Below are 56,301 nucleotides of genomic sequence, written 5' to 3' on the forward strand. Positions count from 1 at the left end.
GCCGCGCGAAGCGCTGGCCTGATAGTCGAAGCCTGAGGGCGGCACCGGCCACAAGCCAAAAGGGTGCTCGCCAACGGCCCAGACGCGAAAGCCCCGTATCCGCAAGGATGCGGGGTTTTTTATTGGCGGCATGATCAGTGCGTTTTTCAGGGTGGACTTGTGCCTTTTACCGCTTGCCAGCGTCGAAACCCGGTCCCTATCCTCTAGGCATCTGGCCCATTCGGGAACCCTGCATGAACTTCATCCAAAGCAACTTCAACAACCTCCTGGCCATCGCCTGGTTTGCCCTGTGTTGGGGCGGTTATACCCGTTATGCCATCTGGAAGGGGCGTGACACCGCGTGCCTGGCCAGCGTGCTGCACTTGTACCGTGAAGACTGGATGCGCCGCATGCTGTTGCGCGACAACCGAATCGCCGATGCCAGCGTAATCGGCAACCTTGAGCGCAACGCATCGTTCTTTGCGTCCAGCACGCTGATCATTCTTGCCGGCATCCTTACCGTGCTGGGTGCCTCTGACCGGGCGCTGTCGCTGCTGGCCGACCTGCCGTTGGTGCAACAGACCTCCCAGGGCATGTCGGAGATCAAGCTGCTGTGCCTGGCCACGGTCTTCGTCTATGCCTTCTTCACTTTTAGCTGGTGCATGCGCCAGTACAACTTTGCCGCCGTGCTGGTGGGTTCTGCACCGATGATCGGTGAACGGTTGGTCAATGAGCTGGAGCGCAAGGCCTTCGCCTTGCGGGCCGCGCGTGTGCTGTCGCTGGCGGCCAACCAGTTCAACCTGGGGTTGCGCTCTTACTACTTCGGCATGGCCATGTTGAGCTGGTTCATCAGCCCGTGGTTGTTCATGGTCATGAGTGTCGGTGTCGTCTTGATTTTGTATCGCCGCGAGTTCCATTCGGATGTGCTGGATGTGATGGTGTTCACACCCACGGAAAGTGTGCCTAACGAACCGGGCAGGGAAAGTACCGTAGCAGGTAACTGAAACGTTTAATCTTTAAATTGAAGGCACAAAAAAACCCGACAGCGTCGGGTTTTTTTGTTTTAGCCAATTACTGCTTGGCTGGTTCTGCCGGAGCAGCAGGAGCAGCTTCTGTCGCCGGAGCGGCTGGGGCGGCTTCTGGAGCCGGAGTAGCCGGAGCGGCTTCTTCAGCAGCTTTCTGCTCGGCTTCAGCCTGATCTTTGGCGGCTTCGGCGTTTTCCTTGGCGGCCTCGTTCATTTTATCCTGAGCTTCACCCATTTTTTCCTGGGCTTGCTCGGCATGTTGCTGTGCGTCCTGGGCTTTGTCTTCGCTCGCTTTATCGCAAGCGGCCAGGCCCATGGCAGCGGCCAGCATCAGAGCAAAAGCAAAAGGTTTACGCATGGGGGTGTTTCTCCTTGGTGGAATAAGTGACTTGTTCCTTCGAGTGCAACTACGCGGAATAAGTTCCGCGAAGGTTACAGATATATAACGCCCCGTTCTAGATAGACTTTTTAACGATTTTATGCCGCTGAGGCAGTGCGGATGGAAACAGCGAATGAGCGATTCAACCTTGATGGCCATGGCCGACCGTTTCCTCTCGGCGCTTAGACATTGTCAGTTGCTGCAGATGCGTGTGGCGAGAGCCGATGCCGATGGCATGACCCTGGTCATGCCCTGGTCGGCCGCCATTGTCGGTAACCCGCAGACCGGCGCTGTGCATGGCGGCGCCCTGACCACACTGATGGACACCACCTGCGGCATGGCCACGCTGTGCGTGCTGCCGCGCTTCGAGGTGTGCCCGACACTGGACCTGCGCATCGACTACATGCACCCGGCCGAAGCCGGCAAGGACATCTACGGCCATGCCCAGTGCTACCGGGTGACCCGCGACGTGATCTTTACCCGTGGTACCGCCTACCAAGACGATCCCGAACAGCCGATTTGCCAGGTGGTGGGCACGTTCATGCGCCTGGGGCAGGAGATCAAGGGCGGTATCCGTTTCGGCAATAGCCTGAAGGAGGGCGGGGCATGATTCCACACGCGGTTCGTCAACAGCTCAACGCCGCCCACGCGGTGGGCGACTACGGGCCATTGCTGGCGCTGATCCCTTATGCCGGGCTGATTGGTATCGAATGCGAACGTCAGGGCGACGACCTGCTGTTCCGCCTGCCGGCCAGCCCGGACAACATCGGCAACCCGTTGCTGCCCGCCATCCACGGTGGTGTGATTGCGGGGTTCATGGAGCTGTCCGCGGCCTTGTACCTGTTGATCTACAGCGAAAGTGCGAGCATCCCGAAGATCATCGATTTCTCGATTGACTACCTGCGTGCCGGGCATTTTCGCGATACCTACGCCCAGTGCCAGCTGTGGCGCCAGGGGCGACGGGTGACGAATGTCGCCATTACCGCCTGGCAGGGCGACAGGCAATCACCCATTGCCACGGCCCGCGCGCATTTCAAGATCGAACCGGAAAAGCCCTTGAAATCATCCGGGCAGCCCCCATCTGAATGACATCCGCCGCTAAGGCAGGCCGAACTGGCCGCCAGGCGCCCACTGCCATCAGATCGGAGTTTCGAAGACCATGACTGTGGAAACACAAAAGGAAACGTTGGGCTTCCAGACCGAGGTAAAGCAACTGCTGCACCTCATGATTCATTCGCTGTATTCGAACAAGGAAATCTTCCTGCGGGAGCTGATTTCCAACGCCTCCGACGCGGCCGACAAGCTGCGCTTCGAGGCCCTGGCCAAGCCAGAACTGCTTGAAGGCGACGCCGACCTGAAGATTCGCCTGAGCTTCGACAAGGACGCCGGTACCGTCACCCTCGAAGACAACGGCATCGGCATGAGCCGTGAAGACGTCATCGCCCACCTGGGTACCATTGCCAAGTCCGGCACTGCCGACTTCATGAAGAACCTCACCGGTGACCAGAAGAAGGACTCGCACCTGATCGGTCAGTTCGGCGTGGGCTTCTACTCCGCGTTCATCGTGGCCGACAAGGTCGACGTTTACAGCCGCCGTGCCGGCCAGCCAGCCGCCGAAGGCGTGCACTGGTCGTCGAAAGGTGAGGGTGAGTTCGAAGTCGCCACTATCGACAAGCCTCAGCGCGGTACCCGCATCGTCCTGCACCTGAAGCAGGAAGAAAAAGAGTTTGCCGATGGCTGGCGCCTGCGCAACGTGGTCAAGAAGTACTCCGACCACATCGCCCTGCCTATCCAGCTGCCGAAAGAACAAGCAGCCGCCGAAGGCGAAGAACAGCCGGCCGAAGAGTGGGAAACCGTCAACCGTGCCAGCGCCCTGTGGACCCGTTCGCGCACCGAGGTGAAGGACGAGGAATACCAGGAGTTCTACAAGCACATCGGCCATGACTTCGAAAACCCGCTGGCCTGGAGCCACAACAAGGTTGAAGGCAAGCTCGAATATAACTCGCTGCTGTATGTGCCGGCCCGCGCGCCATTCGACCTGTACCAGCGTGAAGCACCGCGCGGCCTGAAGCTGTACGTGCAGCGCGTGTTCATCATGGACCAGGCCGAGTCGTTCCTGCCGCTGTACCTGCGCTTCATCAAGGGCGTGGTCGACTCCAACGACCTGTCGCTGAACGTGTCGCGTGAAATCCTGCAGAAAGACCCGATCATCGACTCGATGAAGACCGCGCTGACCAAGCGCGTGCTCGACATGCTGGAAAAACTGGCGAAGAACGAGCCCGAGCAGTACAAGGGCTTCTGGAAGAACTTCGGCCAGGTGCTGAAGGAAGGCCCGGCCGAAGACTTCGCCAACAAGGAGAAAATCGCCGGCCTGTTGCGCTTTGCCTCCACCCAGGACGACAGTGGCGAGCAGAGCGTCGCCCTGGCCGACTACGTGGCCCGCGCCAAGGAAGGTCAGGACAAGATCTACTACCTCACCGGCGAGTCGTATGCGCAGGTCAAGAACAGCCCGCACCTGGAAGTCTTCCGCAAGAAAGGCATCGAAGTGCTGCTGCTGACCGACCGCATTGACGAGTGGCTGATGAGCTACCTCAACGAGTTCGACGGCAAGGCGTTTGTCGACGTCGCCCGTGGCGACCTGGACCTGGGCAAGCTGGATTCGGAAGAAGACAAGAAAGCCCAGGAAGAAGTGGCCAAGGACAAGGAAGGCCTGGTCGAGCGCCTGAAAGGCGCGCTGGGTGACAGCGTGGCCGAAGTGCGCGTGTCGCACCGCCTGACCGACTCCCCGGCGATTCTGGCCATTGGCGAGCAGGACCTGGGCCTGCAGATGCGTCAGATTCTGGAGGCCAGCGGGCAGAAGGTGCCGGAATCCAAGCCGATCTTCGAGTTCAACCCGACCCACCCGCTGATTGAAAAGCTGGACAACGAGCAGAGCGAAGACCGCTTCGCCGAGCTGTCGCACATCCTGTTCGATCAAGCGGCCCTGGCGGCCGGTGATAGCCTGAAGGACCCGGCGGCCTACGTTCGTCGCCTGAACAAGCTGCTGGTCGAGCTGTCTGCTTGAGTTGATGCTTAGGAAAGCCCGCTTCGGCGGGCTTTTTTCATGGCGGACTTTTTAGAATAAGTGCCTAAGGAGTGCTTGATGAGCAAGGTAATCGTCGAATCGCTGGTTTATCACCTGTCCGGCAAAACCTACGAAAGCCGCTTGGTCTATGAACCAGGGGCGCTGGGCCGTCCAGGCCTGGTGATGGCGCCGAACTGGATGGGCATTGGCGAAGGGGCTGAGCGCATTGCCAAGGAAGTGGCTGAGAAGGGCTATGTGGTGCTGATTGCCGACCTGTACGGGCAGTCGGTGCGCCCGTCTAACGCCGACGAGGCTGGCGCGGCGATGATGCCATTGAAGAACGACCGGGGCGAACTGCGCAAGCGCATGCAGGAAGCCCTGGCGCAGCTGTTGGGGCAGTCGAAGGCGCTGCTGGAGCCAGGCAAGGTCGGCACGTTTGGCTTCTGCTTTGGTGGCTGCTGTGCACTGGAGCTGGCCCGTGCCGGTGCCGATCTGCGTGCGGCGGTGTCGTTCCATGGCACGCTGGATACGCCAAACCCGGAGGATGCCAAGCGCATCAAGGGCTCGGTGCTGGTGTTGCATGGGGCTTGCGACCCGCTGGTGCCAAAGGAACAGTTGCCAGCATTTGAAGACGAGATGAACGCGGCCAAGGTGGATTGGCAGTTGTTGAGCTATGGCGGGGCGGTGCACTCGTTTACCGACCCGAGTGCCAATGTGCCGGGCAAGATGCAGTATGACCGGCGCACCTCGGAGCGGGCGTTCCGCTCGATGCATAACCTGCTGACAGAAGTGTTCCAGCGCTGACTGTGATTTGGGGTCGCAAAGCGGCCCCAATTACCTCGGCAACTCGATCCTGGAGGTTTCCCCCGGCACCACCGGCCAATCCCCCGCCGCCCACCTTGCCCTGGCCCGCTCGATCAGCTCCGGGTCACTGGCCACGAAATTCCAGTTCATTCGCCGCGGTCCATCCAAAGGCTCGCCGCCAATCAGCACCAGCTGGCACTCTTCCTCTGCATAGAGCACCACCTCTTCGCCTTCCGGCAGCACCACCAGGCTGCACGGCTCCACGTCTTCATCGTTCAACAGCAGCTCACCATCCAGCAGATACAGCGCTCGTTGCGCATGCTCGTTCGGTACCTGCAAGGTGGTTGCCGGCTGCATCCGCACATGCGCATAAAGGGTAGGGGACAGCACCGGCACCGGTGATTCCAGGCAGAACCCGCTACCGGCAATCATGCAAATGCGCACCCCCAGGTTTTCACTGACTGGCAGGCTCGCCGCCGGGTGATGGCTATAGCTTGCCGCGCCTTGTTCATGTTCACGCGGCGAGGCCAGCCATACCTGCAAGCCATGCAGGCGCGAGCCATGAGCCAAGGCGTCGTCGGGCGTGCGCTCCACATGGGCCACGCCGCTGCCAGCCGTCATCCAGCTGACATCGCCGGGCAGTACCCGCTGTGCTGAGCCGAGGCTGTCCTTGTGCAGGATCGCCCCCTCGAACAGGTAGGTCAGGGTCGACAGGCCGATATGCGGGTGCTGGCGGATATCCATGCCATGCCCTGGGGCATAGTCGGTTTCCAGCATGTGGTCAAAAAACACGAACGGTCCGACGCTGCGGCACTGGGCCGCTGGCAGCGGGCGCAGGATCGGCTGGCCCTCGACCGATTCGGCGCGTGGGCGGATGATCAGGGGGCTGCTCATGGGGTGGGCTCCAGGCGAAGTGGAAATGCCTCCAGCATAGCGGTTTGCCCGCTTCGGCTGAACCGTCTCGCTTAGCGGCCGGTCTACTGTTTTCGCCCCCTTGGAAGGAAGCTGCCCATGATTGCCAAAGCGCTGGCTTGCGTGTTGTTGACGGGCTGGCTGTGCCAGACGGCACAGGCGCGCGACTACCGCTACAGCGATGCCCACTTGCACTACGTCGACTTCTTCCAGGAAAGCGAAGGCATGCCGGCATTGATCAAGGCCATGGATGCTGCCGGTATCGAGCAGTCGATGATTTCCGGCATACCGGTGGCCAAGAAGTGGCACGAGGACGAGCCCAAACGCCCACGCTATTACGCCGGTGACGATGCCGATGCCTATTGGTACAGCGCGACCGATACCTATGTGGCCGCAGCCCTGCAGCAATTGCCGGAAGAGCAGCGTAAGCGCTTTCATCCGTTTCTGACGGGCTTCAACCCGGTAGACAAGAACGCTGTCAGCCACATCGAGCGGATGCTCGACCTGTATCCGGGGTTGTGGCAGGGCATTGGCGAGGTGTTCACCCGGCACGACGACCTGACAGCGCTGACCAGTGGCGACACGCCGCGCGCCAACAACGAAGCCATGACGCGTATCTACCACCTGGCGGCCGAGCGTGACCTGCCGGTGTTGCTGCATTCCAACATCACCTCCAAGCGCGAGCGCAACCCGTTGTACCTGGCGGAAATCGAAGAGCCGCTGCGTAATCACCCGCACACGCGGTTCATCTGGGCGCATGCCGGCAGCAGCATGGAGATACACCGGCACCAGACGCAGATGGACTTTCTGCTGCCGGTGCTGACGCGGCTGTTGGAGGACTACCCGAACCTTTATGTGGACCTGTCGTGGAGTGTGCTGGAGCCGTATCTGCTGGACGACAAAGGCGTGCCGCGCAAGGAATGGGTGGCGTTGGTCGAAAAGTACCCGGAGCGTTTCATGCTGGGGTCGGACGTGGTGGGGCGGTTTGGCAGCCTGGGAGAGCAGATGCACGGGTTCAGGCCGTTTCTGGATGCCTTGTCGGAGGAGGTGGCCAACAAAGTGGCGCGGGATAATTTTCTCGCGGTTTTACCCAGGCAGCACAAATAAAAACGCCCCGAACCAGTCGGGGCGTTTTCGATTACCGCATCAGCGTCTTACTTGCCTTCCCAGCGCTTGAGCACGAGGGTGGCGTTGGTGCCGCCGAAGCCGAAGCTGTTGCTCATGACCGTGTCGATCTTGGCGTTTTCTTCGGTTTTGCGCAGGATCGGCAGGTCGGCGACCTCCGGGTCCAGCTCGTCGATGTTGGCGGAGCCGGCGATGAAGTTGTTTTCCATCATCAGCAGGCAGTAGATCGCCTCGTGCACGCCAGCGGCGCCCAGCGAGTGGCCCGACAGGCTCTTGGTCGAGCTGATTTTCGGTGCCTTGTCGCCGAACACGGCGCGAACGCCCTTGATCTCGGCAACGTCACCGACCGGGGTCGAGGTGCCGTGGGTGTTCAGGTAGTCGATCGGGGTGTCGACGGTGGACAGTGCCTGCTGCATGCAGCGGATGGCACCTTCGCCGCTCGGGGCAACCATGTCGTAGCCGTCGGACGTGGCGCCGTAGCCAACGATTTCGGCGTAGATCTTGGCGCCACGGGCCAGGGCGTGTTCCAGCTCCTCGACCACGACCATGCCGCCACCGCCAGCGATGACAAAGCCATCACGGTCGGCGTCGTAGGCACGCGAGGCCAGTTCCGGGGTTTCGTTGCGCTTGGTCGACAGAGCGCCCATGGCATCGAACAGGAACGACTGGCTCCAGTGCTCTTCTTCACCGCCACCGGCGAAGACGATGTCTTGCTTGCCCCACTGGATCTGCTCCAGAGCGGTACCGATGCAGTGAGCCGAAGTGGCGCAGGCCGACGAGATCGAGTAGTTGATGCCCTTGATCTTGAACGGGGTGGCCAGGCATGCCGAAACGGTGCTGCCCATGGTGCGGGTAACGCGGTATGGGCCGACGCGCTTGACGCCTTTCTCGCGCAGGGTGTCCAGCGCTTCCATCTGGTTCAGGGTCGAGGCGCCGCCAGAGCCGGCTACCAGGCCGGTACGCGGGCTGGAAACCTGCTCTTCGGTCAGGCCGGCGTCCTTGATCGCGTCCTGCATGGCCAGGTAGGCGTAGGCAGCAGCGTGGCCGACGAAACGGTAGACCTTGCGGTCGATCAGTTCTTCGAGGTTGAGGTCGATGGACCCGGAAACCTGGCTACGCAGCCCCATTTCCTTGTATTCCGGGTTGTAACGGATACCCGGACGGCTGTTGCGCAGGTTTTCGGTGACGGTAGCTTTGTCATTGCCCAGGCACGACACGATGCCCAGACCAGTGATAACGACGCGGCGCATGCGAATAACCCTTAGAAATTGTCAGTGGAGGTGAACACGCCGACCCGCAGGCCTTCGGCGGTGTAGATCTCGCGGCCGTCGACGCTGACCGAGCCATCGGCGATGGCCATGTTCAGCTTGCCCTTCAGGACGCGCTTGATGTGAATGTTGTACGTGACTTTCTTGGCTTCAGGCAGTACCTGGCCAAAGAACTTCACCTCGCCCGAACCCAGGGCGCGGCCGCGGCCCGGCAGGCCCTGCCAGCCGAGGAAGAAGCCCACCAGCTGCCACATGGCGTCGAGGCCCAGGCAGCCCGGCATGACCGGGTCGCCTTCGAAGTGGCAGGCGAAGAACCACAGGTCCGGGTTGATATCCAGCTCGGCGACCAATTCACCTTTGCCGTACTTGCCGCCTTCTTCGCTGATATGGGTGATGCGATCGACCATCAGCATGTTCGGCGCGGGCAGTTGCGCATTACCTGGGCCGAACAGCTCACCGCGACTGCAGCGCAGCAGGTCTTCCCGAGTAAAGGCGTGTTGTTTGGTCATGCGAGCTCCTCAATAACCCCCTGTGGCAGGGGATGAACCTTCCCGGCCGGCCCAATACGCAACGCGTTCGGGGCGGCAGCCTACAGGTAGACTATTGCGTTGTGGTGAAAGTCACAGCGCACCTGGTGAAAGAAGTACAGGTGTGCACTGAAACGTCTATTTTCAGGTCCGATGAAGGTCCTGTCCAGTGTTTAAGACTGCCGCACTTTAGCATTTATCGCCAGTCGCGGTTGTCCGACCGGGTAACCAGCGCTGCAGCACCCGTTGCAGTTCGGTGCGGCGCAAGGGTTTGCTCAGGTAGTCGTCCATGCCGGCGGCCATGCAACGCTCCCGATCGCCCTGCAAGGCGTTGGCGGTCAAGGCGATGATCGGTAGCCCGGCGCCGTTGGGCAACTGCCGGATGCGCCGGGTGGCTTCATAGCCGTCCAGGTGCGGCAGGCGGCAATCCATCAGCACGGCGGCAAAGCGTTGCCGGCCGACCAGGTCGACCGCCTCCAGGCCATCCTCGGCGGTGCAGACGGCCATCCCCAGGCTGCGCAACATGGCCTCGATGACACTCTGGTTGACCGGATTGTCCTCAACCAGCAGTACCTGGTCATTGTCGGTAACCGGCGTTGGTGCAGCTATTGGCGGCGCGAGCGGGACGGGGGCAGGGTTGGCAAGTGCCAGCGGCATTTCCAGGGTAAAGGTCGAACCCAGGCCTTCGCGGCTTTCACCGCGCAGCTTGCCGCCCATGCGTTCGGCCAGGGTGCGGGCGATCGACAGCCCCAACCCGGTGCCGCCATAACGGCGGGAAATCGAGCTGTCGGCCTGCTGGAAGGCGACGAACATCATTTCCAGCCGGGCACTGTCAATGCCGATGCCCGTGTCGCGTACGCTACAGGTCAGCCAGATCAATTGCCGGTCAAGCACCTGCCAGCGTGCTTCGACCTGCACCTGGCCGCGTTCGGTGAACTTCAGGGCATTGCCCACCAGGTTCAGCAGGATCTGGCGGATGCGTGTGGGGTCACCGTTCACCTGCAGCTGCTTGATACCGGCAGGCAGTTGCAGGTGCAGGCCCAGGCCGCGCTGTTGGGCGCTGTGCTGGAACGACTGGACACTGCTGGTGATCAGCTCACCCAGGTTGAAGTCGATGTGTTCCAGTTGCAGCGCGGCGCGTTCGATGCGCGAGAAATCGAGGATGTCGTTGATGACCTTCAACAAATGCCCGGTGGACTCGCTGGCGACCGCCGTGTAGTCGGCCTGTTCGGTGCTCAGTGATGTGGTCTCCAGCAGCTGCAGCATGCCCAGCACGCCATTCATCGGCGTGCGCAGCTCGTGGCTCATCATCGCCAGGAAGTCGGATTTGGCGCGGTTGGCCTGCTCGGCCTCCTCACGGGCCTGAATCAGCTCGGCAATGGCCCGCTTCTGTTCATCGCTGGCCTGTTCCAGGGCGCTGGCCAGGTTGTTGATGTGGCGTGCCAGGTGGCCCAGTTCGCTGTCATCGACCACCGGCAAGGGGGTGTTGTACTGACCTTGCTGAATGGCCTTTACCGCATGGCCCATGTCGCTGATAGGCTTGGCCAGGCTCAGGGCCAGGCGGCGCGCCAGCAAAAAGGTGAACAGCAGCGCGAACAGCGCCAGGATGCCGGCTTTGATCACGATTTCCTGCTGGCGCTGGCTGAAGGCGTCATCGGACATGCCAACGATGACCCGCCCCAGGTAGTCGTCACCGATGGCGGGGGTGGTGGCTTTGCCTTGTTGCAGGAAGTCGTTGTCCAGGCGGATTTGCTGCAGGCGGATGGGGGCCTGGAACACTTCAACCTGTTGCGCGCGGTTGGCGCTTTCGTCGGACTGCTCGACGTACACCAGAATGTGGTTGCGGCTGTCCTGCACTTCCAGAAAGCGTACGTGCGGGATGCTGAGGGTGGCACGCATCAGCCCTTCGAGTACTTCGTTGTTGCCCGAAATCACCCCGTACTCTGATGCCGGTGCCAGCTGATTGGCGATCAGTTGCCCGGTGTGATTGAGCTCCTGGCGCAAGTCCTGGATGCGCACGAAGGTAAAGAAGCTGATCAACAGCAAGGTCAGCAGCAGGGCAGGGCCCAGGCTGATGATCTGGGTGCGGGTGTGGATATCCCAGCTCAGGCGCTTGCTCATGGGGTGGGTTCTCCTGCGGCCAGGGCTTTGGCAGCGGCGTTCGGATCGATCGGTTCAAGGCCCAGGGCGCGGGCCACCTGCTGGTTGCCACTGACGCCGTAGCGCGCCGGGTACAGGCTGCGTGGCCAGCGCGCTGGCGGCTGATCGAGCAACTGGTCGAGCTCCGCCAGCCAGTCGTCCTGATCGCTGTAGGTGCTGGCCAGGGCGCCGGCCCGCACAAACCCGGCGTTCGGGCCGATCAGTGCCATTTGCCGGCCATAGCTGCTCAGCAGCAGGTTTTTCGCCGTCTTGGAGTTGTACAGGTTGGGATCGTCCAGGCCCAGCAGCACATCGCTGTTGCCCAGCAGGTGCTGCAACGGCCGGCTGTCCCGTGGGTCGGACCAGTCCTGGGCAATGATCTCCAGGCCCATTGGGCGGGCAGCATGGCGCAGCTCGTCGAGCAAGAAACTGCTGTGTTCACCGTACAGCACGCCAATGCGCTGGGCCTGCGGCAACAAGTAGCGCGTCAGGCGCAATTGCCGGCCCAGCGGTGCGTCGCTCCACAACAAGGTGAGGAACGCGGGGCGCGACTTTCCCAGGCGCTGTTCAGCCTGTACCCGGCTGACCCGCATGGCCAGGGCTGGTGGGCCGGCGTTTTCACCCAGGCGCCATTCCAGCGCGGCGCTGTCGAGCAGAATCAGGCGCTGGTCCGCTTTGAGCTTGCTCGGGCGCGGCAGCTCGGCAGTGGTCAGAAAATGCACATGGTCATGCGGTCGACGGCTTTCCAGCGCCGCGACAAAACTGCGGATGCCGGGCTGATCCTCAGCCCCCACCAGCAGGATTTCACTGGCTGACAATGGCCCAAGTGGCCACAGGCACAGCAGCAACAGGCGCAGCAACACGGCCATCAGAACTCCAGCTCCGCGCTGACGCTCAGGCGGTGGCGGCTGTCGTAGCGGTTCTGGATTGCCGTAGTGGGCTCATCGTCCAGGCGCTGCTGCCACAGCGCCGCCAGCTCCAGGTTGCTGCCATGCACCCGAAAACGCTTGGCCAGGCGTAGGTCCAGGCGCTCGTAGCGGTACTGGTTGAGTGCATCGTCGCCGTAGTAGAACAGCGCGCTCGACCAGCCAGCCCCCCACTCGCGCATCCATCCGGCCGAGCCGCTGTTGTGGGCGCTGAGGCGGCGGTCGTCGGGGTTGCTGGCCCAGGCATCGACGTAGGCGTAGGTCAGGCGCAGGCGATCGCGCAGGGTGGGGCGCCAGTCCAGTTGCGCTTCGCTGCCACTGAACCGGGCCTTGTTGGCGTTGCTGGCGATGTACTGGTTGTTCTTCAAGGGCTCGCTGATCATTCCCGTGATCTCGTCGTAGAACAGCTTTACATCCATGCTCAGGTCGATGTCGCTGAAGTAGCCGTTGTAGCCGAGCTCGCGCGAGCGCATGCGTTCCTGGTCGAGGTCGCCGGGGCCACGGGTCTTGACGAAGTATTCGCCGTGCTGCTGGCCGAACGCGTTGGGACTGAGGTTCTTGACCGTGTAGCTCCAGTTGATGTTGTTCTCGAACATGTCGGGTGAGCGCACGGCCTCGGAATACACGGCGCGCAGGCCATGGCGCGGGGTAATCAGGTAGTTGACCGCCACGCGCGGGGTCAGCGAGCTGCCAGACAGGCGGGAGTCTTCGAACATGGCTCCGCCCTGCAGGATCCAGTGTTCGTCGGCGCGCCATTCCAGCTGGCCGAACAGGCGCCAAGTCTGGTCGTCGAGGCTGCCGTTGAAGTAAGTCTGCGAGTCGGCCCGGTCATAACGGTAGTTCATGCCGCTGAGCAGGCGCAGGCTGTCGGTCAGGCTCAGGGTGTCCTGGATTTCCAGGTCGTAGCGGGTTTCGCGGGTGCTCTGGTCCACGTCGCCGCAGACCACATTACTACCACCCTGTTCGTTCCATTGATCCTTGATGGCTTCGACCAGGGCCTGCTCTTGTGGGTTGTTGCTGGATGGTGGGTTGTTGGCGCCGCGCGCTACCAGCTCGGCGAAATTGGGGTTCATCTGCCAAAGCTGGGTCAGTTCGGGGCTGAATGACAGCGCCGCATCGCAGGCACGCCAGACCTGCTGACGGTCGAAGTGCTGCGCCGAGCCCTGAACATACAGGCTGTGCTCAGGGTTGAAGTCGATGCTCCAGCGCACCGAGCCCGCGTAGTCCTTGGCATTGACGTCAGCGTTGTCACCTTGCTGGGTGACATAGGGGAAGACCGGCTTATAGGTATAAGGCCGCTGGTTGCTGCCTTCCTTCGCCGCCAGTTGCCACTCCAGGGTCTGGTCCACTGCCAGGCTGTGGCTGGCGCTGAGGTTGAAGCGGGTAAGCCGGCGGCTGTCGCGGTAATCCTGGCCAAACTGGTTTTCATCGAAACCATCGTCCTGCTGGCCGGACAGCGACAGGCGCATGTCGCCGCCGTCCCAGCCAAAGCCGTGGCTGGCATAGAAGTCGTTGATGCCATCCTGGCCGCGAGTCACCTTCAGCCGCGTGCCATGGCTGTCGGCAGGGTTGCGGGTGAGGATGTTGACCACCGCCATCAGCGCGTTGGCGCCGTAGCTGACGGTGTTGGGGCCGCGGAACACTTCGATGCGCTCGATATCCTCCATGGCCAGAGGGATGTCGCTCCAGTCCACGGTGGCCAGGCCCGCGCGGTACACCGAGCGGCCATCGATCAGTACCTGCATGCGGCGTGCATCGTTGACGTTGCTGCCGTGGTAGTTGACCGTGGGTTGGTTACCGGCACCGTAGCCAATCATCATGCCCGGCACCAGGCGCAGCAATTCGGGGATGTCGCGGGCGCCACTGGCACGGATCAGCTCGCTGTCTAGCACGGTCATGCTACCCGGGACTGCCGCCGGGGATTGTTTCAGGCGCGTGGCAGTCAGAACCTGGGGCAGGTCGGTGTTGTCGATGAACAGGTCGTCGGCCACAGCCGGGCTGCCGAGCAGAGCGGTCAGTATGAGCAGGCGCGGGTACGGGGGCGTGCCAGGGAACACAGGGCGGCCTTGTATCAGGATTGAAACAGGCATGGTAACTGACCGTGGCGCATTTGCCAGTGACCTGCATGAGCGAGCCTGTCCCTTTAGCGGGAACAGAGACTGGTTCTGTAGCAGGCGAGCCGTATAATGGCGGGGTCGCCACTTAATTTTTGGCTTTAACGGATTGGATATGACTGAACAGCAACCTGTTGCAGTTCTGGGAGGCGGCAGCTTTGGCACCGCCGTGGCGAACCTGCTGGCGGAAAACGGTGTGCCTGTGCGTCAGTGGATGCGCGACCCGGCGCAAGCCGAGGCCATGCGCGTCAATCGAGAGAATCCGCGCTACCTCAAGGGCATCCGTCTGCACGATGGCGTCGAGCCGGTCAATGACCTGCTGGCGACCTTGCAGACCAGCGAGCTGATCTTCGTTGCCCTGCCGTCGAGCGCCCTGCGCAGCGTGCTGGCGCCCCATGCCGAGCTGCTGCGTGGCAAGGGCCTGGTCAGCCTGACCAAGGGCATCGAAGCGCAAAGCTTCAAGCTGATGAGCCAGATCCTGGAAGAAATTGCCCCCGAAGCGCGTATTGGTGTGTTATCGGGCCCTAACCTTGCCCGCGAAATCGCCGAGCACGCGCTGACTGCAACGGTGGTCGCCAGCGAGGACGAAAAACTCTGCAAGCAGGTGCAGGCTGTGCTGCATGGGCGCACGTTCCGTGTCTATGCCAGCGCTGACCGCTTTGGTGTCGAGCTGGGTGGCGCGTTGAAAAACGTCTACGCCATCATCGCCGGCATGGCCGTTGCGCTGGGCATGGGCGAGAACACCAAGAGCATGCTGATTACCCGTGCCTTGGCGGAAATGACTCGCTTTGCCGTCAGTCAGGGGGCCAACCCCATGACCTTCCTCGGCCTGGCCGGTGTCGGTGACCTGATCGTCACCTGTTCCTCGCCCAAGAGCCGCAACTATCAGGTGGGCTACGCGCTGGGCCAGGGCCATAGCCTGGAAGAGGCGGTCAACCGCCTGGGCGAAGTGGCCGAAGGCGTCAATACCATCAAGGTGCTCAAGGCCAAAGCCCAGGAGGTGCAGGTCTACATGCCACTGGTGGCGGGCCTGCATGCCATCCTGTTCGAAGGCCGCACGCTGAACCAGGTGATCGAGCACCTGATGCGCGCCGAACCCAAGACCGATGTCGATTTCATTTCCATCAGCGGTTTCAACTGAGCCTTTGGCGGCTCTGACACGAGCAAGGAGCGACACATGAACGATACGCCCGAACGCGCCCAGCGCGAGTCGATCATCCTGCGGGTGCTGTGGATGCTGGTGTTCCTGGTGGTCTGGCAGCTGGCCGAACTGTTGTTGGGTGGGCTGGTGCTGGTGCAGCTGATCTACCGTCTGGTGTACGGCGCACCCAGCGCCAGCCTGATGAACTTCGGCGACACCCTGAGCCAGTTCCTGGCGCAGATCGGCCGCTTTGGCAGCTTTCACAGCGACCAGAAGCCATGGCCGTTCTCTGACTGGCCTGCGCCGCGTGCGCCGGAAGGTGAAGCAGCGCATGCCGTGGCGCCGGCCCCACACCCGGTGCGTGACGAGGAACCCAAGCTGTGAAACTGTGGGTACTGCGCCACGGTGAAGCGGAGCCACGGGCCAACACGGATGCCGAACGCCGTTTGACTGCCCATGGCCGCGAGCAGGTGCTGCACAGCGCTGCTCGCTTGCTCGGGCAGCCGTTGCAGGCAATTATTGCCAGCCCCTACGTGCGCGCCCAGCAAACGGCGGCGCTGGTGCATGACACACTGGGCTTCGGCGAGCCGGTGCGTACCGTGCCCTGGCTGACCCCTGAAAGTGACGTGCAGCAGGTGATCGGTGAAATCGAGCGGCTGGGTCTGGAGTATGTACTGCTGGTCAGCCACCAGCCGTTGGTGGGGACCTTGGTCGGGGCGCTGGAGCATGGCCATCAGCAGCATCCCGCAGCCATGAGCACCGCCAGCCTGGCGGAACTGGAAGGGGATTGGCCGCTGGCTGGGCTGATGACCCTCAAAGGGATCAGTTATCCGCCTTGAAACCCTGAAACCGGTAAGGCAACTGGCATTTTTGTCAGTTGCCGCAGTGAGTGGCCCCTTGCTAGCGTGCCGGAAAGCAAAAGGCATGGAGCAGCGAATGAAGGGTGAGAGGGGGGCGTTGCTGAGCGCCGTGGATTTGCAACCTACCCTGGACATGGTTGAGCAAGGTGTCGCTCTGGACTTCGCCCAATACAGCCTGCTACGCGATTCGGCCGATGCCAAGCTCTATGGCCTGATGAAAACGGTCAACGCCAGCAGCGTGCTGAATGCTGCTGATAGAGAGAACAGTCTGCAGGATTTTCTTATCCTTCAAGATACCTGCCAGCGGGTGTCTCATTTGCTGCAAACCAGTTGCCTGGCTCTGCGTCGCCTTCAGCTTGATCATAAGGACCAGCGCCTGGCCCGCGAAGCACTGGAAAGCCAGTTGGCCTACATGCAAGCCTGCCTGCGCCGTTCACTGGCCAGTTTCGACCGGTCTGCGTGACCTGATAGCCCTCGCCGATGACCTTTCCGGACGTTGCCGAACGGCGCGCCGATGCCGACAATGAGCCATCATCCTCCGTCCGGACCAGGCGCCATGCCGCAGCAGATCTTCTTCGCCCATGCCAACGGTTTCCCTTCGGCCACGTACGGCAAGCTGTTCGCTGCCCTGGCGCCGGACTACCAGGTGCAGCACCTGGCCCAGCATGGGCATGATCCACGCTTTCCGGTGAATGACAACTGGCAGAGCCTGGTCGATGAACTGTTGCACCACCTGGCGCAACAGGACCAGCCGGTCTGGGGTGTCGGCCACTCGCTGGGTGGCGTATTGCACCTGCATGCTGCCTTGCGCTGCCCCGAGTACTACCGTGGCGTGGTGATGCTCGACTCGCCAGTACTCACCCGCGCCGATCAATGGCTGCTGCGCACCGCCAAGCGCTTTGGCTTCATCGACCGTATCACCCCGGCCGGGCGCACGTTGGGGCGCCGCGAAACGTTCAATGACCGCGACAGCGCCCGGGACTACTTCGCCGGCAAGTCACTGTTCCGCCATTTCGATCCCGACTGCCTCGACGCCTATGTCGAACACGGCTTGCAGGCGGCAGAGCAGGGCCTGCAGCTACGCTTCGACCCGGCTACCGAAATCAGCATCTACCGCAGCATCCCGCATACCAGCCCGGCGCCCGCGCGGCAGTTGCAGGTGCCGCTGGCCATGGTGCGCGGCGACCGTAGCAATGTCATTCGCCGCCACCACACCCTGGCCGTACGGGGCATGCCCCAAGGGGAATATCACAGCGTGCCGGGCGGGCACATGTTCCCGCTGGAGCGCCCCGCAGACACCGCCAGCCTGATCAAGGGCCTGTTCGACCGCTGGAGTCAGGCATGAGCGCACAGGTCGAAGAAATCCGCCTGAGCCTGGGCCATATCGAGCTGGCCGCGCACCTGTTCGGCCCCGAGGACGGGCTGCCGGTGATTGCCCTGCATGGCTGGCTGGACAACGCCAACAGCTTCGCCCGCCTGGCGCCACAACTCAAAGGCCTGCGTATCGTCGCCCTGGACCTGGCCGGGCACGGTTACTCCGAACACCGCCCGCCTGGCGCCGGTTATGCCTTGGTCGACTATGCCCATGATGTGCTGCGGGTCGCCGAGCAGCTCGGTTGGCAGCGTTTTGCACTGTTGGGGCATTCACTTGGGGCAATCATTTCGGTGCAGCTGGCTGGCGCCTTGCCCGACCGGGTCAGCCATCTGGCGTTGATCGACGGCGTCATCCCGCCGACCGGTGCCGAGCAGGATGCAGGCGAACGTTTGGGGATGGCACTGCAGGCCCAGCTGCGGCTGGACGGCAAGCGCAAGTCGGTGTACGCCACGCTGGAGGAAGGTGTGCATGCCCGGATGAAAGGCATGGTCGCGGTCAGCCGCGAGGCCGCCGAACTGCTGGCCCGGCGTGGCCTCATGCCGGTGCCGGGCGGCTACAGCTGGCGCAGTGACAGCCGCCTGACCTTGCCATCGCCACTACGCCTGAGCGAGGCCCAGGCCATGGCCTATGTGCGCAGGGTGGATTGCCCGGCGCAGCTAGTGGTTGCCGCCGATGGCATGCTGGTGCGCCACACCGCGTTGCTGGAACAGCTACCCTTTGAGCAGGTGACGCTGCCCGGTGGCCATCACCTGCACCTGAACGATGAGCAGGGCGCGGCCCTTGTCGCAGACTGTTTCAATCGCTTCTTTGGCTTTGCTTGACTTGCACCGGACAACTGTCGAGGCTTGGCGGGTTGAACAGGGAGACAACCATGCAACTGCCAGACATCCTGGAGCTTCATTTCGGCGCAGGGCGCCGCCTGGGTCGCCAATGAGCACGCCCGTTTCCATTCGTACTGCCCTGGCCGCTTGCCTGATGCTCACCAGCCCCGTGTTGTGGGCCGGCAGCCTGCCGGTGCCGGTGGACGCCAAGGTCGTCGACCAGCGTCCGGCCGTGGAGCAGGAACGCGTCTACCCGATGGGCCCGCTGCGCAAGATCAGCGGCCGCCTGCGGGTCGAAGACAAGGTCGAAAGCCGTGGGCAGGTCAGCTCGGTCACCTACGAACTGCCGGTCGAACGCACCGCGCGCGAAGCCTTCACCACTGCCCGTGAAGAACTGCAACGCGACGGTGGTTACCCGTTGTTCTGGTGCCAAGGCCGCGATTGCGGCGAAGCCAGCCTGTGGGCCAACGATGTGTTTGCCAATGCCCGCCTGAACGGTGGTGACGAGCAGCAGGCCTTCATCTTGCTGCGTCGCTCGGCGGAAGAGGCCGACACCCTGGTCGCGCTGTACAGCGTTACCCGGGGCAACCGCCGCGCCTACCTGCATGTGGAACAGTTCGTCGCCGGCAACCCGTTGGGCGAACTGCTGCCGACCGCCGCCACGGTGCTGCGCGAAATGCGCGACACCGGCAAGCTCGACTATCCTGACCTGGCTGCGCCGCAAGACACCTGGGTGAATTTGCTGGCCCGCAGCCTGAACCTGGACAGCACCCTGCGTGCCAGCCTCAGTGGCGCTCAGGCCGAAGCCTGGCGCGAGGCGCTGGTCAAGGCAGGGGTGCGCAATGGCCGCCTTGAAGTCGGTAGCGCGCCCACCGACGGCCTGCACCTTGAACTGATCCGTTGAACGAGCGCCGCCATGGTTAACAATGATCGCCTGCTGGTTCAGATTCTGCTGTTGGCGTTGCTGGGGGCCGGCCTGTGGGTGATGGCACCGTTCATCTCGGCGTTGCTGTGGGGGGCCATCCTGGCTTTTGCCAGCTGGCCGTTGATGCGCTTGCTCACGCGTGTGCTGGGCGGGCGCGAAACCTTGGCGGCCAGCCTGTTGACCACCGCCTGGATCCTGATTGTGGCATTGCCGCTGGTGTGGCTGGGGTTCAACCTGGCCGATCATATTCGCGATGCCACGGCGTTCGTGCGCGACGTGCAGGTGGACGGTTTGCCCGATGCACCGGCCTGGTTGGGGGGCATACCGTTCGTTGGTGAGCGCCTGGTCAGCTGGTGGCAGTCGCTCGACCAGCAGGGGGCGGCCTTGCTGGCGTCGGTCAAGCCCTACTTCGGGCAGGTGGGCAACTGGTTGCTGGCGCGCAGTGCGCAGATCGGCAGCGGTGTGCTGGAACTGACCCTTAGCCTGGTGTTCGTGTTCTTTTTCTACCGTGACGGCCCTCGCTTGTCGGCGTTCGTATTGCGCTTGCTGCACCGCCTGATGGGTGATCGCGGCGAGTACTACCTGGAACTGGTGGCGGCCACCGTTCAGCGGGTGGTGAACGGGGTGATTGGCACAGCGGCTGCGCAGGCTGTGCTCGCACTGATCGGCTTCCTGATTGCCGGCGTGCCGGGTGCCATCGTGCTGGGCCTGGTGACCTTCATGCTCAGCCTGATCCCCATGGGCCCACCACTGGCCTGGATCCCGGCCACGGCCTGGTTGGTGTGGAAGGGCGAGTACGGCATGGCGGTGTTCCTGGGCATCTGGGGCACCTTTGTCATCAGCGGTGTGGACAACGTGCTCAAACCGTACCTGATCAGCCGTGGCGGTAACCTGCCACTGGTGATCGTGCTGTTGGGTGTGTTCGGTGGATTGCTTGCCTTTGGCTTCATTGGCCTGTTCATCGGGCCGACCTTGCTCGCGGTCGGGTACAGCCTGCTGCTGGACTGGAGCCGAAACGCTGCGCAGCAACCTCCCCAGCAGTAAGCCTGTATCGGCCTCTTCGCGGGCTTGCCCGCGAAGAGGCCAGTAAAGACAACCCACAAAGCTGATTTTTACGCTTTCTTTATACCCATCCACACCCCCCGATCTCGCCCCTTTACGCCCCTCCCTCAGACAATTTCCCCATAGCGGCACAAGCCGCACCACGGGGAGAACCACTCATGAACATGCTCGACGGGCTGTCACTGCTGCTGGCAGTGGCCTTGGCGTTTTATCTGCTGGTGGCGCTGCTGCGCGCCGATCGCAGCTAGGGAGCGGCCATGCACAGTTACGATTTCGCCTTGCTGCTGGCGTTCTTTGCCATCGTGCTGCTACCGGCACCCTGGCTCGGGCGGTTCTACTACAGGGTCATGGAAGGCCAGCGCACCTGGCTGTCGCCGCTGCTGAGCCCGGTCGAGCAGGCCTGCTACCGGCTAGCGGGCGTGAACGCCAGCCAGGAGCAGAACTGGCGCCAATACACCCTGGCGCTACTGGCCTTCAACCTGGCCGGATTCCTGCTGCTGTTCGCCGTGTTGCTGTTGCAGGGCTACCTGCCGCTCAACCCGCAGCATTTGCCAGGCCAGGAGTGGTCGCTGGCGTTCAACACAGCGGTCAGCTTCGTCACCAACACCAACTGGCAGGCCTACAGTGGTGAGGCATCGGTCAGCTACCTCAGCCAGATGCTTGGCCTGACCGTACAGAACTTTGTCAGTGCCGCCACCGGCCTGGCCGTGCTGGTCGCGTTGTGTCGCGGCATTGCCCGGCGCAGTGCAACGACGCTGGGCAATTTCTGGGTCGACATGACCCGCGCCACCCTCTATGGCTTGCTGCCGCTGTGCCTGCTGCTGGCGCTGCTGCTGGTGTGGCAGGGCGTGCCGCAGACCTTTGCCGACTACGCCCATGCGCTGACCCTGCAAGGGGCTGACCAGACCATACCGCTGGGGCCGGCCGCCAGCCAGATCGCCATCAAGCAACTGGGTACCAACGGCGGTGGCTTCTTCGGCGTCAACTCGGCGCACCCGTTCGAAAACCCCACCGCCTGGAGCAACCTGTTCGAGGTGGCGTCGATCATCCTCATTCCGGTGGCGCTGGTGTTCACGTTCGGCCACTACGTGAAGGACCTGCGTCAGAGCCGCGCGATCCTCGCCTGCATGCTTGCCCTGTTCCTGATTGGCGGCAGCACCGCGCTGTGGTCCGAGTACCAGCCCAACCCGGCGCTGGAAAGCACCCAGGTGCAACAGGCGGCCCCCATGGAAGGCAAGGAAAGCCGTTTTGGCACCACCGGTTCGGTGTTGTGGACGGTCACCACCACTGCAGCCTCCAACGGCTCGGTCAACGCCATGCACGATAGCCTCAACCCGCTGACCGGCATGGTGGCGATGGTCAACATGATGGTGGGCGAGGTGATTTTCGGCGGCGTCGGCGCCGGGCTGTACGGGATGCTGTTGTTCGTGTTGATCGCGGTGTTCCTAGCCGGGCTGATGATTGGCCGCACCCCGGAATACCTGGGCAAGAAGCTGCAAGCCCGTGAGGTGCAGTTGCTGGTGGCAACCCTGCTGGTGATGCCGGTCGGCGTGCTGGTGCTGGGCGCTATCGCCGCCAGCCTGCCTGGCCCGGCGGGTGCGGTCAGCAACCCGGGGGCGCATGGTTTCAGCCAGTTGCTGTACGCCTACACCTCGGGCACGGCCAACAATGGCTCGGCCTTCGCCGGTTTCGGTGCCAACACCGTGTACCACAACCTGATGATCGGCCTGGCCATGCTCATCGGCCGCTTCGGCTACATCCTGCCGATCCTGGCCTTGGCCGGCAGCCTGGCAGCGAAGAAAAGCGCACCGCAGGGGCAGAACAGCTTCCCCACCCACGGCCCGCTGTTCACCGGCCTGCTGCTGGTGACCATCCTGCTGGTGGGTGGCCTTACCTTCCTGCCGACCCTGGCCCTGGGGCCAATCGCCGAACACCTGAGCCTGGGTTTCTGAGGACTGACCATGAACATGCCCATTCCTGAAGTTAAAGCGCGGCACACCGCCAAGGACCAGACTCGCTTCGCCGCGTTGTGGCGCCCGGCGCTGGTGCAGGCGTTCGTCAAGCTCGACCCGCGCCAGCTCAAACGTTCGCCGGTGATGCTGGTGGTGGCCCTGACCGCGGTGCTGACCACTGTGCTGTGCTTCGCTCCCGGCAGTGGCGTGAGCACCGGGGTTGCCGTGCAAATCGCCCTGTGGCTGTGGTTTACCGTGCTGTTCGCCAATTTTGCCGAGGCGCTGGCCGAAGGCCGTGGCAAGGCCCGCGCCGACAGCCTCAAGGCCGGTAGCCAAGGCTTGACCGCACAGCGTCGCAAGCGTGATGGCAGCTACGAAACCATTGCAGCCGGCGCGTTGCGCAAAGATGACGTAGTGCGCGTAGTCGCGGGCGAAATGATCCCCGGCGACGGCGAGGTGCTGGAAGGTATCGCGGCGGTCAACGAGGCCGCCATTACCGGTGAGTCTGCCCCCGTGATCCGCGAGTCCGGCGGCGACCGCTCGGCCGTGACCGGCAATACCCGGCTGGTCTCCGACTGGCTGTTGATCCGTATCACCAGCAACCCGGGCGAATCGACTCTCGACCGCATGATAGCCCTGGTCGAAGGCGCCAGGCGCCAGAAAACGCCGAACGAGATTGCCCTCGACATCTTGCTGATCGGCCTGACGCTGATCTTCCTGATCGTGGTGGTGACCTTGCAGCCCTTCGCCCACTTCGCGGGTGGCAGCCTGCCGCTGATCTTCCTGGCCGCGCTGCTGGTCACGCTGATCCCTACCACCATCGGCGGCCTGCTGTCGGCCATCGGCATCGCCGGCATGGACCGTCTGGTGCGCTTGAACGTCATCGCCCGTTCCGGCCGGGCGGTGGAAGCAGCCGGTGATGTGCATACGCTGATGCTCGACAAGACCGGCACCATCACCTTTGGCAACCGCCGCTGCAGCGCGCTGCATGCTGCACCGGGCATCACCGCCAAGGAGTTGGGGGAGGGTGCGCTGCTGGCCTCGCTGGCCGATGACACCGCCGAAGGCAAGTCCATTGTCGAGTACCTGCGCCAACTGCACGACTTTATCGAACCGGCTACCGGGCAGTTCGATGCCGTGGCGTTCAGTGCCGAAACACGTCTGTCGGGTATCGACTTCCAGCAGCACCGCTACCGCAAGGGCGCCGTCGATGCGGTGCTGGCGTTCGTCGGCATGCAACGGCTGGAAATGCCCCCGGCGCTGGCCCGCGAAGTGGAGCGTATCGCCCAGAGTGGCGGCACACCGCTGCTGGTGTGCATCAACAAGCGTCTGCTTGGTGTGATCCACCTCAAGGACGTGGTCAAGCCGGGTATCCGCGAGCGCTTCGCCGAGTTGCGCAAACTGGGCATTCGCACGGTGATGGTGACCGGCGACAACCCGCTGACCGCCGCCGCCATCGCAGCCGAAGCGGGGGTGGATGACGTACTGGCCGAGGCCACCCCTGAGAAGAAACTGGCGCGTATCCGCCAGGAGCAGAACGACGGCCGCCTGGTGGCCATGTGCGGCGACGGTGCCAACGACGCCCCGGCACTGGCGCAGGCCGATGTGGGCATGGCCATGAACGACGGCACCCAGGCCGCGCGCGAGGCGGCCAACATGGTCGACCTGGACAGCGACCCGACCAAGCTGCTGGACGTGGTACAGGTTGGCAAGGAACTGCTGGTCACCCGTGGCGCACTGACCACGTTCTCCATTGCCAACGATGTGGCCAAGTACTTCGCCATCCTGCCGGCGCTGTTCGCTGCCATCTATCCACAGCTGGGCGTGCTCAACCTGATGCACCTGGCCAGCCCGCAGAGCGCGATCCTGTCGGCCATCGTGTTCAACGCGCTGATCATCATCGCGCTGATCCCGCTGGCGCTACGTGGCGTGCGGGTGCAGGCGGCCAGTGCGGCGCATCTGTTGCGGCGCAACCTGCTGATCTACGGGCTGGGCGGCATCGTGGTGCCGTTTGCCGGGATCAAGCTGATCGACCTGCTGCTCAATGCCCTGAACCTGGTCTGAGGAGGCCGCCATGAATGCTTATGTACGCCCGGCGTTGAGCCTGGCTCTGTTGATGACGCTGGTGACTGGCGCGCTGTATCCGCTGGCGGTCACGGGCATTGCCCAGGTCGCTTTCCCGGAACAGGCCAATGGCAGTCTGGTGCGCGATGACCAGGGGCAGGTGCGTGGCTCGGCGCTGATCGCCCAGGCGTTCCAGGGTGATGGCTGGTTCCATGCGCGGCCTTCGGCGGGTGCCTATGCCACCGTGGCCAGCGGTGCCAGCAACCTGTCGCCGAGTAACCCGGCGCTGGCCGAGCGGGTAAAGGGGGACGCCGCAACGCTGTACCAGGCGCCGCAGGGGCCGGTGCCGCAGGCGTTGCTGACCACCTCGGGCAGCGGCCTCGACCCTCACCTGCCGCCAGAGGCCGTGGCTTACCAGATTCCGCGCGTGGCAGCAGCGCGGCAACTGCCGGAGGAGCGCTTGCAAGCCTTGGTGGAAGAGGCCACCCTCCACCCATTGATCGGCCCGCCGGTGGTCAATGTACTGGCGCTGAACCAGGCACTTGAGCATTTGAACCACTGATATTGGGGCCTGCAAAGCAGGCCCTTTGGTCGACCGTCGCAGATTCCAAAGGATGAAACATGAGTGATTCCGCCCGCGCCGATGCGCTGTTGGCCACCCTCCCACGCACAGGCCGGGGCCGGCTCAAGGTCTTCCTCGGCGCCGCCCCCGGCGTCGGCAAAACCTTTGCCATGCTCCAGGCCGCCCACGCCCAGCAACGCCAAGGTGTTCAAGTGCTGGCCGGGGTTGTCGAAACCCACGGCCGCGCCGAAACCGAGGCGTTGCTCGCCGGCCTGCCGCAGCAACCCCTGCTGCGCAGCCAGTACCGCGGCGTCACGCTTGAAGAAATGGACCTCGACGGCCTGCTCAAGGTCGCGCCAACACTGGCCCTGGTCGACGAACTGGCCCACACCAATGCCCCCGGCAGCCGGCACGCCAAGCGCTGGCAGGACGTGCAGGAATTGCTGGCCGCCGGCATCGACGTGTACACCACGGTCAACGTCCAGCACCTGGAAAGCCTCAACGACAAGGTGCGCGACATTACCGGCGTGCTCGTACGCGAAACCCTGCCGGACTGGGTGCTGCAGGAAGCTTTCGAGCTGGTGCTGATCGACCTGCCACCGCGCGAGCTGCTCGAACGCTTGCGCGAAGGCAAGGTGTACGTACCGGAGCAGGCGCGGGCCGCGATCGACGCGTATTTCTCGCAAACCAACCTTACCGCGCTGCGCGAACTGGCCATGCAGACTGCCGCCGCGCAGGTCGATGCCGACCTGGCCCATGGCTATCGCCAGCGTGGCCAGGAGGCCCCGGCCTTGCGTGGCCGGTTGCTGGTGGGCGTGGATGGCGACGACCAGGCCGAGCGCCTGGTGCGTCACGCCAGCCGCGTGGCCCAGCGCCGCCACCTGCCCTGGAGCATGGTGCATGTGGACAACGGCCGCCTGCGTGACGAAACCGCTCGCCATCGCCTGCAGGCCGCGCAGCAACTGGCCGAGCGCCTGGGCGGGGAGGTGGTGGTGCTGCGTGCCGGCGAAGTGGCGCGCACGTTGATCCAGCATGCCGCCGAACGCCGGGCCAGCCTGGTGCTGGTCGGGCAGTCCCGCGACCGCCTGCGTCGGCGCCTGTTCGGTGCCGGGGTGGCGGCGCGGCTGTTGCGTGAGAGCCATGGCCTGGAAATCAACGTGCTGGACCGCGATGTGCAGCCGCAAGCGCCGCGTTCGGCGGTGCGGCGGGTGTGGGTGTGGCGGCATTACCTGCTGGCGCTAGTGGCCACCGTCATGGCAGCAGGCCTGTCCTGGGCGGTGTCGAGTGTGCTGGCGTTGCCAAACATTTCGCTGGTGTTCCTGGCGGCGGTGTTGCTGGTGGCGGTACGCAGCAGCCTGGGGCCTGCGCTGGCCTGTGCTGCGTTGTCGTTCCTGACTTACGATTTCCTGTTCATTCCGCCCAACTTCTCGTTCAGCATCCAGCGTGAAGAAGATGTGCTGACCCTGGTGTTCTTCCTGCTGATGGCCGCGCTTACCGGCAACCTGGCCGCCCGCCAGCGTCGCCAACTGCAGGCGCTGCGCGAGACCCAGGCACAGACCAGCCAGTTGCTCGACCTGTCGCGCCGGCTGACGGTGGCCACCGACCGCCAGGCCGTCTTCAATGCCGCCGGCCAGCATCTGGATGGCTGGCAGGATATGCAGGTGTGCCTGCTGGAGCGCAACGCCGAAGGCCAGCTGCAGGTGGCCAGTGGTGAAGCCCACGCCTTTAGCGACAACGAACGCGCCGCCGCGCAATGGGCCTGGCAGCATGGCCAGGCCGCCGGCCATGGCAGTGACACCCTACCCAATGGCCGCTGGTGGTGGTGGCCGCTGGCGGTAGACGAACAACCCCTGGCCCTGCTCGGTGTACGCCCGCGTTCCGGCCAGCCGCTCAGCGACCCGCGTCGGCGCCTGCTCACCGCCCTTGGCCAGCCGCTGGCGCAGGCGTTGGCCCGCGCCCGCCTGGCCGAGCAGCTGGAGGCCGCACGCCTGCATGGCGAAACCGAGCAGTTGCGCAGTGCCTTGCTGGCGTCCGTTTCCCACGACTTGCGCACGCCGTTGACCGCCATGCGTGGCAGCATCGACAGCCTGCTGGCGTTGGGCGAGGCCATCCCGCCTGAAGACCGCCGTGAGCTGTTGGAAGGCACCCGCAACGAGGCCGAGCGCCTCGACCGGTACATCCAGAACCTGTTGGACATGACCCGCCTGGGCCACGGCGGCCTCAAGCTGGCACGCGACTGGGTGGCGCCGGGCGACATCGCTGGCAGTGCGCTCAACCGCCTGCGCGTAGTGCTTGCCCCGTTGCGTGTGCACACTGACGTGCCGGCCGAGCTGCCGCTGCTGTTCGTGCATGCAGCGCTGATCGAGCAGGCGCTGGTCAATGTGCTGGAAAACGCGGCACGGTTCTCGCCGGCCAATGGTCGGCTTGAACTCCACGTATCGGTGCAGGACATGCAGTTGCGTTTTGCCGTCCTTGACCAAGGGCCCGGCATTCCGGTGGCCGACCGCGAGAAGATCTTCGACATGTTCTACACCGCCGCCCGTGGTGACCGTGGCGGGCAGGGTACCGGCCTGGGCCTGGCCATCTGCCAGGGCATGATCGGCGCCCATGGCGGGCAGATACTGGTAGGCGAAGGCATCGATGGCCAGGGCACCGGCATCACTCTATGCTTGCCACTGCCCCCTCAACCTGAAGCCGAAAGCGAAACCCCATGAGCCAGTCCGCCACCCTGTTGGTCATCGACGATGAACCGCAGATCCGCAAGTTCCTGCGCATCAGCCTGGCCTCCCAGGGCTACAAGGTGATCGAAGCCGCAACCGGTGAGGAAGGGCTCACTCAGGCAGCATTGGGCAAGCCGGACCTGGTGGTGCTCGACCTGGGCCTGCCGGACATGGACGGCCAGCAGGTGCTGCGTGAGCTGCGCGAGTGGAGTGCGGTGCCGGTAATGGTGTTGTCGGTGCGCGCCAGTGAGGTCCAGAAGGTGGATGCGCTGGATGGCGGGGCGAACGACTATGTGACCAAGCCGTTCGGCATCCAGGAGTTCTTGGCGCGGGTGCGTGCCCTGCTGCGCCAGGTGCCGCAGACCGGTGGTTCGGAGGTGGCGGCCAGCTTCGGGCCGTTGACCGTGGATTTTGCCTTCCGCCGGGTGACGCTGGAGGGCGTCGAGGTGGCGCTGACGCGCAAGGAGTATGCCTTGCTGGCGCTGTTGGCCGGGCATCCGGGGCGGGTGATTACCCAGCAGCAGTTGCTCAAGGACATCTGGGGGCCTACCCATGTGGAAGACACCCATTACTTGCGGATCGTGGTCGGGCATCTGCGCCAGAAGCTGGGTGATGACCCCACGGCGCCACGGTTCATCATTACCGAGGCGGGGGTAGGGTACAGGTTGGTAGCGCCGGTCGCTTGATCCGGGCATCTAGCCCGGTGGGTGAAAGGGCGTCAGGCCCTGGCCGGCTCCCTGTCGAACAGCTGGCGCATGACTTCCAGATAGCGCCGCGCTCCCAAGCCCAAGGGGCGCGGCTTGACCCAGATGATATCCACCCACAAGCGCAAGCGGCTGGCCATGTTGTCGAAGCGCACCTCGGCCAGCGCACCTGAAGCAATCAGCGGTTCGACCAGCGGCTGCGGCAGGTAGGCCCAGCCCAGGCCGGACTGCACCAGGTCCAGCGTGGCCAGGTAGCTGTCGGTCAGCCAGATGCGCCGCGACAGCACCATGCGCGGGTCTGACCCGGTGGCCTTGCCCGAGGCCACGATGATCTGCCGTTGTTCGGCAAAGGCCTCTTCGGGCAACGGTGTGCCGCTGTTCTGCCCGGCGGGGTGGCGGGGGGATGCAACGGCCACCAGCAACTGGCTGCCGGCTTCCAGGAATGACTCACGCTCGTCGATACCGGGCCGCTCGAACACCAGCGCCAGTTGCACGCTGCCTTCATGCAGTAAGCGAACGGCCTCGGTCTGTGTGGCTGAACGCACTTCGATTTCCAGGCTGGGAAACTCCTGGGCGAGGATTTCCAGTGGCTGGCTCCAGCGGCCGGTTTGCAACTCGGGCGCCATGGCGATGGTCAGGCGTTTTTCCAGCCCTTTGTGCAGTTGCAGGGCCTGGGCGTCCAGTAGGTTGAGCTGGCAGATCACCTGCCTGGCTTGCGGCTCCAGCGCCAAGGCGGCGCTGGTGGGCAAGGCCTTGCGCGTGGCCCGGTCGAACAGCACCAAGTCCAGTTCTGCTTCCAGCTGGGCGACCGCCATGCTGACGGCTGAAGGCACACGGCCCAGCTTGCGGGCGGCGGCCGAGAACGACCCGGCGTCGAGCACGGCGAGGAAGATTGCCAGGGAGTCGCTGGAAAAGGCCATTGTCAGTAAACCTGATGATTATCATCTTTTATTGATGGAAATTATGAACATTAATGCACGTACAGGACAGTTCCCTCAATGGAGAAGAGCGTGCATAGACCAACCGCGTGGCATGTCACTCACTGGAGTGCAGACCCGTTCAGCCTCGGAGCTTACAGTGCGTTGTTGCCGGGCGGGACGCGGCAGCATCGAAGTGACCTGGGCCAAGTGCTGCATGAGCGCTTGGTCATCGCCGGAGAAGCTTGTGACACCCGCGCCCCGGCAATGACTCATGGTGCATGGAATGATGGGCAGCGCGCCGCAAAGGCTGCAATGGCGGCCGGGGCACGCAAGGTGATCGTGATCGGTGCCGGTTGTGCGGGCCTGGCTGCGGCACAGCGCTTGCGGGGCCAGGGTATCGATTGCATTGTGCTGGAAGCACGAGGGCGTACAGGCGGGCGCACGCATACAGTCGAGCTGGGGAGTGTGAAGGCCGATGAAGGTGCGGCATGGCTTCAACATTTTGCTGAAAACCCATTGGCCGCCATTGCGCAGCGCCAGGGTTTGGCTTGCATCGAGACCGACTTCAGCCGCCCGCTAGCAGCTGCAAGTGACGGAGTGTTGCCAGATGTCGAAGGCGCCTGGGCTGCCTTCATCGAGCGCGTTGACCGGCAGTTGCCTTTGTCTGAGGCGATCAGCGGCTATATGGCCACACTGGACCCTGCTGGCGTACGGGCCACGCAGTTCGCCATTGATGCCAACCTTGTGCTGGAAGCGTGCTTACCGGTGACGCAGCTGTCGGTCAGCGCATTGGACGAAGAAGGCGTCGGGCATGGCGACTGCATGCTGCCTGGTGGTTACAGCGAGCTGGTCGATGTGCTGACGCAAAACCTGGACATTCGGTTGAACACACCAGTAGCCCGTATCGACTGGTCAGGCACAGCCGTCATGGTGAATGATGAAACCTGCGATTTCTGTATTTGCACCGTCCCCGTAGGTGTGTTGAAAACGATGCACTTCACCCCTGAGTTACCTGAAACCCAGCAACAGGCGCTGGCGCACCTTGGCATGGGCAAGCTGGAAAAGGTGATTTTGCAGTTCGATGAGCGCTGGTGGCCAAGTTCATCCTCCGGCTACCTGCGCTGGTATGACGTGCCTGCCAGTTGGGGTGAGTGGCTGGACCTGACCGATGCCGTGGGCAAGCCCACCGTCGCCGGGCTGATTGCCGCCGACGCAATTGAGCGTCAGTTCAGCGGGCGCACGGATGAACAGATCGCGATGGCCGCGTGTGAGGCACTGGAGGCGTGGGCCGCAGCCATCGGGCCCACGCCTTGAAACTTACAAGCCTTCGCCCAGCACCCGGTCAATGCTGTCGACAAAGTAGTCCACGCTCGCCCGGGTGGTGCACATCGGCGGTTTGATCTTGAGAATGTTCAGGAAGTCGCCGGTGGGTTGCATGAAGATGCCCAGCTCACGCAGACGGTCGCACAGGGCCATGGTTTCTTCGGTAGCCGGCTCCAGCGTTTCGCGATTGCGCACCAGTTCAAGCCCCAGGTAGAAGCCAGTCCCATGCGCTGCGCCGGCCAGCGGATGCTTGTCGACCAGCGCCTGCAGGCGGGCCTTGAAGTAGCGCCCGGTGTCGCGGGCGTTGTCCCACAGGCCTTCTTCCTGCATCACGTCCAGCACCGCCATGCCGATGCGGCAGCTGACCGGGCTGCCACCGGCCGAGGAGAAGAAGTAACCCTCGGCCTCCAGCGCTTCGGCGATTTCGCGGCGGGTGATGACCACACCCAGCGGCTGGCCGTTGCCCATGCCCTTGGCCATGGTGATGATGTCGGGCACCACGCCTTGCTCCTCGAAGCCCCAGAAGTATTCGCCCAAGCGGCCATAACCCACCTGTACCTCGTCGGCGATGCACACGCCGCCACGGGCGCGGACCTTGGCGTAAGCGTCGCGCAGATAACCGGCCGGCAACGAAATGCCGCCAGCGTTGCCGTACACCGGTTCACAGATGATGCCCGCCAGCTGGCGGCCACGGGCATCGAGGTCGGCCAGCTTGGCATCGACGTCACGCAGGTAGTCAGCCGCGCTGTCGGCACCGCGGAATCGGCCACGGAAGGTGTTCGGCGCCTCGACCGGGTGCACCCAGTCTGGTCGGGTTTCCAAGGCTTGCGGGTTGTCGGCAATGGACGTGGAGATGGCGTCGGTGGCCACCGACCAGCCGTGGTAGGCCTCCAGCACGCTCAGCAAGTCGCGCCCGCCGCTGTAGGCCCAGGCCAGGCGAATGGCCAGGTCATTGGCCTCGGTGCCGCTGTTGACCATGAACACCCGGTCGAAGCCTTCGGGCGCCAGGTCCAGCAGGCGTTCGGAGAACTCGCTGATGGCCGCGTAGTGGAAGCGCGAGTTGGTGTTCAGCAGCGACCATTGCCGCGCCGACTCGGCGACCATGCGCGGGTGGCCGTGGCCCAGTACCGCGACGTTGTTGAGCATGTCCAGGTACGAACGGCCCTGCATGTCGATCAGGTAGTTGCGCCAGCCGCGCTCGATGTGTGGCGGTTGCGCGTAGTAGTGCTTCTGTGAGCGGGCAAAGCTGGCGTCGCGGCGGGCCAGCAGGGCCTGTGGGTCGGGCAGCGGCTCGGCATCGCAGTCCAGGTCCAGCAGCGCGGCCGGCGACGGGCACAGGGCCAGCCAGGCGTCGGCGTGGGACGGGGTGGCGAAGAAGGGCGGCTGTAGGGCAAGGTCCAGGCACAGCTGTACGCTGAGGAAACCACAGCTATGGCCCAGCGACTGGCCTTTTTCCATCGCCTGCCCATCGGCGGGTGCATCTTCCAGGCCCTGCAACCACAAGGCCCAGTGCGCGGTTTGCAGGCAACCGCGGCCGTCGCCATGGCGCACCCAGGTGCCGGCTTCGGGTGCTTGCACCTGGCTGCCGTTGGGCACACGCAACTCAACGCCGAGGGCGCAGGTCGCAGGCTCTTCGGGCCGGTCGATATGGGTTTGCGACAGGCGATACTGCCCGTGCAGGGTGCAGGCCGGGGCCGTTTGCGCGCTCAGCAGGTGCTGGTCGAAACCGGGTTGCTCCCAGTTACCCGCTTCACAATGGCGGCTGAGCACACCTAGGTCGACCCGCGTTACTTCCTGCCCGGCCAGGTCGGGGAGCAGGGGGGCGCAACCGTTCAAGTCTGGAACGCCGATCTGCACGCCTGCCGCCTGGAGGATGGCGGCTTCCATCAGCGCGAAAGGCACGGCAGTGGCGGTGTCGAAGATTTCCCACTCATGGGCCACGTTGTCGCGGGTGTACTGGTTGGCGGGGTCCACGGCCAGTTGCTGCGCGCTGCTCAACACCAGTACCGCAGCGCGGTTGATCACCAGTGGCCACAGGGCGCGTAGCTCGGCCTCGGTCAGCGGGTTGAGCACCTGATAGGCGCCAATTGCCGGCAGGATGCGCAGCGGGTCGCCCTCGGCGTGGTGCAGCAGCGACGCGCATGTCACAGACAAGTCGGCGATACGCCAGGTGCGCATCAGGTCGCCGAAGTCGATCACCCCTTGCAGTTGCCACTGGCGCTCACTGTTGCGCGCCCACACGGTGTTGTCGTCGGTGATGTCCAGGTGCACAGGCTGGATCGGCAGTTGGTCCACCAGCGGCGTCAGGCGCGCGCAGGCCTGGCGAGTGGCGTGTTCGATGCGGGTGCGTTGCCCGCTGTCTTGCAGAACCGGCAACAGGTGGTCGATCAGCGCCTGGGCATGTTGCGGGTCCCATTGCAGGGTGCGCACCAGGCCGGGGTGATCGAAGTCGACCAGCGCCCTGTCCAGCTTCGCACAGAGCCCGCCCAGTTCAGCGATCAGGCGTGGCTCCAGGTGTTTGAGGCGGGTCAACGGTTGGCCTTCGATGTAGTCGAGCAGCCGCAGGCGCAGCGGTTGCCCGTCGATGTCCAGTGCCAGCAATCCTTCGCCGTTGCTGGCAGGGCGCACGGCGGGTACTGGCAACCCCTGTTCGCGCAAGTAGGCCAGGGCGGCATGTTGTGCTTCGAGCTCCAACTGGGCATAGCTGCCGTGGCATGCCTTGAGCACGTAGCGCCCTTGCGGCGCGTCCACGCGGAAGTTGAGGTCCTGTTGGCTGCCCAGTGCCGCCAGGTCACCGTCGAGACCATAATGCGCCTGCAAGACGGCGTGAGCCTGCGTTTCACTGAGTGAAGGGCTGGGCAGGCCGGAACGGCTGATCAGCGTGGTCAGGGCAGGGGAGGCGGACGGGTGCTGTGGGCTGGACATGAGGCTCTACCGTTGCTACTGGGAGTTGACGGTGGAGAATTTATGCCTGTTCTTGCTGATGATGAAAGACGATTGTTGTCAGAAAATCTGATGAAGGGCTGAACTATGGGGACAGGCACACCCCGAACATCTGCGCGGCGTGCAGCTGCTTGACCCGGTTCAGCATGCGCCAGTGCCTGAGCATCGGGCCGACGGGGGACGGTGAGATAGTCACGAGGAAGCCTCCAATGCTGTACGGTCCTGCAGCGGTCAGCGTATGGGCAGTTGCAGCAACCGCCCATACTTTGATCTTTAGCGCATCATGCCCGGTTCGGCATCATCCACCTCAAGAAACGCCGCCTCCAGCAACTGCCGCGTATACGGATGCTGCGGCGCATGGAAAATCGCCTGCGCATCCCCTTGCTCCACCACATGCCCATGCTTGATCACCATCAACTGGTGACTCAGCGCCTTCACCACCGCCAGGTCATGGCTGATGAACAGGTAGGTCAGGTTGTACTTCTGCTGCAAATTACGCAGCAACTCCACCACCTGCCGCTGCACGGTGCGGTCCAGCGCGGAGGTGGGCTCATCCAGCAGGATCAACGCAGGCTTCAACACCAGCGCCCGTGCAATCGCAATACGCTGGCGCTGCCCGCCCGAGAACTCATGGGGATAGCGATGCCGTGTACGCGGGTCCAGCCCCACTTCCTCCAGCGCTGCAATGATCGCCGCTTCTTGCTCCTGCGCCGTACCAATGCCGTGAATGCGCAACCCTTCGCCCACAATGTCCGCCACGCACATGCGCGGGCTCAGGCTGCCGAACGGGTCCTGGAAAACCACCTGCATTTCCCGTCGCAGCGGCCGCACGGCCTTCTGGTTCAGCCCTTGCAAATTCTGCCCATGGAAGTGAATGCCACCCTGGCTGGAAATCAACCGCAGGATCGCCAAGCCGAGCGTCGACTTGCCCGACCCGGACTCGCCAACAATGCCTAGCGTCTGTCCTTGAGGCAGGCTGAAGTTGACGCCGTCCACCGCCTTCACATGGTCAACGGTGCGCCGCAGTAGCCCCTTCTTGATCGGGAACCACACCTTCAGGTCATCCACCTCAAGCAACGGCGCGCCCACCGGGTTGTGCGCCGGCAGCCCACTGGGCTCGGCGTTGATCAGCATCTGCGTGTAATGGTGCTGCGGGGAACTGAACAGCGTGGCGCATTCGGCTTGTTCGACAATCTGCCCGCGCTGCATCACGCACACGCGGTGGGCGATGCGGCGCACCAGGTTCAGGTCGTGGCTGATCAGCAGCAGTGCCATGCCCAGGCGCGCCTGCAGTTCCTTGAGCAGGTCGAGGATCTTCAACTGCACAGTCACGTCCAGCGCCGTGGTCGGTTCGTCGGCAATCAGCAACTCCGGCTCGTTGGCCAGCGCCATGGCAATCATCACCCGCTGGCGTTGCCCGCCCGACAGCTCGTGGGGCAGGGCCTTCAAACGCTTTTGCGGTTCGGGTATGCCGACCAGTTCCAGCAGCTCCAACGTGCGTGCCGTCGCTTCCTTGCCGGTCAGGCCCTTGTGCAGCAACAGGATTTCGTTGATTTGCTTCTCGATGCAGTGCAGCGGGTTGAGCGAGGTCATCGGCTCCTGGAAGATCATCGCAATGCGGTTGCCGCGAATGCGTTGCAGGGTCTTCTCGTTCTGCTGCAGCAGGTCTTTGCCTTCGTAGCGGATGCTGCCGTTGGGGTGGCGGGCCAGGGGGTAGGGCAGCAGGCGCAGGATCGAGTGCGCGGTGACGGACTTGCCCGAGCCACTTTCGCCCACCAGTGCCAAGGTCTCGCCCTTGCGGATGTCGAAGCTGATGCCGTCGACCACGCGGTTGACCTGGTCCCCGGTCACAAACTCAACGGCCAGGTCGCGCACTTCGATCAGGTTCTGTTCACTCATGTCACTTCCTCGGGTCGAAGGCATCGCGGGCGGATTCGCCGATGAACACCAGCAGGCTCAGCATCAGCGCCAGCACGGCAAAGGCGCTGATACCCAGCCACGGCGCCTGCAGGTTGGACTTGCCCTGGGCCACCAGTTCGCCCAGCGATGGTGAACCGGCAGGCAGGCCGAAGCCGAGGAAGTCCAGGGCGGTGAGGGTGCCGATGGCGCCGGTGAGGATGAACGGCATGAAGGTCATGGTCGAGATCATGGCGTTGGGCAGGATGTGCCGGTACATGATCGCGCCGTTGCGCATGCCTAACGCGCGGGCGGCGCGCACGTATTCCAGGTTGCGCCCGCGCAGGAACTCGGCGCGTACCACGTCCACCAGGCTCATCCACGAGAACAGCAGCATGATGCCCAACAACCACCAGAAGTTGGGCTGCACGAAGCTCGCCAGGATGATCAGCAGGTACAGCACAGGCAGGCCGGACCAGATCTCCAGAAAACGTTGCCCGGCCAGGTCGACCCAGCCGCCATAAAAGCCCTGCAAAGCGCCGGCAATGACGCCGACGATGGAGCTGGCCACGGTCAGGGTGAGGGCAAACAGCACCGAAATGCGGAAGCCGTAGATCACCCGCGCCAGTACGTCGCGGCCCTGGTCGTCGGTGCCCAGCCAGTTGTCCGCCGAGGGCGGTGCCGGGGCGGGGACGCGCAGGTCGTAGTTGATGCTCTGGTAGCTGAACGGGATGGGTGCCCACAGCACGAAGCTGTCTTTCTTTTCCAGCAGTTCGCGGATGTAGGGGCTCTTGTAGTTGGCTTCCAGCGGGAACTCGCCGCCGAAGGTGGTTTCCGGGTAGCGCTTGAACGCCGGGAAGTACCACTCGCCGTCGTAGCGCACGGCAATTGGCTTGTCGTTGGCGATCAGCTCGGCGCCCAGGCTCAGGCCGAACAGGATCAGGAACAGCCACAGCGACCACCAGCCACGGCGGTTGGCCTTGAAGCGCTCGAAGCGCCGGCGGTTGAGGGGGGACAAGGCCATGTCATTGCTCCCGGCTGGCGAAGTCGATGCGTGGATCGACCAGGGTGTAGGTCAGGTCGCCGATCAGTTTCACCACCAGCCCCAGCAGGGTGAAGATGAACAGGGTGCCGAAGACCACCGGGTAGTCGCGGTTGATGGCCGCCTCGAAACTCATAAGCCCCAGGCCGTCGAGGCTGAAGATCACCTCGATCAGCAACGAGCCGGTAAAGAAGATGCCGATGAACGCCGAAGGGAAGCCGGCGATCACCAACAGCATGGCATTGCGGAACACGTGGCCATACAGCACCCGTGGCCGGCTCAGGCCTTTGGCCTTGGCGGTGACCACGTATTGTTTGTTGATCTCGTCGAGGAAGCTGTTCTTGGTCAGCAGGGTCATGGTGGCGAAATTGCCGATGACCAGCGCGGTGATCGGCAGCACCAGGTGCCAGAAGTAGTCCAGCACTTTACCCGTGGTGCTCAGCTCGTCGAAATTGTTGGAGGTGAGGCCGCGCAGCGGGAACCAGTCGAAATAGCTGCCGCCGGCGAACAGCACGATCAGCAGGATGGCGAACAGGAACGCCGGGATGGCATAGCCGACGATGATTGCCGAGCTGGTCCACACGTCGAAGTGGCTGCCGTGGCGCACCGCCTTGGCGATCCCCAGCGGGATCGAGATCAGGTACATGATCAGCGTGCTCCACAGCCCCAGCGAGATCGACACTGGCATTTTCTCGATAATCAGGTCGACGACCTTGGCATCGCGGAAGAAGCTGTCGCCGAAGTCCAGTCGGGCGTAGTTCTTGATCATGATCCACAGGCGCTCGGGCGGCGACTTGTCGAAGCCGTACATGCGCTCGATTTCGGCGATCAGCGCCGGGTCCAGGCCTTGGGCGCCACGGTAGTTGGAGCCGGCCACGGAGACCTCGGCGCCGCCACCGGCAATGCGGCTGGTGGCGCCTTCGAAACCTTCGAGCTTGGCGATCATCTGCTCGACCGGGCCACCGGGGGCGGCCTGGACGATGATGAAGTTGATGATCAGGATGCCGAACAGGGTCGGGATGATCAGCAGCAGGCGGCGCAGGATATAGGCCAGCATCTTAGTTGGCCTCGTCCGCAGGGGCTTCGCTGACCGCCGGGGTTACCCCGGGCTTGATCCACCAGGTGTCGATGCCGATGTCGTACTTGGGCGAAACATCCGGGTGGCCGATGTGGTTCCAGTAGGCCACGCGCCAGGTCTTGATGTGCCAGTTGGGGATCACGTAGTAGCCCCACAGCAGCACCCGGTCGAGGGCGCGGCAGTGGTCGACCAGGCTCTGGCGCGAGTCGGCGTTGATCAGCGCTTCCACCAGTTGGTCGATAGCCGGGTCGCGCAGGCCGATGAAGTTGCGGCTGCCGGGGTTGTCGGCGGCGGCGCTGGACCAGAACTCGCGCTGCTCGTTGCCCGGCGAGTTGGACTGCGGGTAGCCGCCGACGATCATGTCGTAGTCACGCGAGCGCAGGCGCGTGATGTACTGGGAAACGTCGACCCGGCGGATGTTCAGGTCGATGCCGAGGTCGGCAAGGTTACGCTTGAACGGCAGCAGGATGCGTTCGAACTCGGTTTGTGCCAGCAGGAACTCGATGCTGACCGGTTTACCCTGAGCGTCGACCATCTTGTCGTCGACAATCTTCCAGCCGGCTTCCTGCAACAGCTTGTAGGCCTGGCGCTGTTGCTCGCGGATCATGCCGCTGCCATCGCTGACCGGGTTCTTGAAGGCCTCGGTGAAGACCTGTTCGGGGACTTTGCCACGCAGCGGTTCGAGGATTTTCAGCTCGCTGGCGCTGGGCAGGCCGTGGGCGGCCATTTCCGAGTTGTCGAAGTAGCTGCCGGTGCGGGTGTAGGCGCCGTTGAACAGCTGTTTGTTGGTCCACTCGTAGTCCAGCAGCAGGCTCAGGGCCTGGCGCACGCGTATGTCCTGGAACACCGGGCGGCGGATGTTGAAAATGAAACCTTGCATGCCGGTGGGGTTGCCGTTGGGCAGCTCTTCCTTGATCAGGCGGCCGTCGCGCACGGCGGGTACGTTGTAGGCGGTGGCCCAGTTTTTTGCACTGACCTCCAGCGCGTAGTCGAACGCGCCGGCCTTGAGTGCTTCCAGCGCGACGGTGGTGTCGCGGTAGGAGTCGAAGGTCATGGCATCGAAGTTATAGAACCCGCGGTTGATCGGCAGGTCCTTGCCCCAGTAATCCTTGACCCGCTCGTAGCGCACCGAGCGCCCGGCCTTCACCTCGGCGACCTTGTACGGGCCGCTGCCCAGCGGGATTTCCAGGTTGCCGCGGTTGAAGTCGCGGTTTTCGTACCAATGCTTGGGCAGCACTGGCAGCTGGCCGAGAATCAGCGGCAGCTCGCGGTTACCCTTGTGCTTGAACGTGAACAGCACCTTGAGCGGGTCTTCGGCGACCACCTCGGCGACGTCGGCATAGTACTGGCGGTACAGCGGCGCACCGTCCTTGATCAACGCGTTGAAGGTGAATACCACGTCTTCGGCACGCATCGGGTGGCCGTCGTGGAAGCGCGCCTCCGGGCGCAAGTAGAAGCGCACCCAGCTGTTGTCAGGTGCCTTCTCGATCCTGGCGGCCACCAGGCCGTACTCGGTGAACGGCTCGTCCTGGCTCTGGCGCATCAGGGTGTCGTAGATGATGCTGATGTTCTCGGCCGATACGCCTTTGTTGATGAACGGGTTGAGGCTGTCGAAGCCGCCGAAGCTGGACTGGCGGAAGGTACCGCCCTTGGGCGCATCCGGGTTGACGTAGTCGAAGTGCTTGAAGTCGGCGGGGTACTTGGGCGGCTCGTCGTACAGGGTGAGTGCGTGTTGCGGTGCGGCCAGGGCGGGAAGGCTCAGGCAGGCGAGCAACAGGCTGCCTGCCAGCCGGCGCAGTGGGTGCGTTGGCGTCATTGGGCTTTCTCCGAAGTCTTGATCCACCAGCTGTTCAGCCCCAGGGTGTAGGGTGGCGTGGTGACGAAGGCGAACCGGTTGCGGTAGGCCAGGCGATGATTGTCGAGGTACCAGTTGGGGATCATGTAGTACTGCCATGAAAGCACGCGGTCCAGGGCGCGGGCGGCGGCGATCTGGTCGTCGCGGGTACGCGCTGCCAGCAGGGTGTCGAGCAGGTGGTCGACCACCGGATCCCTGACCCCAGCATAGTTCTTGCTGCCCTTGGTGGCGGCCTGGCTGGAATGGAAGTACAGCCACTGTTCGAGGCCGGGGCTAAGGGTCTGGTTCAGGGTCATCAGAATCATGTCGAAATCGAACTGGTCCAGGCGTTGTTTGTACTGGGCACGGTCCACGGTGCGCAAGCGCGCATCGATGCCGATGCTGGACAGATTTTCGACATAAGGTTGCAGAATGCGTTCAAGGTTGGGGTTTACCAGCAGCAGTTCCATACGCAGCTGCTGGCCCTTGCTGTCGACCAGGCGCTGGCCATTGAGCTTCCAGCCGGCCTCGGCAAGCAGGCCCAGGGCCTGGCGCAGGGTCTGGCGGCTGATGCCGCGGCCATCGGTCTGGCTGACCTTGTAGGGTTCGCTGAACAGCTTTGCCGGCAACTGGTCGCGGAACGGCGCCAGCAGCAGCCATTCCTTGCCGGTGGGCAGGCCGCTGGCGGCGAACTCGCTGTTGGGGTAATAGCTGGTCGAGCGGCGGTAGGCGCTGCTGAACAGGGCGCGGTTGGTCCACTCGAAGTCGAGCATCAGCCCCAGCGCCTGGCGTACCCGCGGGTCGCTGAAGGTGGCGCGGCGGCTGTTCATGAACAGGCCCTGGGTTTGCGTGGGGATCTGGTGCGGGATCTGGGCCTTGATGACCTCGCCACGGCGCACGGCCGGGAAATTGTAGCCGTTGGCCCAGTTCTTGGCCTGGTGCTCGATATAGATGTCGAATTCGCCGGCCTTGAAGGCTTCGAAGGCTACGGTGGCGTCGCGGTAGAACTCGTACTCCACGCGCTTGAAGTTGTACTTGCCACGGTTGACTGCCAGGTCCTTGCCCCAGTAGTTCTTCACCCGTTCGAACACCAGCCGGCGGCCGGGCTGAACTTCAGTGATGCGGTAGGGGCCGCTGCCGAGCGGTGGCTCGAAGGTGGTGGCCTTGAAATCGCGCTTCTGCCAGTAGTGCTTGGGCAGCACCGGCATTTCGCCCAGGCGCAGGATCAGCAGCGGGTTGCCGGCGCGCTTGAACACGAAGCGGATACGCAGCGGGCCGAGGATGTCCACCCGTTGCACTTCCTGCAGGTTGGTGCGGTAGATCGGGTGGCCGTCCTTGAGCAGGGTGCGGTAGGAAAAGGCCACGTCTGCCGAGGTGATCGGCTGGCCGTCATGCCAGCGGGCTTCCGGGCGCAGGTTGAACACCACCCAGCTGCGGTCTTCGCCGTACTCCACCGACCGGGCGATCAGGCCGTAGCTGGAGGTCGGCTCGTCGCCGGACGGGTCGTACTGGCCGGTGCCGACCATCAGTGGCTCGTTCAGCTCGCTGATGCCGTATTGCTGGAAATTGGGCGTGGTAATCGGGCTCGACCCCTTGAAGGTGTAGGGGTTGAGGGTATCGAACGTACCAAAGGCCATGGCCCGCAAGGTGCCGCCCTTGGGCGCTTGCGGGTTGACCCAGTCGAAATGGGTGAAGGTGGCTGGGTACTTGAGCGTGCCGAACTGCGCGTATCCGTGGCTTTCGCTCACCATCGCGGCTGCGGGAAAGCTCAAGGCCAGGCTGAGTGACAGCAGGAGGGGACGTATCAAGTCGGCATCCGATCCAGAGGCGTTGGGCTTTGATCGGGGTACAGTAACAGCTTGGTAGGGTTGGAAAAAGAGTGCGGTTCAGAGGATTGCAAGGGACTGCAAGGCAGCCCCTTGGCCCTGAATCAGTGCGAGAGGTAGACGGTCAAAGTCTGGCCTGGCTTGAGGGCATGGCCGCTGCGCGGGTTCCAGCGCTTGAGGTGCTGCATTTCCACGTTGAAGCGCTTGGCCACCAGGTACAGCGAGTCGCCCTTGCGTACCTTGTATTGCGTGGAGCGCTTCCCGGATGCCGCCACCCGGTTGCCAGCGGCGCTCGGTGCGTTGCCACCGCGCAAGGCCAGTACCTGGCCTGCGCGCAGGTTGTTACCGGAGAGGCGGTTCCAGCGCTTGATCTCCTTGACCGACACACGGTTGGCCTTGGCGATGGCGACCAGATTGTCACCGCGCTTGACCCGGTAGCTACGCGCTGCAACCGGTGCCTTGGCTTCGGCCACGGCACGGGCGAATACGGCTTTGTTCGGCTGCAGGCTGACCAATTGCTCGGGCTTGAGGTTGGACAGGCTGTCGCTCAGCAGTTGTGCCTTGGCGGTCGGCACCAGCAACTGCTGCGGGCCATCTACGGTCATGCGCTTTTTGAACGCCGGGTTTAGCTGGATCAGCTCGTCTTCGTCGATGTTGGCAAAGGCTGCCACCCGCGAAAGGTCCAGGCGGTCGTTGATGGCCACCGCCTCGAAGTAGGGTTCGTTGGCGATCGGGTTCAGGTTCACGCCGTAGGCTTCAGGGGTGAGCACCACCTGCGACAGGGCCAGCAGCTTGGGCACGTAGTCGCGGGTTTCCTGTGGCAGGGGCAGGTTCCAGTAGTCGGTTGGCAGGCCGAGCCGTTCGTTGCGTTCGATGGCGCGGCTGACGGTGCCTTCACCGGCGTTGTAGGCGGCCAGGGCCAGCAGCCAGTCACCGTTGAACATGTCGTGCAGGCGGGACAGGTAGTCCAGCGCTGCGTTGGTCGAAGCGGTGACGTCGCGACGACCGTCGTAGAAGTTGGTCTGGCGCAGGTTGAAGTGGCGGCCGGTTGACGGGATGAACTGCCACATCCCCGCCGCGTGGGCACGCGAGTAGGCCATCGGGTTGTAGGCGCTTTCGATGGCCGGCAGCAGGGCCAGTTCCAGCGGCATCTCGCGCTCTTCAAGGCGTTCGACAATGTAATGCAGGTAGAGGCTGCCACGCTCGCCGGCGCTTTCGATGAAGCTCGGGTTGCTGGCGAACCACAGGCGCTGTTGCTCGATACGCGGGTTGACGTCGATGCCATCCTGCAAGGCGAAGCCCTGGCGCATGCGCTCCCAGACATCCTGCGGTGCCTGCTCGGCCGGTTTGACCAGCAGCGGTGAAGGTTTGTGCTTGATCCGCGCCTGGTAGTTGTGCGCGCGAACGCTTTCGGATTCGTCGAGCTGACGGGTGCTCTGGCAACCCACCAAGGTGGCGGCCAGGGCCAGCGCACTGATTTGGGCCAGGCGCGTCAGGGCGACGGAATGAGAGGTTCTGCGGCTACGGGAAGACATCGGCTGACACAGGTATCCGGGCGAAAAATTTCGGCGATTCTAGAAACCGCTCCGGGCCTGGTCAACCTTTGACCATCACTTGCGATATATCTTGCGGTTATCAGAAGGTGTCCTTCCAAGACCTCAAGGCAGCAAAAACAGTGACCTGCGAGTCGTTTGGATGTCCCTTCCATTCGTCTGCTTTTTGTTTAACTAATGTTTCAGAGGTTCGCAGGAAGGGGTTGGTCAGGCGTTCCAGGCCAATGGTTGATGGCAAGGTGATGCGATTGTCGGCGCGCAAACGGGTAACGTCCTCGAACCGCTTCAGAACGTGCGGGTTGGTGGGTTCCACCGCCTTGGCAAAACGCAGATTGCTGAGGGTGTATTCGTGGGCGCAGTACACTTCTGTTTGCGCCGGCAGCGCCGCCAGGCGGGCGAGGGCGGGTTGCATCTGTTCGGGTGTACCCTCGAACATGCGACCGCATCCGGCGGCGAACAGGGTGTCGCCGCTGAACAGCACGGGCGTTGCCGGCTGGTCGCTGAAGAACGCGATATGCCCCAGGGTGTGGCCGGGTACTGCCAGCACCTGGAAGGCCACGCCCAGCACAGTCACCTGATCGCCTTCGTCCAGCGCCAGGTCGCGGCAGGGAATGCGTTCGTGGGCCGGGCCGCAGACACGCGCATCGGTCAGTTGCTTGAGCCGTTCCACGCCGCCGACATGGTCGTTGTGGTGGTGGGTAATCAGGATATCGCTGAGCACCCACTCGGGATTGGCCGCCAGCCAGCGTTCCACCGGACCGGCGTCACCTGGGTCGACCACCGCGCAGCGGCGTTTGGCAGTATCCTGTAACAACCAGATGTAGTTGTCGGAGAAAGCGGGGAGAGCATCGATCTGTATCATGGTGCGGATCCGATTCGCCTAGCGTGGCACATGAGGGCATCTTAGCCGCGATGGCGCGGTGCGAGAACCTTCGAGGGAGAGCGCAATGACCGACCAAGCCTTTGCCCAGGCCGACCCGGACTGGGTCAAGCTGATCAGCCTGGCCCGTGAGTGGTTCAACGGCCCACTCGGCCAGCTGATGCTCAAGGAGGAGGAAAAACTGCTGGAAGAAGAGCTGGGGCGCTTCTTCGGCGGGTACCTTGTGCATTACGGGCCTTGTGCCGAGCCGCCACCGAGCGCGCCCCAGGTGCAGCGCAACGTGCGCCTCGGCGCGCCGCTACCGGGCGTGGAGATTGTGTGCGAGGAACAGGCCTGGCCGCTGAGCGAGCATGCTGCCGACGTGGTGGTGCTGCAACATGGCCTGGATTTCTGCCTGTCGCCCCATGGCCTGCTGCGCGAGGCCGCCAGCGCCGTGCGCCCGGGCGGGCATCTGCTGATTGTCGGGATCAACCCCTGGAGCAGCTGGGGCATGCGCCATTTCTTCAGCCATGGGGCGTTGCGCAAGGCCCGGTGCATCTCGCCGTCTCGGGTGGGGGACTGGCTCAACCTGCTGGGCTTCGCGCTGGAGAAACGCCGCTTCGGGTGCTATCGTCCGCCGCTTGCCTCACCGGCCTGGCAGCAACGCCTGGAGGGCTGGGAACGGCTGGCAGGTGGCTGGCAAAGCTCGGGTGGCGGCGTGTACCTGCTGGTGGCGCGCAAGATGGTGGTCGGCCTGCGGCCGCTGCGGCCGGAGCGCCGCGAACCAATGGGCAAGTTGCTGCCGCTGCCGCTGGCCAAGGTCAACCGCACGGCGGTGGACCCTGATACTGAAAAGCACTGAACATGAGTGGTACATGAGCGAAAGCGTCGAGATGTTTACCGATGGTGCCTGCAAGGGCAACCCTGGCCCGGGTGGCTGGGGTGTCCTGATGATCTACAAGGGCGTCGAGAAGGAACTGTGGGGCGGCGAACGCGAAACCACCAACAACCGCATGGAGCTGATGGCCGCGATCCAGGGGTTGATGGCGCTGAAGCGTGAATGCGAAGTGGTATTGACCACAGACTCGCAGTACGTGATGAAGGGCATCAACGAGTGGATGGTCAACTGGAAGAAGCGCGGCTGGAAGACGGCGGCCAAGGAGCCGGTCAAGAATGCCGACCTGTGGCAGCAACTGGATGAACAGGTCAACCGCCACAAAGTGACCTGGAAGTGGGTGCGCGGCCACATCGGCCACCCCGGCAACGAACGCGCCGACCAGCTGGCCAACCGTGGCGTGGACGAAGTGCGCGCCCAGCGTTGAGCTGGGGTACAATTGCCGCCTTTGTAACTGATGCAAGTTGGAGCGCCCCGCGTGGAGCAGCAGCAAGATAAGCGGTTCGTCATTCTCGATACCGAAACCACGGGTATGCCGGTTAGCGAAGGCCACCGGATCATCGAGATCGGCTGTGTCGAAGTCATCGGCCGGCGCCTGACCGGGCGGCACTTCCACGTTTACCTGCAGCCGGACCGCGAGAGTGACGAGGGCGCGATCAACGTCCACGGCATCACCGATGCCTTCCTGGTCGGCAAGCCGCGCTTTGGTGATGTGGCCGAAGAGTTCTTCGATTTCATTCAGGGCGCCACGCTGGTTATCCATAACGCGGCGTTCGACGTTGGCTTCATCAACAACGAATTTGCCCTGCTCGGTCAGCACGACCGTGCGGACGTTTCGCAGTATTGCACCATCCTCGATACCCTGCTGTTGGCACGTTCGCGTCACCCGGGGCAGCGCAACAGCCTTGATGCGTTGTGCAAACGCTACGACATCGACAACTCGGGCCGTGAACTGCACGGCGCACTGCTCGACTCGGAACTGCTGGCAGATGTCTATCTGGCGATGACCGGTGGCCAGACCAGCCTTTCGCTGGCTGGGCATGGGGCAGATGCCGAGGGTGATGGGCAGGGCAGTGGTGGCAGCGAGATCCGCCGGATTACCGGGCGTGCGCCTGGGCGAGTGATCATGGCCAGTGCCGAGGAGCTTGAGGCGCATGCCGAGCGCCTGGCGGCCATTGCCAAGTCGGCGGGTGGGCCTTCCATGTGGCAGGTTCTTACCGAGACACCTGCTGGCTGATTTTCTGCGCTTGTCGCGGGTTTTGTGGTGCCAGTGAGATCGAGCGCCGCTCGCGATGCGCCGTGCGGACGGCGCTCGATTTACGCGTCGCCTCAATACTCAGCACGTCAACTACCCTGAAATGGACGCCCTGTCCTTCGGAGGTAGCCACCTGATGTACAAGGACCTCAAGTTCCCCATCCTCATCGTCCACCGCGCCATCAAGGCTGACAGTGTCGCCGGCGAGCGCGTGAGGGGCATCGCCGAGGAACTGCGCCAGGACGGCTTCGCCATCCTCGCCGCCGCCGACCACGCCGAAGCGCGGCTGGTCGCCGCCACCCACCACGGCCTGGCCTGCATGCTGATTGCCGCAGAAGGCGCCGGCGAAAATACCCATCTGTTGCAGAACATGGCCGAGCTGATCCGCCTGGCTCGTCTGCGTGCACCCAACCTGCCGATCTTCGCCCTGGGTGAGCAGGTCACCCTGGAAAACGCCCCTGCCGAAGCCATGAGCGAGCTCAACCAGCTGCGCGGCATCCTGTACCTGTTCGAAGACACCGTACCGTTTCTTGCTCGCCAGGTGGCGCGCGCCGCACACACCTACCTCGATGGCCTGTTGCCGCCTTTCTTCAAGGCGCTGGTGCAGCACACCGCGCAGTCCAACTATTCCTGGCACACCCCGGGCCATGGTGGTGGCGTGGCCTACCATAAAAGCCCGGTAGGCCAGGCCTTTCACCAGTTTTTCGGGGAAAACACGCTGCGCTCCGATCTGTCGGTTTCGGTGCCGGAGCTGGGGTCGCTGCTCGACCACACCGGCCCCTTGGCTGAAGCCGAGGCCAGGGCCGCCCGCAACTTCGGCGCCGACCATACCTTCTTTGTCATCAATGGCACCTCTACGGCCAACAAGATCGTCTGGCACGCCATGGTAGGCCGTGACGACCTGGTGCTGGTGGACCGCAACTGCCACAAGTCAGTGGTCCACGCGATCATCATGACCGGTGCCATTCCGTTGTACCTGTGCCCGGAGCGTAACGAACTGGGCATCATCGGCCCGATCCCGCTCAGCGAGTTCAGCCCTGAGGCAATTCAGGCGAAGATCCAGGCCAACCCGCTCGCCCGTGGTCGGGCGCCGCGCATCAAGCTGGCGGTGGTGACCAACTCCACCTATGACGGCTTGTGTTACCACGCAGGGCTGATCAAGCAGACCTTGGGCAGCAGTGTCGAGGTGCTGCACTTCGACGAGGCCTGGTTTGCCTATGCGGCGTTTCATGACTTCTTCACCGGGCGTTATGCCATGGGCACTGCCTGCGCGGATGATAGCCCGCTGGTGTTCAGTACCCATTCCACCCACAAGCTGCTGGCGGCGTTCAGCCAGGCTTCCATGATTCATGTGCAGGACGGGGCCAGGCGCCAACTGGACCGCGACCGCTTCAACGAAGCGTTCATGATGCACATATCGACCTCGCCGCAGTACAGCATCCTCGCTTCGCTGGACGTGGCCTCGACCATGATGGAGGGGCCGGCCGGGCGCTCGCTGCTGCAAGAAATGTTCGACGAGGCACTGAGCTTTCGCCGGGCCCTGGCCAATCTGCGCGAACACATTGCTGCGGACGATTGGTGGTTCAGTATCTGGCAGCCGCCGAGCGCTGAAGGTATTCACCATCTGCAAGCGCAGGACTGGTTGTTGCAACCGGGCGCAGAGTGGCATGGCTTTGGCGAGGTGGTGGACGACTACGTGCTGCTCGACCCTCTGAAGGTAACCCTGGTGATGCCGGGCCTTGGTGCGGATGGCGTACTGGACGAGCACGGTATCCCGGCGGTGGTGGTCAGCAAGTTTCTCTGGGAGCGGGGGCTGGTGGTGGAGAAAACCGGCCTGTACAGCTTTCTGGTGCTGTTCTCCATGGGCATCACCAAGGGCAAGTGGAGCACGTTGCTGACCGAGTTGCTGGAGTTCAAGCGCCACTACGATGGCAATACTGCCCTGAGTAGCTGCTTGCCGAGTGTGGTGGCCGCCGATGCCTCACGCTACCGGGGGATGGGCCTGCGCGACCTGTGCGACCAGTTGCATGGCTGCTACCGCAGCAACGCCACGGCCAAGCAACTGAAACGGCTGTTCACGCGCTTGCCGGAGGTGGCCGTGAGCCCGGCCCAGGCCTATGACCAGATGGTGCGTGGCGAGGTGGAGGCGGTGCCGATCGAGGCACTGCTGGGGCGTGTGGCGGCAGTGATGCTGGTGCCGTACCCGCCCGGCATTCCGTTGATCATGCCGGGGGAGCGGTTCACCGAGGCGACCCGCTCGATACTCGATTACCTGGCCTTTGCCCGAGCGTTCAACCAAGGGTTTCCCGGTTTTGTCGCCGACGTGCATGGCCTGCAGAACGAGAGTGGTGGCTACACCGTGGACTGCATCAAGGAATACGAATGATCTCGACACCGGAGCGTGCCAGTTCGAAACGGTTTTCACCCAGGTGGTTGACCTTGTCGCCGATGGCCAGGCGGTAAGTGGTGATGGGGGCGCCCAGCGTGCTGCCGTCCAGTTGCAGGGTGGACTCCTGGAACTCGTGCACGGGGTAGATACGGCCTTCGGCGTCACGGGCGTGGAATTGGCCGACCATTACTGCTGCCATTTGGGTGGAAACCTCTGAATTGCGTAGGAAATGTATGCAGGCATAGACCGTGGAACAACCTCGGAAGTTTTCGCCTTGCACAAAAAAAACCGAGACGCCGAGGAACGGTCATCTATAACTACAACGTCCCTTTACCCAGCACAGGATGGAAATTGCCATGAGCCAGGTGTATTCGGTAGCGGTTGTCGTCGGCAGCTTGCGCAAGGAGTCCTACAACCGCAAGGTCGCCCGCGCACTTTCGGAGCTGGCGCCGTCCAGCCTAGCCCTGAAGATTATCGAGATTGGTGATTTGCCGTTGTACAACGAGGACGTCGAGGCCGAAGCGGTGCCCAAGGCGTGGGAGCGTTTTCGCAAAGAGATCCGCGACAGTGATGCCGTGCTGTTCGTCACGCCGGAATACAACCGCTCGGTGCCGGGTTGCCTGAAAAATGCCATCGATGTGGGCTCGCGGCCCTACGGGCAAAGTGCCTGGAGCGGCAAGCCGACGGCAGTGGTGAGTGTGTCGCCGGGGGCCATTGGCGGCTTTGGTGCCAATCATGCTGTGCGCCAGTCACTGGTGTTTCTCGACATGCCATGCATGCAGATGCCCGAGGCCTATATTGGCGGCGCGGCGAGCTTGTTCGAGGACTCGGGCAAGCTCAACGACAAGACCCGGCCGTTCTTGCAGGCGTTTGTCGACAAGTTTGCTTCGTGGGTGAAGTTGAACAGGGCGGTTTGATACCTGCTCATTCGGGGGTGGTTTCATTGGGGCCGCACAGCGGCCCCTGCTGTTTAGCGGAAACTGTAGGAAACCCCGGCGTATACACCGAACCCTTCACCCGGCGTAGAGCGGGCATTGTCCTTGCCGGCATCGTTGTAGGTCGGCGTCACCGTGGCGGCATAGCGTTTGTTGGTGAGGTTGCGCAGGTCCAGCCAGGTCTGCCAGTCCTGCTTCGGTGAATCCCAGCCAAGGCGCGCGCCGAGCAAGGCATATTCATCGGCGTGGTAGCTGTTGGCGTAGTCTACCTGCACCTTGGACGCCATCCGGGTATTCACCCCTGCATAGAACCCGCTCGGCCAGTCATAGCGCAATTCGGCCTGGTAGTAGTGCATGGGGATGCCCGGCAGGCGGTTGTCACCGAACGTGTCGTCATCGCGGTAGTGGAAGTCGCTGAAGGTGTAGGCCTGGCGCAGGCTGAGCCTGCCGGTGCCGCTGCGTTCCCACAGGGTGCTGTCCAGGCCCGCCTCCACGCCTTGGTGCACGGTGGCGCTGGCATTGAACTCCTTGGCAGGGGCGCCTTGCACGATTTCCACCGCCAACAATTCATGGCGAACCTGTGAGTAGTACCATGCCAAATCCCAATGCCCGAATGCCGATTCGCCGCGTGTGCCCAATTCCAGTGTGGTGGCCGTCTGGTTTTGCATTTCGATCGGTTGGTTGGCTGTGGGTGCACTCCAGATCAGGGCCCAGGGATGCGGCGGTTCTACCGAGCGGCTGAGGTTGCCATACACCTGCAGGTCTGGGCGGATGTCGTAGCGCAGGCCCAGGCGAGGGGCATAATCCCAATCATGCATGCTCACCTTGCCGCCTTCGGCAGGGTAGGTCACGTCACTCTCGCGGCGGGTGTAGATCAGTGCCAGGCCGGTGGTCAGCCACAGGTTGGGGACCAGTTCCAGGTCGTTGCCGGCATGCAGCACGGTGTCCGAGCCCTGATAGGTGAAGTCGCGGGTACGTGGACCGAACACGTCACCACTGCGCGCGAACTGTGACGCGCCACTGTTGGGCAGGTGCTTGGTAGTACGCCAGCCGACAGTGGTCTTGCTCTCGTGGCCGAACAGGGTGTCGCGGCGCGAGTAGTTCAGCGTACCGCTCACATCGGTGTAGGCCACCTTCAGGCGCATCGGGCCTTCACGCAGGTCCATCGGGTAGTCGTGGTAGACCAGCCCGGCTTCCAGGCGCGCATCGTCGTCGAGGTAGAAGGTGGTCTTGTTGCCGACCCAGGTGCTGCCCGGTTGCGGGCGGCTGTCGTCGCGGGCCAGGTAGGCTGGGTTGGCCGCGCGTGGGTGGTGCTTGACCTGATCCTTGGTCAGGCGCCCGGCCAGTTCGTTTTCGGTTTCCCGGTAGCGCAGGTAAAAACGGGTTTCCAGGTTGGGGTTGAAACGGTAGCCGACGTTGGCGGCAATGCCTTTGGCGCTGCCGCTGCTGTGTGCCTGGTAGCCGTCATACTCGGAATCGGTCAGGGCCACGTAGTAGTCGAGGTTGCCCAGCACCTGGCCGGAGCTGATATGCCGGTGCTGATAGCCACGGCTGCCGACCTCATAGCGCACTTGCAACGGCGCGGCGTCGTAGCCGGTGTGGGTGATGTAGTTGATGGCGCCGCCGAGCGCCAAGGCGCCTTGGTCGAAGCCATTGGCGCCGCGCAGCACTTCGGCGCGGCTGAGCCACAGCGGTTCGAACAACTCATAGGGCGTGCCGCCCGGGCCCGTCAGTGGCAGGCCGTCGAACATCGTGTAAACCCCCGAACCGTGGGCCCCAGGTGCGCGGTTGATGCCCGAACCGCGGATCGACAGCTTGATGCCGTCGTTGCCCGCAGATTGGGCGAACACCCCAGGCTGGTAGGCGAGCACGTCCTGGTTGCTGGCCACCCGGCCTTGCCCTACGCGCTGCATGTCCACCAGGTTGCTGGCGCCGGGTACTTCGCGCAGGCGTTCGCTGGCTGCCGTCAGTTCGTTCTGCTCCTCATCGGTGATCAGCACCTGGCCCAGCTCGACCGAGGATGCCCCCAAGGCGGGCTGGGCAGCAGTCAAGGCAGCCAGCAGGCCGAGGCAGGACGAGAGGGGTAAATCGGAACGCATTGTACGACTCCAGGCGAAAGGCGAATGGACAACGGCGTTGAGACGAGCGAAATGCTGCCTGGAGCACGAAGAAAGTCAGCAAATCTTGCGCAGCCTTCGTCAGACGGTTTTGTACGAAAGTTCTTTACAAGCCGCAGCAGTGGAGCGGCGCGGCATGCGCTTCGTAAGGTGACTGCAGATCGGCAGCGATGCCCCCCCTTAATCACCTGTGGAGTACAAGCATGACTGACAACGCACGACACCCGCAGCAACCCCCGGTGGACGCCCCGGTTCGCCTGACGCCACGTGAACGGCAAGTGCTGTTGTGGTGTGCCTATGGCAAGAGCTCGTGGGAGATCGGCCGTATCCTTGAGTGCAAGGAATCGACGGTGAACTTTCATGTGTCCAACATCCTGCGCAAATTCGACGTGCCTACCCGGGTGGCTGCGGTAATCAAGGCCATTCGCTACGGCATGCTGGCCGAGCAGTGAGGGGGTAGGGCATGAGCAACGAACCTTTATTGCCACGCTATGCCGATAGCCATGACCCGTTCTGGCCCCGGGTAGACCTGGGCAGGCTACGCGAACGCCTGAACGGGCAGCAGCCCGTCAGTGAGGCCGCGCTGGAAGTGGCTGCACGTTGCGCCGCCATTGATGCTGCACGGGAGTTCGCGCGTTGGCGCGCAATGCTGCGAGAGCGCGGTTACAAGCGCCTTGAAGATGTGACCGGGCACGACCAGGGGCGCGCTTTGCGGGTGTGCTACATCCGTTTTGTCGAAGCTGCGGTCCTGTACAGCCTTGGCTCGGGCGCGTACCTGCCGAAGTCCCGTCGGAGTGCTGCCCATGCCTGAAGAGTCCTTTCTCGACCGCTTTGCCTCGGCGCTGATCGAACTGTTGGGCGTTGATGGCAGTGTGTTGTTCGCTGCTTTGCTAGGGGCTTTGTTGGTGAGTGCTGCGCGTGACCGGTTGATCACCGATGCAACCAGACGCCTGACGCTGGGCAAGAAATTGCTGCTGGTGTTCGTGACCGTGGGGGTGGGGCACCTGTTCGAGCCGCTGGTTTCATCGCTGGCACCCTTGCTGACCCGAGGCATGGCGGCATTCGTGGCCGCCGTGGTGGTCATCCCCATCAGCCTCAAGGTCATGGTCTGGCTGGATACGCTCGACCCACGTGAGCTCATACAGCGCTGGCGCCGCCGAGGTTAGCTGCCGGTGGCCCGATGTAGCTGGCTGCGCAGTTCGCTCAATTGTTGTTCCAGCTGCTGGATACGTTGCTTGTCCTTTATGAGCAACAGGATGGTGTGGCGATCGTCCGGTGAGAGTGCGCGCAGGCGTTCGAGCACGTCGCCCTCCCAGCCGGCTTCACATTCGTGCACGGGGCGCTGTGCCGTTTCACCCAGCAGTAGCCAGTCCAGGGAGCATGCATGCTGCCTGGCAATATCCACGCAAAGTGCGTACGGGATGCTGTCGCGCACCTTCCAGCTACTGAGTGTTTGCGGGCTGATGGAAAGTGCACGGGACAGGTCGGCGTCGGATTGGGAGCAGGTAAGAAGCTTGAGGCGCGTGAGCACCTCGGCAAGTACGTTAGTACTCATAACAAATATCCATGACTGGTTTAATGATATTCCATGGGCTTAAACTACTCGTTATGAATACAGCCCTGCGTTTCAAGGAGCATTTCTGCAATGAGAACCATCAAATTGAACAATACACCCATAGTTGCAGCCAATACTTACACACAGGCCTGCCTGGGCAATGCTAGCAGGTACTTGCCGTGAGTACTTACAAGCTGGTTTGTCCGCATTGCCACAGCCGTATGCGCATACGCACTAGCGAAGGGCGCCATATTTTCCTGCGGATCGCTTATTTGCAATGCACCACCGAGGCGTGTGGCTGGTCAGTGCGGGCCGAATTCGAAATGACCCACGAACTCTCCCCGAGCGGTATGCCCAACCCGGAAGTCTACCTGCCTTCAGCCAATAGTGATTTGCGCAAGGCCGCCCTGCCGGGTACAGGCCAGGGAAGCCCGCTTGGGTGAGGCGCCGTCAGGTACAGGCAATAAAACATGCAGATAAAAAAACACCCCGCCTAGGCGGGGTGTTTTGTTTTGCCGAAACTGCCGGGGCAATCAGCCGATCAGTTGCAAGCCGGCTTGCTGAACCAGTTCCAGCAGTGGCTGCGGGTACACACCCAGCACGAAGGCGAGAATGGCAATGGCCAGCAGCATGACGCCACCGGTGCGCTGCTCCCACTTCAGCGGGGCGTCGTGGCGACGCAGGTTCGGCTCGACCAGGTACAGGGTGACCATGACGCGCAGGTAGTAGTACACGCCGATGGCGCTACCGATCACCAGCGCACCGACCAACCACCACAGGTGCGACTCGACGCCGGTGGCAATGATGTAGAACTTGCCGATGAAACCAGCGGTCAGCGGGATACCCGCCAGCGACAGCATCATCACGGTCAGTACTGCGGTCAGGTACGGGCGACGCCAGAACAGGCCGCGGTACTCGTACAGCGCATCGGCGTCACGGCCGCCGTATGGCGAGGACATCAGGGTGATGACACCGAACGCGCCCAGGCTGGTGATCACGTAGGTGACCAGGTACACACCCATGGCTTCCAGGGCCAGGCCCTTGCTGGCGACCAACGCAATGACCAGGTAACCGAAGTGGGCGATGGACGAGTAACCCAGCAGGCGCTTGAGGTTGCTCTGGGTCAGCGCCAGCAGGTTACCGATCAGGATCGAAGCGACGGCGATGACTGCCAGTACGGTGCTCAGCACGCCGCTGCTGGCAGCAGGGGAGAGCATGAACAGGCGCACCACCACGGCGAATACCGCAACCTTGCTGGCGGTGGCCAGGAACGCGGCGACCGGCGCCGGGGCGCCTTCGTACACGTCCGGGGTCCACAGGTGGAACGGCACCAGCGACAGCTTGAAGGCCAGGCCAACCAGCATCATGCCCAGGCCCAGTTGGGCCACCAGGCTTGGCATGCTGGTGGTTGCCAGTGCCTTGCCGATCTGGTCGAAGCTCAGGCTACCGGCATCGGCGTACAGCAGGGCCATGCCGAACAGCAGGAAGGCGGAACCGGCAGCCGACAGCACCATGTACTTGATGCCGGCTTCCAGTGACCGCTTGTTGAAGAAGGCATACGCCACCAGGCCGTAGACCGGTACCGACAGCAGCTCCAGGCCGATGAACAGGCCGGCCAGGTGGTTGGCGCTGACCAGCACCAGGCCACCCAGGGCCGACATCAGCAGCAGCAGGTACAGTTCTTCACGGTTGCCCGGGAAGCCCTTGGACCCTTCGCCAAGGTAGGCGTGGGCCAGGGTGACGCAAGCCAGCGTCGCCACCAGGATGATCGCCATGTACAGGCAGGCGAACTTGTCGATGGTGATCAGCGGGGTGACCGCCAGTGGCGCAACCTTCAGCGCCGGCAGGATCGACAGCAGGGCCAGGTTAAGGCCCACGGTGGACAGCAGGAAGGTCTGCGAGTGGTTGCGCTTCCAGGCGATCGCCAGCATCACCACCACCGTGGTGATGGTGGTAATCAGCATCGGCGCCAATGCGATGAAGTGTTGAGTGGTGAATTCCATAGCGCTCTTACCGGGCCGAAGCGAGTTGAGTGAAAGCGGAACCGAGCCACTGCTGCACACCACTCATGGTGGCTGCAGAGGTGTCGAGGAACGGCTGCGGATACACGCCCAGCAGGATCAGCAATACCGCCAGGCCCAGCACCATGACCAGCTCGCGACCGTCCATGCCGGCCAGCACGGTATCGCTCTTGGCCGGGCCGAAGTAGGCGCGGTGGATCATGATCAGCGAGTACACCGAACCGAAGACCAGGCCGGTGGTGGCGATGACGGTGATCCACGGCACATGCACGAAGCTGCCGATCAGGATCAGGAACTCGCCGACGAAGTTGCCGGTACCTGGCAGGCCCAGCGATGCCGCCGCGAAGAACAGGCTGATGGCCGGCAGGTAGGCAATACGATGCCACAGGCCGCCCATCTGGCGCATGTCACGGGTGTGCAGGCGCTCGTACAGCTGGCCAGACAGGATGAACAGTGCGGCGGCCGACAGGCCATGGGCCAGCATCTGGATCACCGCGCCTTGCAGGGCCTGCTGGCTGCCGGAGTAGATGCCGATCAGCACGAAGCCCATGTGCGAGACGCTGGAGAAGGCGATCAGGCGCTTGATGTCGGTTTGGGCAAAGGCCAGGAAGGCACCGTAGAAGATACCGATCAGGCCCAGGGTCATGGCGATGGGCGCGAACTCTGCCGAGGCGTTCGGGAACAGCGGCAGTGCAAAGCGCAGCAGGCCGTAGGCCGCAGTCTTCAGCAAGATACCGGCCAGGTCCACGGAGCCTGCGGTCGGTGCCTGGGCGTGAGCGTCAGGCAGCCAGGAGTGGAACGGCACCACTGGCAGCTTCACCGCGAAGGCGATGAAAAAGCCCAGCATCAGCACGTACTCGACACCGGCTGGCAACTCGGCCTTGAGCAGGTCGCTGTAGTTGAAGGTGAGCACGCCGGTGGTGTTGTAGTTGACCAGCACCAGGCCCAGGATCGCCACCAGCATGATCAGGCCGCTGGCCTGGGTGAAGATGAAGAACTTGGTCGCCGCGTAGATCCGGGTTTTCTTGCCGTCTGCCGAGCTGTGACCCCAGAGCGCGATGAGGAAGTACATCGGCACCAGCATCATTTCCCAGAAGAAGAAGAACAGGAACAGGTCCAGGGCCAGGAACACACCGACCACGCCGCCGAGGATCCACATCAGGTTGAGGTGGAAGAAGCCGACGTGACGCTGGATCTCTTTCCAGGAGCACAGTACCGACAGCACACCGAGCAGGCCGGTGAGCAGGATCATCAGCAGCGACAGGCCGTCGAGGGCCAGGTGGATGCTGATGCCGAAGCGCTGGATCCACTGGACTTTGTATTCCAGGGCCCAGGCAGGCTCGGCGCCCGGAGCGGGGGCGAGGGTGTAGTCGCCGGTGCCCCACAGCCACAGGCCGATGCCGAGCAGCAGG

52 protein-coding genes (2 of these 52 running past the window's edge) are annotated in these 56,301 nt (G+C 63.3%); 31 read left to right on the top strand and 21 right to left on the bottom strand.

All coding sequences use genetic code 11. The features are described from left to right. Both brnQ and B9A31_RS04760 read left to right on the top strand, forming a co-directional pair. A protein-coding gene (brnQ, locus tag B9A31_RS04755) for a branched-chain amino acid transport system II carrier protein (RefSeq protein ID WP_016711645.1) crosses the window boundary here: on the top strand, positions 1–22 show its 3' end. Its footprint begins 1,292 nt before the window's first position; the window shows 22 of its 1,314 coding nt (coding positions 1,293–1,314); its start codon lies beyond the left edge, outside the window; its stop codon occupies positions 20–22. A 211-nt stretch (positions 23–233) separates the two neighbouring features. Continuing rightward, positions 234–983, top strand: coding sequence for a DUF599 domain-containing protein (locus B9A31_RS04760; protein WP_025753308.1), 750 nt, complete (start codon positions 234–236; stop codon positions 981–983). A 67-nt stretch (positions 984–1,050) separates the two neighbouring features. Here B9A31_RS04760 and B9A31_RS04765 read toward each other — a convergent pair whose 3' ends face one another. After that, positions 1,051–1,362 (bottom strand): hypothetical protein, encoded by a 312-nt coding sequence (locus B9A31_RS04765; RefSeq protein WP_016711643.1) that lies wholly within the window; start codon positions 1,360–1,362, stop codon positions 1,051–1,053. Positions 1,363–1,516: 154 nt separating this feature from the next. Between B9A31_RS04765 and B9A31_RS04770 the strand changes: the two genes are divergently transcribed. The 4 genes from B9A31_RS04770 (at position 1,517) to B9A31_RS04785 (ending at position 5,251) form a co-directional block, all read left to right on the top strand. After that, on the top strand, positions 1,517–1,993 hold the full coding sequence (locus B9A31_RS04770; RefSeq protein ID WP_019099698.1) for a PaaI family thioesterase: 477 nt from the start codon (positions 1,517–1,519) through the stop codon (positions 1,991–1,993). After that, complete coding sequence (locus B9A31_RS04775) at positions 1,990–2,472, top strand: PaaI family thioesterase (RefSeq protein ID WP_016711641.1); 483 nt, start codon at positions 1,990–1,992, stop codon at positions 2,470–2,472. The genes B9A31_RS04770 and B9A31_RS04775 overlap by 4 nt, the downstream gene beginning before the upstream one ends. A 70-nt stretch (positions 2,473–2,542) precedes the next feature. Then, positions 2,543–4,447 carry a molecular chaperone HtpG gene (gene htpG / locus B9A31_RS04780; RefSeq protein ID WP_016711640.1) on the top strand — a complete coding sequence of 635 codons (1,905 nt, stop codon included), beginning with the start codon at positions 2,543–2,545 and terminating at the stop codon, positions 4,445–4,447. A 78-nt stretch (positions 4,448–4,525) separates the two neighbouring features. Then, complete coding sequence (locus B9A31_RS04785) at positions 4,526–5,251, top strand: dienelactone hydrolase family protein (RefSeq protein WP_019099699.1); 726 nt, start codon at positions 4,526–4,528, stop codon at positions 5,249–5,251. Positions 5,252–5,281: 30 nt separating this feature from the next. On the opposite strand, the gene B9A31_RS04790 is transcribed toward B9A31_RS04785, so the two are convergent. Next, positions 5,282–6,145, bottom strand: coding sequence for a pirin family protein (locus tag B9A31_RS04790; RefSeq protein WP_027615095.1), 864 nt, complete (start codon positions 6,143–6,145; stop codon positions 5,282–5,284). Between the two features lie 117 nt (positions 6,146–6,262). On the opposite strand from B9A31_RS04790, the gene B9A31_RS04795 reads away from it, so the two are divergent. After that, positions 6,263–7,270, top strand: coding sequence for an amidohydrolase family protein (locus tag B9A31_RS04795; RefSeq protein ID WP_016711637.1), 1,008 nt, complete (start codon positions 6,263–6,265; stop codon positions 7,268–7,270). Between the two features lie 47 nt (positions 7,271–7,317). Here the strand turns inward: B9A31_RS04795 and fabB are convergent, their stop codons facing one another. The 5 genes from fabB to B9A31_RS04820 form a co-directional block, all read right to left on the bottom strand. Beyond that, positions 7,318–8,538, bottom strand: a complete 1,221-nt coding sequence (gene fabB / locus B9A31_RS04800) for a beta-ketoacyl-ACP synthase I (protein WP_019099700.1) — start codon at positions 8,536–8,538, stop codon at positions 7,318–7,320. Positions 8,539–8,549: 11 nt separating this feature from the next. Next, positions 8,550–9,065, bottom strand: coding sequence for a 3-hydroxyacyl-[acyl-carrier-protein] dehydratase FabA (gene fabA / locus B9A31_RS04805; protein ID WP_003251509.1), 516 nt, complete (start codon positions 9,063–9,065; stop codon positions 8,550–8,552). Between the two features lie 207 nt (positions 9,066–9,272). Next, positions 9,273–11,204, bottom strand: a complete 1,932-nt coding sequence (locus B9A31_RS04810; protein WP_025753320.1) for an ATP-binding protein — start codon at positions 11,202–11,204, stop codon at positions 9,273–9,275. Then, the gene (locus B9A31_RS04815; protein ID WP_019099701.1) at positions 11,201–12,091 is read right to left on the bottom strand and encodes an ABC transporter substrate-binding protein; all 891 of its coding nucleotides are present in this window, start codon (positions 12,089–12,091) and stop codon (positions 11,201–11,203) included. Before B9A31_RS04815 ends, B9A31_RS04810 begins: the two co-directional genes overlap by 4 nt. Further along, a complete protein-coding gene (locus B9A31_RS04820) occupies positions 12,091–14,238 on the bottom strand; it encodes a TonB-dependent receptor plug domain-containing protein (protein WP_019099702.1) in 2,148 nt (715 codons plus the stop codon). Before B9A31_RS04820 ends, B9A31_RS04815 begins: the two co-directional genes overlap by 1 nt. A 139-nt stretch (positions 14,239–14,377) precedes the next feature. On the opposite strand from B9A31_RS04820, the gene B9A31_RS04825 reads away from it, so the two are divergent. From B9A31_RS04825 to B9A31_RS04890, 14 genes are all read left to right on the top strand, one after another. Then, positions 14,378–15,403, top strand: a complete 1,026-nt coding sequence (locus B9A31_RS04825; protein ID WP_027608717.1) for an NAD(P)H-dependent glycerol-3-phosphate dehydrogenase — start codon at positions 14,378–14,380, stop codon at positions 15,401–15,403. 36 nt (positions 15,404–15,439) lie between these two features. Next, positions 15,440–15,787 carry a DUF4389 domain-containing protein gene (locus B9A31_RS04830; RefSeq protein ID WP_084296707.1) on the top strand — a complete coding sequence of 116 codons (348 nt, stop codon included), beginning with the start codon at positions 15,440–15,442 and terminating at the stop codon, positions 15,785–15,787. Beyond that, the gene (gene sixA / locus B9A31_RS04835) at positions 15,784–16,242 is read left to right on the top strand and encodes a phosphohistidine phosphatase SixA (protein ID WP_084296708.1); all 459 of its coding nucleotides are present in this window, start codon (positions 15,784–15,786) and stop codon (positions 16,240–16,242) included. The genes B9A31_RS04830 and sixA overlap by 4 nt, the downstream gene beginning before the upstream one ends. A gap of 97 nt (positions 16,243–16,339) precedes the next feature. Then, complete coding sequence (locus B9A31_RS04840; RefSeq protein WP_019099704.1) at positions 16,340–16,726, top strand: hypothetical protein; 387 nt, start codon at positions 16,340–16,342, stop codon at positions 16,724–16,726. Between the two features lie 93 nt (positions 16,727–16,819). Next, positions 16,820–17,608: an alpha/beta fold hydrolase gene (locus tag B9A31_RS04845; RefSeq protein WP_019099705.1), complete on the top strand. Its 789-nt coding sequence runs from the start codon at positions 16,820–16,822 to the stop codon at positions 17,606–17,608. Beyond that, positions 17,605–18,459 (top strand): alpha/beta hydrolase, encoded by an 855-nt coding sequence (locus B9A31_RS04850; RefSeq protein WP_019099706.1) that lies wholly within the window; start codon positions 17,605–17,607, stop codon positions 18,457–18,459. The genes B9A31_RS04845 and B9A31_RS04850 overlap by 4 nt, the downstream gene beginning before the upstream one ends. 109 nt (positions 18,460–18,568) lie before the next feature. After that, the gene (locus B9A31_RS04855; protein ID WP_019099707.1) at positions 18,569–19,363 is read left to right on the top strand and encodes a DUF4892 domain-containing protein; all 795 of its coding nucleotides are present in this window, start codon (positions 18,569–18,571) and stop codon (positions 19,361–19,363) included. Between the two features lie 12 nt (positions 19,364–19,375). Further along, positions 19,376–20,428 (top strand): AI-2E family transporter, encoded by a 1,053-nt coding sequence (locus B9A31_RS04860; RefSeq protein WP_019099708.1) that lies wholly within the window; start codon positions 19,376–19,378, stop codon positions 20,426–20,428. 176 nt (positions 20,429–20,604) lie between these two features. Continuing rightward, positions 20,605–20,694, top strand: coding sequence for a K(+)-transporting ATPase subunit F (gene kdpF, locus B9A31_RS04865; RefSeq protein WP_003251485.1), 90 nt, complete (start codon positions 20,605–20,607; stop codon positions 20,692–20,694). 9 nt (positions 20,695–20,703) lie between these two features. Then, a complete protein-coding gene (gene kdpA / locus B9A31_RS04870) occupies positions 20,704–22,398 on the top strand; it encodes a potassium-transporting ATPase subunit KdpA (protein WP_019099709.1) in 1,695 nt (564 codons plus the stop codon). A gap of 9 nt (positions 22,399–22,407) precedes the next feature. Continuing rightward, the gene (gene kdpB / locus B9A31_RS04875) at positions 22,408–24,462 is read left to right on the top strand and encodes a potassium-transporting ATPase subunit KdpB (protein WP_084296709.1); all 2,055 of its coding nucleotides are present in this window, start codon (positions 22,408–22,410) and stop codon (positions 24,460–24,462) included. A gap of 10 nt (positions 24,463–24,472) precedes the next feature. Next, the gene (kdpC, locus tag B9A31_RS04880) at positions 24,473–25,024 is read left to right on the top strand and encodes a potassium-transporting ATPase subunit KdpC (RefSeq protein WP_019099711.1); all 552 of its coding nucleotides are present in this window, start codon (positions 24,473–24,475) and stop codon (positions 25,022–25,024) included. A 59-nt stretch (positions 25,025–25,083) separates the two neighbouring features. After that, positions 25,084–27,738, top strand: coding sequence for a sensor histidine kinase (locus tag B9A31_RS04885; RefSeq protein WP_027608720.1), 2,655 nt, complete (start codon positions 25,084–25,086; stop codon positions 27,736–27,738). Further along, the gene (locus tag B9A31_RS04890) at positions 27,735–28,430 is read left to right on the top strand and encodes a response regulator (RefSeq protein WP_016711620.1); all 696 of its coding nucleotides are present in this window, start codon (positions 27,735–27,737) and stop codon (positions 28,428–28,430) included. The genes B9A31_RS04885 and B9A31_RS04890 overlap by 4 nt, the downstream gene beginning before the upstream one ends. A 32-nt stretch (positions 28,431–28,462) precedes the next feature. On the opposite strand, the gene B9A31_RS04895 is transcribed toward B9A31_RS04890, so the two are convergent. Further along, positions 28,463–29,368, bottom strand: a complete 906-nt coding sequence (locus tag B9A31_RS04895) for a LysR family transcriptional regulator (protein ID WP_019096477.1) — start codon at positions 29,366–29,368, stop codon at positions 28,463–28,465. Between the two features lie 78 nt (positions 29,369–29,446). Here B9A31_RS04895 and B9A31_RS04900 point away from each other — a divergent pair, with 78 nt between their 5' ends. Further along, a complete protein-coding gene (locus B9A31_RS04900; RefSeq protein WP_027615091.1) occupies positions 29,447–30,682 on the top strand; it encodes a flavin monoamine oxidase family protein in 1,236 nt (411 codons plus the stop codon). 3 nt (positions 30,683–30,685) lie between these two features. Here B9A31_RS04900 and B9A31_RS04905 read toward each other — a convergent pair whose 3' ends face one another. The 8 genes from B9A31_RS04905 to gloB form a co-directional block, all read right to left on the bottom strand. After that, positions 30,686–33,616 carry an aminotransferase gene (locus B9A31_RS04905; protein WP_027615090.1) on the bottom strand — a complete coding sequence of 977 codons (2,931 nt, stop codon included), beginning with the start codon at positions 33,614–33,616 and terminating at the stop codon, positions 30,686–30,688. Positions 33,617–33,907: 291 nt separating this feature from the next. Beyond that, the gene (locus tag B9A31_RS04910; RefSeq protein ID WP_019096480.1) at positions 33,908–35,533 is read right to left on the bottom strand and encodes an ABC transporter ATP-binding protein; all 1,626 of its coding nucleotides are present in this window, start codon (positions 35,531–35,533) and stop codon (positions 33,908–33,910) included. 1 nt (position 35,534) lies between these two features. Next, a complete protein-coding gene (locus B9A31_RS04915) occupies positions 35,535–36,554 on the bottom strand; it encodes an ABC transporter permease (RefSeq protein WP_016711616.1) in 1,020 nt (339 codons plus the stop codon). A 1-nt stretch (position 36,555) separates the two neighbouring features. Continuing rightward, the gene (locus B9A31_RS04920; RefSeq protein WP_019096481.1) at positions 36,556–37,629 is read right to left on the bottom strand and encodes a microcin C ABC transporter permease YejB; all 1,074 of its coding nucleotides are present in this window, start codon (positions 37,627–37,629) and stop codon (positions 36,556–36,558) included. A gap of 1 nt (position 37,630) precedes the next feature. Further along, entirely contained in the window at positions 37,631–39,466 is a 1,836-nt protein-coding gene (locus tag B9A31_RS04925; protein ID WP_016711614.1) for an extracellular solute-binding protein, read from the bottom strand. Then, positions 39,463–41,292: an extracellular solute-binding protein gene (locus B9A31_RS04930; protein WP_202802727.1), complete on the bottom strand. Its 1,830-nt coding sequence runs from the start codon at positions 41,290–41,292 to the stop codon at positions 39,463–39,465. Before B9A31_RS04930 ends, B9A31_RS04925 begins: the two co-directional genes overlap by 4 nt. Before the next feature lie 122 nt (positions 41,293–41,414). Next, positions 41,415–42,845 (bottom strand): lytic transglycosylase domain-containing protein, encoded by a 1,431-nt coding sequence (locus B9A31_RS04935; RefSeq protein WP_084296710.1) that lies wholly within the window; start codon positions 42,843–42,845, stop codon positions 41,415–41,417. A gap of 100 nt (positions 42,846–42,945) precedes the next feature. After that, positions 42,946–43,725: a hydroxyacylglutathione hydrolase gene (gene gloB / locus B9A31_RS04940; RefSeq protein ID WP_019099386.1), complete on the bottom strand. Its 780-nt coding sequence runs from the start codon at positions 43,723–43,725 to the stop codon at positions 42,946–42,948. An 85-nt stretch (positions 43,726–43,810) separates the two neighbouring features. Between gloB and B9A31_RS04945 the strand changes: the two genes are divergently transcribed. The 4 genes from B9A31_RS04945 to B9A31_RS04960 all read left to right on the top strand — a co-directional run bounded on the left by B9A31_RS04945 (position 43,811) and on the right by B9A31_RS04960 (position 48,258). Beyond that, positions 43,811–44,584: a class I SAM-dependent methyltransferase gene (locus B9A31_RS04945; protein WP_019099387.1), complete on the top strand. Its 774-nt coding sequence runs from the start codon at positions 43,811–43,813 to the stop codon at positions 44,582–44,584. Positions 44,585–44,597: 13 nt separating this feature from the next. Further along, positions 44,598–45,044, top strand: a complete 447-nt coding sequence (gene rnhA, locus B9A31_RS04950; protein WP_016711609.1) for a ribonuclease HI — start codon at positions 44,598–44,600, stop codon at positions 45,042–45,044. A gap of 51 nt (positions 45,045–45,095) precedes the next feature. After that, positions 45,096–45,854 (top strand): DNA polymerase III subunit epsilon, encoded by a 759-nt coding sequence (gene dnaQ, locus B9A31_RS04955; protein WP_016711608.1) that lies wholly within the window; start codon positions 45,096–45,098, stop codon positions 45,852–45,854. Positions 45,855–46,008: 154 nt separating this feature from the next. Further along, positions 46,009–48,258: an Orn/Lys/Arg family decarboxylase gene (locus B9A31_RS04960; protein ID WP_019099388.1), complete on the top strand. Its 2,250-nt coding sequence runs from the start codon at positions 46,009–46,011 to the stop codon at positions 48,256–48,258. Here the strand turns inward: B9A31_RS04960 and B9A31_RS04965 are convergent. After that, positions 48,242–48,460, bottom strand: a complete 219-nt coding sequence (locus tag B9A31_RS04965; RefSeq protein ID WP_016488235.1) for a hypothetical protein — start codon at positions 48,458–48,460, stop codon at positions 48,242–48,244. The genes B9A31_RS04960 and B9A31_RS04965 overlap by 17 nt on opposite strands. A gap of 157 nt (positions 48,461–48,617) precedes the next feature. On the opposite strand from B9A31_RS04965, the gene chrR reads away from it, so the two are divergent. After that, positions 48,618–49,178 carry a class I chromate reductase ChrR gene (gene chrR, locus B9A31_RS04970; RefSeq protein WP_019099389.1) on the top strand — a complete coding sequence of 187 codons (561 nt, stop codon included), beginning with the start codon at positions 48,618–48,620 and terminating at the stop codon, positions 49,176–49,178. Positions 49,179–49,231: 53 nt separating this feature from the next. Here chrR and B9A31_RS04975 read toward each other — a convergent pair whose 3' ends face one another. Beyond that, a complete protein-coding gene (locus B9A31_RS04975; RefSeq protein ID WP_019099390.1) occupies positions 49,232–51,295 on the bottom strand; it encodes a TonB-dependent receptor family protein in 2,064 nt (687 codons plus the stop codon). A gap of 221 nt (positions 51,296–51,516) precedes the next feature. On the opposite strand from B9A31_RS04975, the gene B9A31_RS04980 reads away from it, so the two are divergent. Genes B9A31_RS04980 through B9A31_RS04990 form a run of 3 tightly spaced genes read left to right on the top strand, consistent with a single transcriptional unit; the run spans position 51,517 to position 52,479 of the window. Beyond that, on the top strand, positions 51,517–51,765 hold the full coding sequence (locus B9A31_RS04980) for a helix-turn-helix domain-containing protein (RefSeq protein ID WP_016711604.1): 249 nt from the start codon (positions 51,517–51,519) through the stop codon (positions 51,763–51,765). A gap of 11 nt (positions 51,766–51,776) precedes the next feature. Continuing rightward, positions 51,777–52,124 (top strand): head completion/stabilization protein, encoded by a 348-nt coding sequence (locus B9A31_RS04985; protein WP_019099391.1) that lies wholly within the window; start codon positions 51,777–51,779, stop codon positions 52,122–52,124. Beyond that, a complete protein-coding gene (locus tag B9A31_RS04990) occupies positions 52,117–52,479 on the top strand; it encodes a hypothetical protein (RefSeq protein WP_084296711.1) in 363 nt (120 codons plus the stop codon). The genes B9A31_RS04985 and B9A31_RS04990 overlap by 8 nt, the downstream gene beginning before the upstream one ends. Here the strand turns inward: B9A31_RS04990 and B9A31_RS04995 are convergent. Further along, the gene (locus B9A31_RS04995; RefSeq protein WP_019099393.1) at positions 52,476–52,868 is read right to left on the bottom strand and encodes a helix-turn-helix domain-containing protein; all 393 of its coding nucleotides are present in this window, start codon (positions 52,866–52,868) and stop codon (positions 52,476–52,478) included. The genes B9A31_RS04990 and B9A31_RS04995 overlap by 4 nt on opposite strands. A gap of 179 nt (positions 52,869–53,047) precedes the next feature. Here B9A31_RS04995 and B9A31_RS05000 point away from each other — a divergent pair, with 179 nt between their 5' ends. Next, entirely contained in the window at positions 53,048–53,311 is a 264-nt protein-coding gene (locus B9A31_RS05000; RefSeq protein ID WP_026020495.1) for an Ogr/Delta-like zinc finger protein, read from the top strand. Between the two features lie 90 nt (positions 53,312–53,401). On the opposite strand, the gene nuoN is transcribed toward B9A31_RS05000, so the two are convergent. Together nuoN and nuoM are read right to left on the bottom strand one after the other, a co-directional pair. Beyond that, positions 53,402–54,871 (bottom strand): NADH-quinone oxidoreductase subunit NuoN, encoded by a 1,470-nt coding sequence (gene nuoN, locus B9A31_RS05005; RefSeq protein WP_012273301.1) that lies wholly within the window; start codon positions 54,869–54,871, stop codon positions 53,402–53,404. 7 nt (positions 54,872–54,878) lie between these two features. Next, positions 54,879–56,301 carry the 3' portion of an NADH-quinone oxidoreductase subunit M gene (nuoM, locus tag B9A31_RS05010; RefSeq protein WP_016711600.1) on the bottom strand. The gene runs 110 nt beyond the window's last position, so the window shows 1,423 of its 1,533 coding nt (coding positions 111–1,533); its start codon lies beyond the right edge, outside the window; it ends in the stop codon at positions 54,879–54,881.

This window comes from Pseudomonas sp. URIL14HWK12:I5 (assembly GCF_900176445.1).
Classification (GTDB): Bacteria; Pseudomonadota; Gammaproteobacteria; order Pseudomonadales; family Pseudomonadaceae; genus Aquipseudomonas; species Aquipseudomonas monteilii.

Coding starts and splice junctions, on each gene's coding strand:
- B9A31_RS04760 (WP_025753308.1), top strand. CDS start 234: ATGAACTTCATCCAAAGCAACTTCAACAACCTCCTGGCCATCGCCTGG.
- B9A31_RS04765 (WP_016711643.1), bottom strand. CDS start 1,362: ATGCGTAAACCTTTTGCTTTTGCTCTGATGCTGGCCGCTGCCATGGGC.
- B9A31_RS04770 (WP_019099698.1), top strand. CDS start 1,517: ATGAGCGATTCAACCTTGATGGCCATGGCCGACCGTTTCCTCTCGGCG.
- B9A31_RS04775 (WP_016711641.1), top strand. CDS start 1,990: ATGATTCCACACGCGGTTCGTCAACAGCTCAACGCCGCCCACGCGGTG.
- htpG (WP_016711640.1), top strand. CDS start 2,543: ATGACTGTGGAAACACAAAAGGAAACGTTGGGCTTCCAGACCGAGGTA.
- B9A31_RS04785 (WP_019099699.1), top strand. CDS start 4,526: ATGAGCAAGGTAATCGTCGAATCGCTGGTTTATCACCTGTCCGGCAAA.
- B9A31_RS04790 (WP_027615095.1), bottom strand. CDS start 6,145: ATGAGCAGCCCCCTGATCATCCGCCCACGCGCCGAATCGGTCGAGGGC.
- B9A31_RS04795 (WP_016711637.1), top strand. CDS start 6,263: ATGATTGCCAAAGCGCTGGCTTGCGTGTTGTTGACGGGCTGGCTGTGC.
- fabB (WP_019099700.1), bottom strand. CDS start 8,538: ATGCGCCGCGTCGTTATCACTGGTCTGGGCATCGTGTCGTGCCTGGGC.
- fabA (WP_003251509.1), bottom strand. CDS start 9,065: ATGACCAAACAACACGCCTTTACTCGGGAAGACCTGCTGCGCTGCAGT.
- B9A31_RS04810 (WP_025753320.1), bottom strand. CDS start 11,204: ATGAGCAAGCGCCTGAGCTGGGATATCCACACCCGCACCCAGATCATC.
- B9A31_RS04815 (WP_019099701.1), bottom strand. CDS start 12,091: ATGGCCGTGTTGCTGCGCCTGTTGCTGCTGTGCCTGTGGCCACTTGGG.
- B9A31_RS04820 (WP_019099702.1), bottom strand. CDS start 14,238: ATGCCTGTTTCAATCCTGATACAAGGCCGCCCTGTGTTCCCTGGCACG.
- B9A31_RS04825 (WP_027608717.1), top strand. CDS start 14,378: ATGACTGAACAGCAACCTGTTGCAGTTCTGGGAGGCGGCAGCTTTGGC.
- B9A31_RS04830 (WP_084296707.1), top strand. CDS start 15,440: ATGAACGATACGCCCGAACGCGCCCAGCGCGAGTCGATCATCCTGCGG.
- B9A31_RS04840 (WP_019099704.1), top strand. CDS start 16,340: ATGAAGGGTGAGAGGGGGGCGTTGCTGAGCGCCGTGGATTTGCAACCT.
- B9A31_RS04845 (WP_019099705.1), top strand. CDS start 16,820: ATGCCGCAGCAGATCTTCTTCGCCCATGCCAACGGTTTCCCTTCGGCC.
- B9A31_RS04850 (WP_019099706.1), top strand. CDS start 17,605: ATGAGCGCACAGGTCGAAGAAATCCGCCTGAGCCTGGGCCATATCGAG.
- B9A31_RS04855 (WP_019099707.1), top strand. CDS start 18,569: ATGAGCACGCCCGTTTCCATTCGTACTGCCCTGGCCGCTTGCCTGATG.
- B9A31_RS04860 (WP_019099708.1), top strand. CDS start 19,376: ATGGTTAACAATGATCGCCTGCTGGTTCAGATTCTGCTGTTGGCGTTG.
- kdpF (WP_003251485.1), top strand. CDS start 20,605: ATGAACATGCTCGACGGGCTGTCACTGCTGCTGGCAGTGGCCTTGGCG.
- kdpA (WP_019099709.1), top strand. CDS start 20,704: ATGCACAGTTACGATTTCGCCTTGCTGCTGGCGTTCTTTGCCATCGTG.
- kdpB (WP_084296709.1), top strand. CDS start 22,408: ATGAACATGCCCATTCCTGAAGTTAAAGCGCGGCACACCGCCAAGGAC.
- kdpC (WP_019099711.1), top strand. CDS start 24,473: ATGAATGCTTATGTACGCCCGGCGTTGAGCCTGGCTCTGTTGATGACG.
- B9A31_RS04885 (WP_027608720.1), top strand. CDS start 25,084: ATGAGTGATTCCGCCCGCGCCGATGCGCTGTTGGCCACCCTCCCACGC.
- B9A31_RS04890 (WP_016711620.1), top strand. CDS start 27,735: ATGAGCCAGTCCGCCACCCTGTTGGTCATCGACGATGAACCGCAGATC.
- B9A31_RS04895 (WP_019096477.1), bottom strand. CDS start 29,368: ATGGCCTTTTCCAGCGACTCCCTGGCAATCTTCCTCGCCGTGCTCGAC.
- B9A31_RS04900 (WP_027615091.1), top strand. CDS start 29,447: ATGGAGAAGAGCGTGCATAGACCAACCGCGTGGCATGTCACTCACTGG.
- B9A31_RS04905 (WP_027615090.1), bottom strand. CDS start 33,616: ATGTCCAGCCCACAGCACCCGTCCGCCTCCCCTGCCCTGACCACGCTG.
- B9A31_RS04910 (WP_019096480.1), bottom strand. CDS start 35,533: ATGAGTGAACAGAACCTGATCGAAGTGCGCGACCTGGCCGTTGAGTTT.
- B9A31_RS04915 (WP_016711616.1), bottom strand. CDS start 36,554: ATGGCCTTGTCCCCCCTCAACCGCCGGCGCTTCGAGCGCTTCAAGGCC.
- B9A31_RS04920 (WP_019096481.1), bottom strand. CDS start 37,629: ATGCTGGCCTATATCCTGCGCCGCCTGCTGCTGATCATCCCGACCCTG.
- B9A31_RS04925 (WP_016711614.1), bottom strand. CDS start 39,466: ATGACGCCAACGCACCCACTGCGCCGGCTGGCAGGCAGCCTGTTGCTC.
- B9A31_RS04935 (WP_084296710.1), bottom strand. CDS start 42,845: ATGTCTTCCCGTAGCCGCAGAACCTCTCATTCCGTCGCCCTGACGCGC.
- gloB (WP_019099386.1), bottom strand. CDS start 43,725: ATGATACAGATCGATGCTCTCCCCGCTTTCTCCGACAACTACATCTGG.
- B9A31_RS04945 (WP_019099387.1), top strand. CDS start 43,811: ATGACCGACCAAGCCTTTGCCCAGGCCGACCCGGACTGGGTCAAGCTG.
- rnhA (WP_016711609.1), top strand. CDS start 44,598: ATGAGCGAAAGCGTCGAGATGTTTACCGATGGTGCCTGCAAGGGCAAC.
- B9A31_RS04960 (WP_019099388.1), top strand. CDS start 46,009: ATGTACAAGGACCTCAAGTTCCCCATCCTCATCGTCCACCGCGCCATC.
- B9A31_RS04965 (WP_016488235.1), bottom strand. CDS start 48,460: ATGGCAGCAGTAATGGTCGGCCAATTCCACGCCCGTGACGCCGAAGGC.
- chrR (WP_019099389.1), top strand. CDS start 48,618: ATGAGCCAGGTGTATTCGGTAGCGGTTGTCGTCGGCAGCTTGCGCAAG.
- B9A31_RS04975 (WP_019099390.1), bottom strand. CDS start 51,295: ATGCGTTCCGATTTACCCCTCTCGTCCTGCCTCGGCCTGCTGGCTGCC.
- B9A31_RS04980 (WP_016711604.1), top strand. CDS start 51,517: ATGACTGACAACGCACGACACCCGCAGCAACCCCCGGTGGACGCCCCG.
- B9A31_RS04985 (WP_019099391.1), top strand. CDS start 51,777: ATGAGCAACGAACCTTTATTGCCACGCTATGCCGATAGCCATGACCCG.
- B9A31_RS04990 (WP_084296711.1), top strand. CDS start 52,117: ATGCCTGAAGAGTCCTTTCTCGACCGCTTTGCCTCGGCGCTGATCGAA.
- B9A31_RS04995 (WP_019099393.1), bottom strand. CDS start 52,868: ATGAGTACTAACGTACTTGCCGAGGTGCTCACGCGCCTCAAGCTTCTT.
- nuoN (WP_012273301.1), bottom strand. CDS start 54,871: ATGGAATTCACCACTCAACACTTCATCGCATTGGCGCCGATGCTGATT.